At 62.7% G+C, this 56,002-nt stretch carries 54 protein-coding genes (1 of these 54 cut by a window edge); 23 read left to right on the forward strand and 31 right to left on the reverse strand.

Going from position 1 to position 56,002, the window contains the following annotated elements:
• Nucleotides 1–17: 17 nt before the first annotated feature.
• The 4 genes from NPS29_RS05535 (at nucleotide 18) to NPS29_RS05550 (ending at nucleotide 4,316) form a co-directional block, all read left to right on the forward strand.
• Nucleotides 18–1,145: a metallophosphoesterase gene (locus NPS29_RS05535; RefSeq protein WP_274131221.1), complete on the forward strand. Its 1,128-nt coding sequence runs from the start codon at nucleotides 18–20 to the stop codon at nucleotides 1,143–1,145.
• Between the two features lie 358 nt (nucleotides 1,146–1,503).
• On the forward strand, nucleotides 1,504–2,919 hold the full coding sequence (locus tag NPS29_RS05540) for an MFS transporter (protein WP_274131222.1): 1,416 nt from the start codon (nucleotides 1,504–1,506) through the stop codon (nucleotides 2,917–2,919).
• A gap of 87 nt (nucleotides 2,920–3,006) precedes the next feature.
• Nucleotides 3,007–3,438 (forward strand): nuclear transport factor 2 family protein, encoded by a 432-nt coding sequence (locus NPS29_RS05545; RefSeq protein ID WP_274131223.1) that lies wholly within the window; start codon nucleotides 3,007–3,009, stop codon nucleotides 3,436–3,438.
• A gap of 203 nt (nucleotides 3,439–3,641) precedes the next feature.
• Entirely contained in the window at nucleotides 3,642–4,316 is a 675-nt protein-coding gene (locus NPS29_RS05550) for a DUF3313 domain-containing protein (protein ID WP_274131224.1), read from the forward strand.
• Between the two features lie 185 nt (nucleotides 4,317–4,501).
• On the opposite strand, the gene NPS29_RS05555 is transcribed toward NPS29_RS05550, so the two are convergent.
• Both NPS29_RS05555 and NPS29_RS05560 read right to left on the reverse strand, forming a co-directional pair.
• On the reverse strand, nucleotides 4,502–5,254 hold the full coding sequence (locus NPS29_RS05555) for a hypothetical protein (RefSeq protein ID WP_274131225.1): 753 nt from the start codon (nucleotides 5,252–5,254) through the stop codon (nucleotides 4,502–4,504).
• Between the two features lie 118 nt (nucleotides 5,255–5,372).
• Complete coding sequence (locus NPS29_RS05560) at nucleotides 5,373–5,918, reverse strand: cysteine hydrolase family protein (protein WP_274131226.1); 546 nt, start codon at nucleotides 5,916–5,918, stop codon at nucleotides 5,373–5,375.
• 271 nt (nucleotides 5,919–6,189) lie between these two features.
• On the opposite strand from NPS29_RS05560, the gene NPS29_RS05565 reads away from it, so the two are divergent.
• Nucleotides 6,190–7,119, forward strand: coding sequence for a LysR family transcriptional regulator (locus tag NPS29_RS05565; RefSeq protein WP_274131227.1), 930 nt, complete (start codon nucleotides 6,190–6,192; stop codon nucleotides 7,117–7,119).
• Nucleotides 7,120–7,223: 104 nt separating this feature from the next.
• Nucleotides 7,224–8,246: an LLM class flavin-dependent oxidoreductase gene (locus NPS29_RS05570; protein ID WP_274131228.1), complete on the forward strand. Its 1,023-nt coding sequence runs from the start codon at nucleotides 7,224–7,226 to the stop codon at nucleotides 8,244–8,246.
• Between the two features lie 180 nt (nucleotides 8,247–8,426).
• On the opposite strand, the gene NPS29_RS05575 is transcribed toward NPS29_RS05570, so the two are convergent.
• From NPS29_RS05575 to NPS29_RS05595, 5 genes are all read right to left on the reverse strand, one after another.
• Nucleotides 8,427–8,621 (reverse strand): DUF1289 domain-containing protein, encoded by a 195-nt coding sequence (locus NPS29_RS05575; RefSeq protein ID WP_274131229.1) that lies wholly within the window; start codon nucleotides 8,619–8,621, stop codon nucleotides 8,427–8,429.
• Nucleotides 8,605–8,949, reverse strand: coding sequence for a hypothetical protein (locus NPS29_RS05580; RefSeq protein WP_425312449.1), 345 nt, complete (start codon nucleotides 8,947–8,949; stop codon nucleotides 8,605–8,607). Before NPS29_RS05580 ends, NPS29_RS05575 begins: the two co-directional genes overlap by 17 nt.
• Before the next feature lie 44 nt (nucleotides 8,950–8,993).
• Nucleotides 8,994–9,935 (reverse strand): CDF family Co(II)/Ni(II) efflux transporter DmeF, encoded by a 942-nt coding sequence (gene dmeF, locus NPS29_RS05585; protein WP_274131232.1) that lies wholly within the window; start codon nucleotides 9,933–9,935, stop codon nucleotides 8,994–8,996.
• A 7-nt stretch (nucleotides 9,936–9,942) separates the two neighbouring features.
• On the reverse strand, nucleotides 9,943–10,218 hold the full coding sequence (locus NPS29_RS05590) for a metal/formaldehyde-sensitive transcriptional repressor (RefSeq protein WP_274131234.1): 276 nt from the start codon (nucleotides 10,216–10,218) through the stop codon (nucleotides 9,943–9,945).
• Nucleotides 10,219–10,388: 170 nt separating this feature from the next.
• Nucleotides 10,389–11,318 (reverse strand): LysR family transcriptional regulator, encoded by a 930-nt coding sequence (locus tag NPS29_RS05595; RefSeq protein ID WP_274131236.1) that lies wholly within the window; start codon nucleotides 11,316–11,318, stop codon nucleotides 10,389–10,391.
• Nucleotides 11,319–11,433: 115 nt separating this feature from the next.
• On the opposite strand from NPS29_RS05595, the gene NPS29_RS05600 reads away from it, so the two are divergent.
• Nucleotides 11,434–12,174: an SDR family oxidoreductase gene (locus tag NPS29_RS05600; protein ID WP_274131238.1), complete on the forward strand. Its 741-nt coding sequence runs from the start codon at nucleotides 11,434–11,436 to the stop codon at nucleotides 12,172–12,174.
• Between the two features lie 11 nt (nucleotides 12,175–12,185).
• Here the strand turns inward: NPS29_RS05600 and NPS29_RS05605 are convergent, their stop codons facing one another.
• Both NPS29_RS05605 and NPS29_RS05610 read right to left on the reverse strand, forming a co-directional pair.
• On the reverse strand, nucleotides 12,186–12,707 hold the full coding sequence (locus NPS29_RS05605) for a GNAT family N-acetyltransferase (RefSeq protein WP_274131239.1): 522 nt from the start codon (nucleotides 12,705–12,707) through the stop codon (nucleotides 12,186–12,188).
• Complete coding sequence (locus NPS29_RS05610) at nucleotides 12,708–13,166, reverse strand: GFA family protein (protein ID WP_274131240.1); 459 nt, start codon at nucleotides 13,164–13,166, stop codon at nucleotides 12,708–12,710.
• A gap of 298 nt (nucleotides 13,167–13,464) precedes the next feature.
• Between NPS29_RS05610 and NPS29_RS05615 the strand changes: the two genes are divergently transcribed.
• Complete coding sequence (locus NPS29_RS05615; protein WP_274131243.1) at nucleotides 13,465–13,965, forward strand: cupin domain-containing protein; 501 nt, start codon at nucleotides 13,465–13,467, stop codon at nucleotides 13,963–13,965.
• A gap of 147 nt (nucleotides 13,966–14,112) precedes the next feature.
• Here NPS29_RS05615 and ydiJ read toward each other — a convergent pair whose 3' ends face one another.
• Nucleotides 14,113–17,136, reverse strand: a complete 3,024-nt coding sequence (gene ydiJ, locus NPS29_RS05620; protein ID WP_274131245.1) for a D-2-hydroxyglutarate dehydrogenase YdiJ — start codon at nucleotides 17,134–17,136, stop codon at nucleotides 14,113–14,115.
• 158 nt (nucleotides 17,137–17,294) lie between these two features.
• On the opposite strand from ydiJ, the gene NPS29_RS05625 reads away from it, so the two are divergent.
• The 7 genes from NPS29_RS05625 to csgH all read left to right on the forward strand — a co-directional run bounded on the left by NPS29_RS05625 (nucleotide 17,295) and on the right by csgH (nucleotide 22,676).
• Nucleotides 17,295–18,179 (forward strand): LysR substrate-binding domain-containing protein, encoded by an 885-nt coding sequence (locus NPS29_RS05625; protein ID WP_274131247.1) that lies wholly within the window; start codon nucleotides 17,295–17,297, stop codon nucleotides 18,177–18,179.
• A 456-nt stretch (nucleotides 18,180–18,635) separates the two neighbouring features.
• Nucleotides 18,636–19,079 carry a CsgE family curli-type amyloid fiber assembly protein gene (locus tag NPS29_RS05630; protein WP_274131249.1) on the forward strand — a complete coding sequence of 148 codons (444 nt, stop codon included), beginning with the start codon at nucleotides 18,636–18,638 and terminating at the stop codon, nucleotides 19,077–19,079.
• A gap of 11 nt (nucleotides 19,080–19,090) precedes the next feature.
• A complete protein-coding gene (locus NPS29_RS05635; protein ID WP_274131252.1) occupies nucleotides 19,091–19,510 on the forward strand; it encodes a curli assembly protein CsgF in 420 nt (139 codons plus the stop codon).
• A gap of 135 nt (nucleotides 19,511–19,645) precedes the next feature.
• Nucleotides 19,646–20,920, forward strand: a complete 1,275-nt coding sequence (locus tag NPS29_RS05640) for a hypothetical protein (RefSeq protein WP_274131254.1) — start codon at nucleotides 19,646–19,648, stop codon at nucleotides 20,918–20,920.
• A gap of 49 nt (nucleotides 20,921–20,969) precedes the next feature.
• Complete coding sequence (locus NPS29_RS05645; RefSeq protein ID WP_274131256.1) at nucleotides 20,970–21,863, forward strand: CsgG/HfaB family protein; 894 nt, start codon at nucleotides 20,970–20,972, stop codon at nucleotides 21,861–21,863.
• Entirely contained in the window at nucleotides 21,853–22,365 is a 513-nt protein-coding gene (locus tag NPS29_RS05650) for a curlin-associated protein (protein ID WP_274131258.1), read from the forward strand. The genes NPS29_RS05645 and NPS29_RS05650 overlap by 11 nt, the downstream gene beginning before the upstream one ends.
• A 5-nt stretch (nucleotides 22,366–22,370) precedes the next feature.
• Nucleotides 22,371–22,676, forward strand: a complete 306-nt coding sequence (gene csgH, locus NPS29_RS05655; protein WP_274131260.1) for a curli-like amyloid fiber formation chaperone CsgH — start codon at nucleotides 22,371–22,373, stop codon at nucleotides 22,674–22,676.
• Here csgH and NPS29_RS05660 read toward each other — a convergent pair.
• On the reverse strand, nucleotides 22,669–23,373 hold the full coding sequence (locus NPS29_RS05660; RefSeq protein ID WP_274131262.1) for a CerR family C-terminal domain-containing protein: 705 nt from the start codon (nucleotides 23,371–23,373) through the stop codon (nucleotides 22,669–22,671). The two genes, csgH and NPS29_RS05660, sit on opposite strands and share 8 nt — an antisense overlap.
• A gap of 98 nt (nucleotides 23,374–23,471) precedes the next feature.
• Here NPS29_RS05660 and NPS29_RS05665 point away from each other — a divergent pair, with 98 nt between their 5' ends.
• The 3 genes from NPS29_RS05665 to NPS29_RS05675 are packed head-to-tail and all read left to right on the forward strand — an operon-like array spanning nucleotide 23,472 to nucleotide 27,599.
• Nucleotides 23,472–24,593, forward strand: a complete 1,122-nt coding sequence (locus tag NPS29_RS05665; protein ID WP_274131264.1) for an HlyD family secretion protein — start codon at nucleotides 23,472–23,474, stop codon at nucleotides 24,591–24,593.
• The gene (locus NPS29_RS05670; protein WP_274131265.1) at nucleotides 24,586–26,178 is read left to right on the forward strand and encodes a DHA2 family efflux MFS transporter permease subunit; all 1,593 of its coding nucleotides are present in this window, start codon (nucleotides 24,586–24,588) and stop codon (nucleotides 26,176–26,178) included. The genes NPS29_RS05665 and NPS29_RS05670 overlap by 8 nt, the downstream gene beginning before the upstream one ends.
• Entirely contained in the window at nucleotides 26,175–27,599 is a 1,425-nt protein-coding gene (locus NPS29_RS05675) for an efflux transporter outer membrane subunit (protein WP_274131266.1), read from the forward strand. Before NPS29_RS05670 ends, NPS29_RS05675 begins: the two co-directional genes overlap by 4 nt.
• Before the next feature lie 1,138 nt (nucleotides 27,600–28,737).
• Here NPS29_RS05675 and NPS29_RS05680 read toward each other — a convergent pair.
• The gene (locus tag NPS29_RS05680) at nucleotides 28,738–30,942 is read right to left on the reverse strand and encodes an OsmC domain/YcaO domain-containing protein (RefSeq protein WP_274131267.1); all 2,205 of its coding nucleotides are present in this window, start codon (nucleotides 30,940–30,942) and stop codon (nucleotides 28,738–28,740) included.
• 250 nt (nucleotides 30,943–31,192) lie between these two features.
• Here NPS29_RS05680 and proP point away from each other — a divergent pair, with 250 nt between their 5' ends.
• On the forward strand, nucleotides 31,193–32,692 hold the full coding sequence (gene proP, locus NPS29_RS05685; protein WP_274131268.1) for a glycine betaine/L-proline transporter ProP: 1,500 nt from the start codon (nucleotides 31,193–31,195) through the stop codon (nucleotides 32,690–32,692).
• A gap of 42 nt (nucleotides 32,693–32,734) precedes the next feature.
• Here proP and NPS29_RS05690 read toward each other — a convergent pair whose 3' ends face one another.
• The 9 genes from NPS29_RS05690 to NPS29_RS05730 form a co-directional block, all read right to left on the reverse strand.
• Nucleotides 32,735–33,085, reverse strand: a complete 351-nt coding sequence (locus NPS29_RS05690) for a RidA family protein (protein ID WP_400608582.1) — start codon at nucleotides 33,083–33,085, stop codon at nucleotides 32,735–32,737.
• Between the two features lie 12 nt (nucleotides 33,086–33,097).
• Nucleotides 33,098–34,279: an NAD(P)/FAD-dependent oxidoreductase gene (locus NPS29_RS05695; protein ID WP_274131271.1), complete on the reverse strand. Its 1,182-nt coding sequence runs from the start codon at nucleotides 34,277–34,279 to the stop codon at nucleotides 33,098–33,100.
• Nucleotides 34,272–35,648: an NAD(P)/FAD-dependent oxidoreductase gene (locus tag NPS29_RS05700; protein WP_274131273.1), complete on the reverse strand. Its 1,377-nt coding sequence runs from the start codon at nucleotides 35,646–35,648 to the stop codon at nucleotides 34,272–34,274. The genes NPS29_RS05695 and NPS29_RS05700 overlap by 8 nt, the downstream gene beginning before the upstream one ends.
• Nucleotides 35,645–35,998: a (2Fe-2S)-binding protein gene (locus tag NPS29_RS05705; RefSeq protein ID WP_274131274.1), complete on the reverse strand. Its 354-nt coding sequence runs from the start codon at nucleotides 35,996–35,998 to the stop codon at nucleotides 35,645–35,647. The genes NPS29_RS05700 and NPS29_RS05705 overlap by 4 nt, the downstream gene beginning before the upstream one ends.
• A complete protein-coding gene (locus NPS29_RS05710; RefSeq protein WP_274131275.1) occupies nucleotides 35,988–37,130 on the reverse strand; it encodes an NAD(P)/FAD-dependent oxidoreductase in 1,143 nt (380 codons plus the stop codon). The genes NPS29_RS05705 and NPS29_RS05710 overlap by 11 nt, the downstream gene beginning before the upstream one ends.
• The gene (locus tag NPS29_RS05715) at nucleotides 37,127–37,924 is read right to left on the reverse strand and encodes an ABC transporter permease (protein ID WP_274131276.1); all 798 of its coding nucleotides are present in this window, start codon (nucleotides 37,922–37,924) and stop codon (nucleotides 37,127–37,129) included. Before NPS29_RS05715 ends, NPS29_RS05710 begins: the two co-directional genes overlap by 4 nt.
• 6 nt (nucleotides 37,925–37,930) lie before the next feature.
• Entirely contained in the window at nucleotides 37,931–38,803 is an 873-nt protein-coding gene (locus NPS29_RS05720) for an ABC transporter permease (protein WP_274131278.1), read from the reverse strand.
• Complete coding sequence (locus NPS29_RS05725; protein ID WP_274131280.1) at nucleotides 38,790–39,863, reverse strand: ABC transporter ATP-binding protein; 1,074 nt, start codon at nucleotides 39,861–39,863, stop codon at nucleotides 38,790–38,792. The genes NPS29_RS05720 and NPS29_RS05725 overlap by 14 nt, the downstream gene beginning before the upstream one ends.
• Before the next feature lie 82 nt (nucleotides 39,864–39,945).
• Nucleotides 39,946–41,022, reverse strand: a complete 1,077-nt coding sequence (locus NPS29_RS05730; protein WP_274131281.1) for an ABC transporter substrate-binding protein — start codon at nucleotides 41,020–41,022, stop codon at nucleotides 39,946–39,948.
• Between the two features lie 223 nt (nucleotides 41,023–41,245).
• Between NPS29_RS05730 and NPS29_RS05735 the strand changes: the two genes are divergently transcribed.
• Complete coding sequence (locus tag NPS29_RS05735; RefSeq protein WP_274131283.1) at nucleotides 41,246–42,151, forward strand: LysR substrate-binding domain-containing protein; 906 nt, start codon at nucleotides 41,246–41,248, stop codon at nucleotides 42,149–42,151.
• 93 nt (nucleotides 42,152–42,244) lie between these two features.
• On the opposite strand, the gene NPS29_RS05740 is transcribed toward NPS29_RS05735, so the two are convergent.
• Entirely contained in the window at nucleotides 42,245–42,532 is a 288-nt protein-coding gene (locus NPS29_RS05740; RefSeq protein ID WP_274131285.1) for a DUF2790 domain-containing protein, read from the reverse strand.
• Nucleotides 42,533–42,892: 360 nt separating this feature from the next.
• The gene (locus NPS29_RS05745) at nucleotides 42,893–43,618 is read right to left on the reverse strand and encodes a GntR family transcriptional regulator (RefSeq protein WP_274131287.1); all 726 of its coding nucleotides are present in this window, start codon (nucleotides 43,616–43,618) and stop codon (nucleotides 42,893–42,895) included.
• A 163-nt stretch (nucleotides 43,619–43,781) separates the two neighbouring features.
• Here NPS29_RS05745 and NPS29_RS05750 point away from each other — a divergent pair, with 163 nt between their 5' ends.
• Nucleotides 43,782–44,993, forward strand: coding sequence for a pyridoxal-phosphate-dependent aminotransferase family protein (locus NPS29_RS05750; RefSeq protein ID WP_274131289.1), 1,212 nt, complete (start codon nucleotides 43,782–43,784; stop codon nucleotides 44,991–44,993).
• A gap of 111 nt (nucleotides 44,994–45,104) precedes the next feature.
• A complete protein-coding gene (locus NPS29_RS05755) occupies nucleotides 45,105–46,400 on the forward strand; it encodes an MFS transporter (protein WP_274131291.1) in 1,296 nt (431 codons plus the stop codon).
• 246 nt (nucleotides 46,401–46,646) lie between these two features.
• Here the strand turns inward: NPS29_RS05755 and NPS29_RS05760 are convergent, their stop codons facing one another.
• On the reverse strand, nucleotides 46,647–48,326 hold the full coding sequence (locus tag NPS29_RS05760) for an NAD-dependent malic enzyme (protein ID WP_274131292.1): 1,680 nt from the start codon (nucleotides 48,324–48,326) through the stop codon (nucleotides 46,647–46,649).
• Nucleotides 48,327–48,509: 183 nt separating this feature from the next.
• On the opposite strand from NPS29_RS05760, the gene NPS29_RS05765 reads away from it, so the two are divergent.
• Nucleotides 48,510–48,902, forward strand: a complete 393-nt coding sequence (locus NPS29_RS05765; RefSeq protein ID WP_274131293.1) for a GFA family protein — start codon at nucleotides 48,510–48,512, stop codon at nucleotides 48,900–48,902.
• 258 nt (nucleotides 48,903–49,160) lie between these two features.
• Here NPS29_RS05765 and NPS29_RS05770 read toward each other — a convergent pair whose 3' ends face one another.
• The 7 genes from NPS29_RS05770 to NPS29_RS05800 form a co-directional block, all read right to left on the reverse strand.
• On the reverse strand, nucleotides 49,161–50,174 hold the full coding sequence (locus NPS29_RS05770) for a GlxA family transcriptional regulator (RefSeq protein WP_274131294.1): 1,014 nt from the start codon (nucleotides 50,172–50,174) through the stop codon (nucleotides 49,161–49,163).
• Between the two features lie 111 nt (nucleotides 50,175–50,285).
• Nucleotides 50,286–51,284 (reverse strand): 4-hydroxyproline epimerase, encoded by a 999-nt coding sequence (locus tag NPS29_RS05775; protein WP_274131295.1) that lies wholly within the window; start codon nucleotides 51,282–51,284, stop codon nucleotides 50,286–50,288.
• A gap of 17 nt (nucleotides 51,285–51,301) precedes the next feature.
• Nucleotides 51,302–52,153, reverse strand: coding sequence for an ABC transporter permease (locus NPS29_RS05780; protein WP_274131296.1), 852 nt, complete (start codon nucleotides 52,151–52,153; stop codon nucleotides 51,302–51,304).
• Nucleotides 52,150–52,998, reverse strand: coding sequence for an ABC transporter permease (locus tag NPS29_RS05785; protein ID WP_274131297.1), 849 nt, complete (start codon nucleotides 52,996–52,998; stop codon nucleotides 52,150–52,152). Before NPS29_RS05785 ends, NPS29_RS05780 begins: the two co-directional genes overlap by 4 nt.
• Complete coding sequence (locus tag NPS29_RS05790) at nucleotides 52,995–54,113, reverse strand: quaternary amine ABC transporter ATP-binding protein (protein ID WP_274131298.1); 1,119 nt, start codon at nucleotides 54,111–54,113, stop codon at nucleotides 52,995–52,997. The genes NPS29_RS05785 and NPS29_RS05790 overlap by 4 nt, the downstream gene beginning before the upstream one ends.
• A 79-nt stretch (nucleotides 54,114–54,192) precedes the next feature.
• The gene (locus tag NPS29_RS05795) at nucleotides 54,193–55,041 is read right to left on the reverse strand and encodes a glycine betaine ABC transporter substrate-binding protein (protein WP_274131299.1); all 849 of its coding nucleotides are present in this window, start codon (nucleotides 55,039–55,041) and stop codon (nucleotides 54,193–54,195) included.
• Between the two features lie 66 nt (nucleotides 55,042–55,107).
• Nucleotides 55,108–56,002 carry the 3' portion of an NAD(P)/FAD-dependent oxidoreductase gene (locus NPS29_RS05800; protein ID WP_274131300.1) on the reverse strand. The gene runs 452 nt beyond the window's last position, so 895 of the gene's 1,347 nt are visible here — the last part of the coding sequence; the start codon falls outside the window, past its right edge; the stop codon is at nucleotides 55,108–55,110.

Raw genomic sequence — 56,002 nt, forward strand, 5'->3', positions numbered from 1 at the left:
GCCACTGGAGCAACCCGATGTTTCACCTGATGTTCACCACCCCTTGCCTGTATGTGACCGTGCGGTTCATCTGGCCGATGCCCTGGCCGCTGGCAGCTCGGCTGGCCGGTGCGCTGTTGCTGCTGCTCGCCTCGCAATATCACCTGTATTCCCGGCTCTCGTCCGGCAGCGTGTTCGACCCGGAATTTCCCCGTGCGGTAGTGATTCTCTTCAATTGGGCGTTTGGCGCGATATTGCTCATCGCGGTGCTGCAGATCGTGCTGGACCTGGGCACGCTGTTGACGATGCTGGTTCGCCAGCGCTGGCTGACCATCCCTGCCACCCTGCGTTACGCCGCAGGCGGCGCAGCACTGGTGCTGGCGGCCATCGGCGTGCATCAGGCAATGCGCGTGCCGCCGGTGAAGGACATCGAGGTCGCCATCAAGAACCTGCCCCCGCAGTTCGAGGGCTACAAGATGTTGCAACTCACCGACATGCACATCAGCCGGCTGTTCGACGAGCCGTGGGCGCGCGCGGTGGTCAAGCGCTCCAACGCGCTGGGGGTGGACCTGATCGTGGTCACCGGTGACCTGATTGACGGCCCGATCAGCGCCCGTACCCGAGACGTGGCGCCGCTGCACGACCTGTACGCCACCGACGGGGTGTTCGTGATCCCGGGCAACCATGAATACTTCTTCGATAACGAAGCCTGGATGCAGTACTTCGTGTCACTGGGCATGACGCGCCTGAACAACAGCCATGCGCTGATCGAACGGGGCGGCGCGCAGCTGATACTGGCCGGCGTGACGGACCTCAGTGCGCCACGGGCGGGGCTGCCCGGCCCGGACCTCAAACAAGCGCTGACCGACGCCCCCGCCAACACGCCGATCATCCTGCTCGACCACCAGCCACGCAACGCCCGGCAATCCGCCCGCCAAGGCGTGGCGTTGCAGTTGTCGGGCCACACCCACGGCGGCATGATCCGCCCCCTCGCCCCGTTCATCGCCCGGGCCAACGAAGGCTTCGTGTCCGGGTTTTATGACGTCGACGGCATGCAGCTCTACGTCAACAACGGCACCGCCCTCTGGCCCGGATTCGCCTTGCGCCTGGGCGTCCCTTCGGAGTTGACGCGGATCACCCTCAAACGAGCCGTGGGCCCAGGCTGAAAAGTCGCAGCCTTCTCACTGCCAAAGATTGACAGCCGCAGGGATCGCTGGCTATAAATAGGGTGTTGTACGACGACAGACGATAAATCGTCCGTTCACCTCTAAAAATAAAAAATGAGTGTCGGTCACCACCATGAATTCGACTTCCTTGTTCATCTCCCCGAATGCCCTGCCCTGGGCCACTCATTTGCTACGTCAGCGTTATGCCATATCGGGTCCTCCCGAGAATCTGGTTGCCACCCCGCCGCACCGCACTTGTTAGACGTCTGACTCCAGGGCCTCGCGCTCCGGAGACGTACACGTGCACTCTCGTAAACAGCCGAGAGACCATCACCCCTCCAAGAATAAAAGTGATGCCATGAACCCGAACGAATCCACCCATCCGCAAAGCCTCACCCGGGCGGCAACCCGGTCTGTCGGTAAATACCGCTGGACCATCTGCGCGCTGCTGTTTTTCGCCACCACGGTCAACTATCTGGATCGCCAGGTGCTCAGCCTGCTGGCGCCGGACCTGTCCACGGAGTTTGGCTGGAGCAACACCGACTACGCCAACATCGCCTCGGTGTTCCAGTTCGTCTATGCCATCGCGATGATTTTCGCCGGGCGCGTGGTCGACAAGATCGGCACCAAGACCGCGTACGTGGTGGCCATCGGCGTCTGGTCCACCGGCGCGGTCATGCATGCGTTCGCGGTGCCGCTGGGCCAGGGGATCGGCGCGATCACCACGGCGTTGGGCTTCGCGGCGATTCCGGTGTCCATTGCAGGTTTCATGCTGTCACGGGCGGTGCTGGCCATCGGTGAGGCGGGTAACTTCCCCATTGCGATCAAGGCCACGGCTGAATATTTCCCGAAGAAAGAGCGCTCGTTCGCCACCGGGATCTTCAACTCCGGCGCCAACGTCGGCGCGATCGCAGCGCCCATCTGCGTGCCGCTGATCGCAGCGATGTGGGGTTGGGAATCGGCGTTCATCGTGATCGGCCTGCTGGGCTTCGTATGGCTGGGCTTCTGGGTGGCGATGTACGACAAACCGGATCAGCAGAAGCGTCTGACTGAAGATGAACTGGCCTACATCCGCAGCGACGAGGCCGAGCAGGTCAAGGCCGCTCCGGTGCCGGGCGCGCCTGCCAAGAAAGTCTCATGGTTCAAGCTCCTGACCTACCGCCAGACCTGGGCCTTTGCCTTCGGCAAGTTCATGACCGACGGCGTGTGGTGGTTCTTCCTGTTCTGGCTGCCAACATACCTGTCTGCGCAATACGGCATGAAAGGCGCGGCCATCGTGATGCCGTTGTTCGTGCTGTACAGCATGACCATGGTCGGCAGCATCGGCGGCGGCTGGTTCCCGAGCTACTTCATGGCCCGTGGCGACAAGCCCTACGACGGCCGCATGAAAGCCATGTTCGTGATCGCCCTGTTCCCGCTGCTGGTGCTGCTGGCGCAACCCCTGGGTTACATCAGCTTCTGGGTGCCGGTGCTACTGATCGGCATCGGCGCATCGGCACACCAGGCGTGGTCCTGCAACATCTTCACCACCGTGTCCGACATGTTCCCGCAGAAGACCGTCGCCTCTGTGGTCGGCATCGGCGGCATGGCGGGCGGCCTGGGCGGCGTGGTCATGACCAAGATCGGTGGCTGGGTGTTCGACTACTACAAGTCGATCAATGACATCCACACCGGCTACATGATCATGTTCGCCATCTGCGCCCTGGCTTACCTGGTGGCGTGGAGCGTGATGAAAGCCCTGGTGCCGCGCCACAAGGAAATCACCGATCTCTGATCGGCCCTCTACAACCGGATTCTCACGGTCGCCCGTGGATACAGGCGGGGCGTATATCGCCCCGATTACAACAAAAAGGAAATATCGATGACCAGGTCCAGACTGCTGTTGGGTTTTGTATGTTTGTTTTCGGGCTATGTCGCCGCAGCACCGTCTGCGGACGAACAGGATGTCGCCAAGGCTGTCGATAAAATGACCCAGGCGATGCTGCACAAGGACACCAAGGCCTTGGCCGCCCTGACCTCGGAGAAGGTCACCTATGGCCATTCCAGCGGCAAGATCCAGAACAAGGATGAATTCATCGCCGACATCGAAACCGGCCGCAGCGGCTTCAAGACGCTGCAGATGCTCAACCAGAAAATCACCATGGACGGCGACGTCGCCCTGGTGCGCAACCACTTCTCCGCCCAGGCGGTGAACAGTGGCGTGGAAGTCCCGACCGAGATCGAGAACTTCCAGATCTGGCAGAAACAGAAAGGCCAGTGGCTGCTGATCGGCCGTCAGGCTTTCAAGTTCTGATCCAGTTGCAGCGGCCTGTCGGCGCGGGTGATCGTTGATCGCCACGCCGGCAGGCCAGGTGCTGGCGATCGATCCAGCATTCATCAGTTCACCCCTGCCCGCCCGATCCCAAGGGCGCGACTCGAACCCCGATAAATCGCTTTGAACCCGACAGATCCCGAGCGTTGTACTAGCCTCAAGATCCTCATGAAGGGAGTCACGCGATGAAAACATCTGTGTTCAACACGCTGCTGTGCTGCACCCTGCTGGTACTGGTCGGTTGCGCCAGTTCCCGGGTCGATCCGAGCCAGTACTCAGGTTTTCTGAAGGACTACAGCCGTCTCAAGCCGGCTGAAAGCGCCACTGGGGCGCCGGTAATGCGCTGGATCGATCCGGACATCAGGCCGGGACAATACAGCCGGGTGTACATCGAGCCGAGCCAGTTCTATCCCAAGCCCCAGCCCACGGCGGTGATCTCCGCGCAGACGCTGCAATCGATCACCCGCTACTTTGATGCCGCGCTTAAGCGCGAACTGGGCAAGGATCTGGCACTGGCGCAGGGTCCGGGGCCCGGCACCATCATCGTACGCCCGGCGATCACCGCAGTATCGACCCACAACGAAGGCCTGAAACCGTATGAGGTCGTTCCCATCGCGCTGGTGGCGGCGGCTGTGAACACAGCTTCCGGCGGGCGCGACCAGAGCGTCGACATCGCCACCGAAGCGGCGTTTCTGGATGCCGACAGCAACAGAGTGCTGGCCCAGGTGGTGCGCAAGGGTGCGGGCAAGCCGCTGGAAAACGACAAGACCCAACTGACCCTGGACGACGTCAAACCGGTGCTCGACGCCTGGGCCACCGACATGCGCCTGAGCTTCGAAAAACTCAAGGCCGGCAAATAGCGTCGCGGGTTCTGTCGCATACACCGCCCCGCCGGCAAGCCGGACTGCTACGAATGATCTCCACCGGCCCTGTAGGAGCGCGCTTGCCCGCGATGGCATCCGCAAGATCGCCAACGCCGGCAAGCCGTGCTGCTACGGGGTTACAGGCCAGCTGCAAACCTCGCGGACGTTCCACCCCGAACCCGCTATTTCAACCAGTTCTTCACCCGCGCCGAGTCTTCACGGCATCCGTGGGCAAACGCGGAGGTCAGCCATTCCCGGCGGCGTTCGTTGGGTTCGGACGACGACATCGCCAACCCGTAGTAGCCCTCGGCGCGGAACTCTTCAAGGCTCAGGTTCAAAGGGCGTGCGTTGTCCTGAACCCAGGCGATCGGGTCCTCGCCCGGCTGCAGGGCCGGCTTGTGCTTGGGATAGCAATAGGGGAACGTGGTTGGCAGCGGATAGTCCGCCTTATAGGGGTCGTCGCCCTGCACAACCGTCTCGAGAAGGGCCAGACGCTTGTTCAACTCATCGGTTGGCGGGTAGCTGAGGGCGCATTTGGCGTACTCCAGCGCGCCGGCTGTCAAACCCAGCGCCGCCGCCTGACCATACAGTGCGCACACCGCGTCCTTGCTGCCCAACGGTTTTTCGGCAAACAGCAACCTGGCCTTCAAATGAAAGGCAACCGCGTGCCCCGCCGCAGCGGCGTTGTCCAGGTGAGCCTTGAGTTGCTGGTGGCTTTCGGTCATCCGCGTGATGATCGCTTCGGCCTGCTGCTTGTCGGCGCCTTCCTGTTGCGAAAGCGCCATCAGCGCGTCTTTCTCGTCAACCAGATCGTCAAGGGCCTTCAACGCTGCGTGGTATTCACCGGTGGCTTGCGCACTCGGCGCGGCGGGCGCCGCGAAAGCCGACGTCGCGGCAAGGGACACCGCTAACACGGCGAGAGATCGGGGGATCATGCAAAGCTTCCTGTCATGCTGAACCTCAAGGATAGGTGCGGCTGCGCAGGACCGATGCCTGGCCAGGCCACCAGACGGTATCGTCCGCAACCGCAAAATCCTTAGGCCCTCACTGCCCTCAGCGCAGAAACTCCTCCGTGGAAACCACCTTCGCATAGCCAAACCGCAGCGCCGCCATGAACGCCGCATGGACCTGGACCGACGGCACGCTGACGCCGTTGAACTCCAGATCATGGGTTGCGCAGGCATCGTGGATGACGGTGGTCTTGAAGCCGAAATCGTCAGAGGCGCGGGTCACGGCGTCGATGCACATGTGGCTCATGTTGCCGATGACGGTCACGTTCTCGATCTCGCGAGCCTGCAGGATCGCCAACAACCGGGTCTCGCGGTGCGGATTCATGAAGTGCTTGAGAATCACCGTTTCGTCAGGCAGGGCCGCAGCCTTGGGATGCAGTTGCGCGCCTTCGCTGCCGGGTACGAAGAACGGCGCATCCGGGGACGGCGTTTCGTGGCGGATGTGGATGACCAGATCACCCTGCGCTCGCGCGGCGGCAATGATGCGCGCAGCGTTATCGGCCGCTGCCTGGACGTTCGCCAGCTGCCATTTGCCGCCAGGGAAGTAGTCATTCTGGATGTCGACGACGATCAGTGCAGTGTTGCTCATGGGAAACTCCGGGGAGAAAAGGTGGCTGCAGCTTCAATAGTCCGCAGAAGTAGCGGACCGAGGCGGTATTCGCCGTTGAATCCAGTATCGATCCCGCCAGAAATGTTGAGAATTCCCGGCTTGGGCAATTGACTGTTTCACCCGGAGAAATCAATCGTCGATTTCTCAACACACTCTTACGGCACTGCGAATGATTCAGGCCACGAGCGCTTTCGTCTGGCAGTCGCTAGACTTCGCCTTCGGTTTCAACCCAGGGTAAGAAGAACAGGCCATGCTGACCGAACTCAGTAGCTACCTCGACGCGTTCATCGCCACCGCCGACGAGGGCAGTTTTTCGGCGGCTGCCCGGCGGATGGGGCTGACGCCGGCGGCAGTCAGCAAGAGTGTCGGGCAACTGGAGGCGCGGGTCGGCGTGCGGCTGTTCCAGCGCAGCACCCGCAGCCTGGCGCTGACGTCCGATGGCGAACGCCTCTATGCCCAGGTGCGCCTGCCCTGGGGCGAGATCGGCGATGCCCTCACCGACCTGCGCCAGGGCGCGGGCAAGCCGGCGGGCACGCTGAAGGTGTCGCTGGCCTACACGGTCGGGCGCGAGTACTTCGTGCCGATGATGGACGAGTTCGTGCGTCGCTACCCGGACGTGGTGCCCGATCTGCATTTCGATAACCGCCAGGTCGATCTGATCAACGAAGGCTTCGACGTGGCCATCGGTGGCGGCATCGAGTTGACCGACGCCCTGATCGCACGGGAGCTGGCGCGTCTGCGCATCGTGCTGGTGGCCTCCCCGACCTACCTGAAGGAACATCCGACGCCGGAGCACCCACAGGAGCTGACGCGCCATCGCGGGCTGTTGCGCCGGGTGCTGAGTTCCGGCCGGCTGGCCCCGTGGAAGCTGAAGAGTCATGCCGGCGAGGAAGTGGTGGCCAGCGTGCGCCCGGTGATGATCCTGGACGACCCCGAGGCCATGGCTCGTGCAGCCGCGACCGGCATGGGCATCGCCATGCTGCCGATCCCCCATGTATTGCCAATGCTTGAGCGCGGCGAACTGGTGCGGATACTCCCCGACTGGTACGCCGACTCACTGCCGCTGTCGATCTACTACACCAGCCGCAAACTGGTACCCGCCAAGGTCCGGGTGTTCGTGGATTTCATCGTCGAAGGGTTTCGCGCCAGCGGTCACGTGGCCCGCTTCAACAAGTGGTGAATTTACAACCATTGGTTGATGCTGAACCTGCCATCTGGCGACTACAGGTTTGGCCAGCAGCGGGTTAGCCTGTTGCCCAAATCCAGCCTTACCGGAAGCATCCCATGAAAAAGATCGGCTTTCTCAACTTCGGGCACTGGTCCACGTCCGCCCATTCCCAGGCCCGCTCCGCCGCTGATGTGCTGCTGCAATCGATCGACATGGCCGTCGCGGCTGAAGAACTGGGCGCGGACGGCGCGTTCTTTCGCGTCCACCACTTCGCCCGGCAACTGGCCTCACCCTTCCCGCTGCTGGCGGCGGTAGGCGCAAAAACCCGGCGCATCGAAATCGGCACCGGTGTGATCGATATGCGCTACGAGAACCCGCATTACATGGTCGAAGATGCAAGCGCCGCCGATCTGATCGCAGGCGGTCGCTTGCAACTGGGCATCAGTCGCGGCTCGGGGGAACAGGTCATCGAAGGCTGGCGGCATTTCGGGTATGCGCCCAATGAAGGCGAGACCCACGCCGACATGGCGCGCAGGCATACGGAAGTCTTTTATGAGTTGCTGCGCGGCAAGGGCTTTGCCCAGCCCAACCCACGGCCCATGTTCGCCAACCCACCGGGGCTGCTGCGCCTGGAGCCGCATTCCGAAGGCCTGCGGGACAGGATCTGGTGGGGCTCGGCATCCGACGCAACCGCCGTGTGGGCAGCGCAAATGGGCATGAACCTGCAGACATCCACCCTTAAGGTCGACGAAAGTGGCGAGCCCCTGCACATCCAGCAGGCCGAGCAGATCCGCCTGTATCGACAGGCCTGGAAGGAAGCCGGGCATACCCGCGAGCCGCGCGTGTCGGTGAGCCGCAGCATCTTTGCGATCACCAATGACATGGACCGTATGTACTTTGGCTCAAGCGACGAAAGCCAGGACACCATCGGCCTGCTGGACGGCCATATCCAGACCGTTTTCGGGCGTAATTACGCGGCCGAGCCGGATGTGCTGATCGAGGCACTGGCCAGGGATGAGGCCATCGCGGCCGCCGACACCCTGCTGTTGACCGTGCCTAACCAGTTGGGGGTGGAATACTGCGCCCACGTGATCGAGTCGATCCTCAAGCATGTCGCGCCTGGGTTGGGATGGCGCTAGCGGCCACAGGATCGCCGGTCACAAACCTCGCGTTCCATCCGCGCTCCTACAGGTGGGAATCTGAACACCGACCCCGTAGCAGCACGGCTTGCCGGCGGGGGCGTAGGCAAGATCGCTGACGCCGGCAAGCCGGACTGCTACGCGGGATGCGCGCGGGATGTGAATTCGACCCGTGGGGCGCTAACTCTTGCTCTTGTTTTTCTTCTTGTTAAACGCCTTCAACCGCGCACTCGCGTTCTGCACCGCGGCCATTTTCTCCGGGCGCTTCATGCCGCGCCATTTACGGATTTCCTCGCGGCTGCGTCCGCAACTCACGCACATCTCGCTGTTGAGCTGACACAGCGACACGCAGGGGTTTTCAATGTCCTTTGCCATGCCTGCCTCCCGCGCGCTGCCGTGAGTTCAGCCGAGCCACCCAGTCCCCACCGTGCTGGGCATTGCAGCGCTCTTCGGAATCGAATTCGACGTGGGAAGCGATGGCCGAAACACTGATTCCGACATCATCAAATGCCGCCTGAGTCAGGGCTTGCATCCGTTGTTTGTCCTGGCTGGCGAGCGCGGCATTCATGCTCGCATCACTGTCGAACACCCAGGTGACCACCAGGCTGTCCGCCAGGCGCTCGTAATCCACGCGATGGGTGAGCCATTCAAAGCCCGCAATCTCGCTTTTTGCCGTTTCGCAGGCCCAGGTCAGTGCCCTCACCAGTTCGCGCTCGATACCGGCATGTTTCCGTTTCGATGAAGGCATCAGGCGACCCTGTATTCAACGGTAAGGTGGGTCACTTCATGCACTGGCTTGAGCGCGACACGCACGTCTTCGGCCGATTGCAGCGACGAACCCTGGACACTGACGATGGCAGCGCGAGCCGAAGGTCCTACTCGCCAGACATGCAAGTCAGTGATCCGCAGTGCGGGATTGTGCTCCAGCAACTCGCGAATCTCCTCGGCCGCGTGCTCATCGGTGCGGTCCAGCAAGACAGAAGCAGTATCGCGCATCAAGGTCCACGCCCAGCGCGCGATGACCACCGCACCGACGATGCCCATGACCGGATCAAGCCAGACCCAGCCCAGGAACTTGCCCGCCAGCAACGCGACGATGGCCAGCACCGAGGTCACGGCGTCGGCCAGCACGTGCACGTACGCCGACCGGAAATTGTTGTCTTGCTCGTGGCTGTGCTCGTGATGATGCTCATGGGCGTGCTCATGCTCATGCTCGTGACTGTGTCCATGGCTGTGGCCGTGGCCGTGGCCCAAGAGCAAGGCGCTGACGACGTTCACAGCCAGGCCGACAACGGCAATCAGGGTTGCGGTCCCGAACTGCACCTGGGTGGGCTCGAACAGTCGCAGCACCGATTCGACACCGATCCCCAGGGAAATCAGACCCAGGATCAGCGCCGAGGCAAACCCGCCAAGATCCCCCACCTTGCCGGTGCCGAAGCTGTAGGCATTATCGGTCGAATGCCTGCGGGCGAAGGCATAGGCAGCGGCGGCAATCCCCAATGCCCCGGCGTGGGTCGCCATGTGGAACCCGTCGGCCAGCAGCGCCATGGAGCCGGTGATGTATCCGGCCGCGATCTCACCCACCATCATGACCACTGTGAGAACCACCACCCACAGGGTGCGGCGGGCGTTTTCATCGTGCCCTGCCCCGAGAAAATCGTGGCTATGGCTGTAATCGGCTGTGCTCATACCCACCTCACTTGGAATATCGGCGAATGGCTTCAAGCAGCTCTTCGACGCCTTGCGCCCGTTCCTCATCGGTCAGGCCCGGTTTGGCGACGTGTTCGCGTGCGTGGTCTTCGATGATCTCGTCGAGCAGCCCGTTGATGGCGCCACGGGTGGCCGCGACCAGATGCAGCGTCTTGGCGCAGTCGGCCTCACCCTCCAGCGCGCGCTCGATGGCCTGGACTTGCCCCGAGATGCGCCGAACGCGCTTGAGCAGATCGTCTCTTCCTGCCTTGGTGTGCGACATAGCATACCCCCCTACCCTATATAGGGCCGCATGATGCACTCAAGGATGGGTTGGCACAAGTGCCACCGAAACACTCCCGTAGCAGCACGGCTTGCCGGCGGGGGCATTCTCAGATCGCTCCCGCCGGCAAGCCGTGCTGCTACGGGTCAGTGGCCGGAGTCCTGGTGGCGTCAAGTCACCAACCGATAATCCGCCGGCAACGGCCCGAATACGTCGGTGTAGACCTCGCACAGCCAGTCGATGAACACCCGCACCCGTGGCGACAGATGCCGGTGGTGGGGATACATCGCCGACAGCGTCAGGCCCGGGCTCTGCCAGTCGCTCAGAACCTCCACCAGACGCCCCGCCTGCAAGTCCGCCTCCAGGTGAAAACGCGGCACCTGGATCAGGCCGCAACCCTGTAGCGCGCACACCACGTAGCTTTCGGCATCGTTCACGGCCATCCAGCCACCGAGGTGGAACTCGCGGATCTGGCCCTCGATCAGCAATTCGAGCGGGTAATCCACCGCCCCGTTGCTGGCGAAGAATCTCACCGCCTGATGCCCGGCCAGATCCTCGGGTGTGCGTGGGGTGCCGGCGCGCGCCAGGTATTCGGGGCTGGCGCAGATCACCTGGGGCATGACCGCCAGGGGCCGGACGACCAGTGCCGAATCCTTGGGAGCGCCGGCGCGAATCACGCAATCCACGCCCTCGCGCACCAGATCCACCAGGCGGTCGCCGCCACTGACCGTCAGGTCTATACCCGGATAACGGCCGCGAAACTCATTGATCCTCGGCAACACCACCCGTGTGGCGTGGGTGCCATGCATGTCCACCCGCAACACGCCCTGCGGACTGGCCGCCACATGGCGCAAGGAAGACTCAGCGTCGTCCAGTTCGCTGAGCACGAACACGCATCGCTCGTAGAACGCCTGGCCATCCACCGTGGGCCTGACGTGGCGGGTGGTGCGTTCGAGCAGGCGGATGCCGAGCCTGGCCTCAAGCTCCTTGATCGCGTGGGTCGCCGTTGCCCGGGGAATGCCCAGCACCGCTGCCGCGCGGCTGAATGAGCTGAGCTCGACGATCCGGGTGAAGAGTTGCAGTGATTCGAAGCGGTCCATCGATTGTTGTCCGCAGTTGAATTGTGTTGGCAATTTAGCGGGATTTATCCGGCAGGCGCAAACAAGCAGAATCATTTCCAAGGCAATCGCACCCATTTCAAATCCGGAGAACCCCATGAACGATCAAACGCGCAAGACAGCCATTGTCACCGGTGGCTCCCGTGGCATCGGCAAGGCCATCGCCCTGCGTCTGGCCGCTGACGGCTTTGCGGTGGTCATCAGCTACAACAGCAACGAAAGCAAGGCCCGGGACACCCTGAGCGCCATTGAAGCTGCCGGCGGCCAGGCCATCGCGATCAAGGGCGATGTCGGCAATGCCCAGGACGTCGCCGCGCTGTTCGAGGGTGCAAAAAGCGCATTTGGCAGGATCGACGTGGTGGTCAACAGCGCTGGCATCATGAGCATGGCGCCAATCAGCGAAGCCAGCCTCGACGACTTCGACCGGATGATCGCCATCAACCTGCGCGGCGCCTTCCTGGTGCTGGGCCGGGCGGCGGCCGATGTGGAAAGCGGTGGTCGCATCATCGCCCTGACCACCAGCGTGATCGCCAAGTCATTCCCGTCCTACGGTCCTTACATCGCCTCCAAGGCGGGCGTCGAAGGCCTGGTGCACGTACTGGCCAACGAACTGCGCGGTCGGCAGATCACGGTGAATGCCGTGGCACCGGGACCGGTCGGCACCGAGCTGTTTCTGGAAGGCAAGAGCCAGGAGCAGGTCAACCACATCGCCAGCCTCGCGCCGCTGGAACGCTTGGGCACACCCGAAGACATCGCCGCGGCGGTGGCCTTCCTGGCCGGCCCGGACGGCGGCTGGATCAACTCGCAGGTATTGCGCGCCAATGGTGGGTTTGCCTGAACCGGCGCGGCTCAAGCCGTGGCAGCTTGCGCCTCTAACGAAAGCACGAACCGGCGCTCGTTTGCCGTACTGTGATCGGCGTCGTCCGGAGCAGGCAGAAACCCGCAGCGGGCCAGGACCTTTTGCGAGCCCAGGTTCTGTTCATAGACGAAGGCCACCAGCTGCCCGAGCTGCCAACGGTTGCGCGCCTCGTGGATCAGGCGTTTCAAGGCAAAGGTGGCGAGCCCCTGCCCGGCCGCTTGCTGATCGATGCGATAACCCACCTCGGCGCAGCCAGCGGCCGCGTTGATGCTTTTAAGATTGGCCCGGCCGATGATGCGCTGGTCGTAATCGAGGATCACCATGGGGTGCCAGTTTCCTGCGGCAAGCCCGCCGAGGCAGGACGCGATGTGTTCGGCAACGCCCTGCAACGAGTAGAACTCAGGCGCCCGTGGTTCGATGTGCGATTCGAACCATTGCCGGTTGCGCACTTCGAATTCGAGCAATGCCTGGGCATCGGTGTCTTGCAGTTCTCTGACCTTGAATGAATCCATTCACCTGTGTTCCTGATATGAACTGCCGTCATCCGGCACGAATCGCAAGACGCCGACCGTCTCGCTGCGTTTTTCGGAAGTCTGCTCATCGGACGGATGCTGAACGCCGTCACACACCACGACCTCGGCGAAGTCAAACGGGCTGACGCCTTCCAGGCACGCCGCATTGATGCCGAACTGTTCGGGGTTGGAGCGACGCTGGTGGTGGGTGTAGATGCCGCACTTCGAGCAGAAGTAGTGCTTCGCCGTCTTGGTGTGGAACTGGTAGAGCGTCAGTGCCTCGGCGCCTGCGGTGATCTGCAGATCCTGCAACCGCGCACTCACCACCACCGCCCCGCGCATCCGGCACAACGAGCAATCACAGCGGCGGGCGCTGTTCAGGCCGTCGCTGAGGCGCACATGGAAACGCACCGTGCCGCAATGGCAACGGCCATCGAATTCGTTTTGATCAGCGTTCATGAATCGGGCCTCGTGAAAGGATGCATCGGCCGATCATAGCGGGATTTATGTCGTCCACGCGATCCGTAGCAGCACGGCTTGCCGGCGGGGGCGATCTTGCGGACGCCTTCGCGGGCAAGCGCGCTCCTACAGGGTTGCGGACACACATTCTGTGGGAGTGGGCTTGCCCACGAATGGGCCCGACTGCTGCGGTGTAGATTGATTACACCATGTATCAACTCAAGTGCCCCGGCTGCGGTTTATCGGGGTGGTCTTCCTGCCTACCATCGCTCCACCGTTTTTGACAGGAAGTACTTCAATGAAGATCCAATGGTTACGCAGCAGATCGGTACGCGGCGCACTGGCCCTGGCGGCTTGCGCGCTGTTGGCAGGCCCCGCGCTGTCGGCAGGGTTGCCCACGGGCACATATGACTCGATTCGCAGTGAAGATGTGCAGTGGCAGAGCTTTCCCGCGTTTCCGGCTGCGGCGAAGCTTGCGGTGATCGTCGGCAATCCGACGCAGCCTGGGCCGTATGTGGTGAGGGTGAAGGTGCCCAACGGGGTGAAGCTGATGCCCCACACCCATCCCGAAGACCGGATCTACACGGTTATCTCCGGGGTGTTCTACATCGGCCAGGGCACGACGTTCGACCCTGAAAAACTGGTGGCGTACGGGCCTGGCAGCGTGGTGGTGCTGCCCGCCAATACTCCGCATTTTCATTGGGCAAGATCCGGTGAATACGTGACGCAGGTGTACGGCATCGGGCCGTTGGGGATCGAGTATCTGAACCCAAAGGATGACCCTCGCCGCAACCAGTAGCACGCCGACCGCAGCAGCACGGCTTGAGGGCGGGGCGATCTTGCGGGCGCCGTCGCGGGCAAGCGCGCTCCTACAGGGATTGTCGTCTACACGATCCGTAGCAGCACGGCTTGCCGGCGGGGCGATCTACGGAACGCCCCCGGCCGGTCACCCCACCACCAACTGCTCCAACACCACTTCCAGCGGATGGCGCAGCTGTTTGTCGGCCATGCGTTTGACCTGGCTGCGGCAGGAATAACCGGTCGCCAAGGCCTCGTGCTCCTTGTCGATCTTGCCAGCCCAGGATTGCTCGAAAATGGTCTTCGACGTCTCCTGATTACGCGCCTCGTGGCCGTAGGTGCCGGACATCCCGCAGCAACCAGTGGCCTCGGTGGAAAGCTTGAGCCCCACCTTCGCGAACACCTTTTCCCACTGCGAGGTGCTGGCCGGGACGTTGGTTTTCTCGGTGCAGTGGGCAAGCAGGCGGAAGCTGCGAGGCGCAGCGTTGGCTTTGTCGGGCAGTGCATCGATCAGCCACTCCTGAGGCAGCAGCACGTTCGGGCTGCCCTCAAGCCCTGGCACTTTCTGGTATTCCTGGCGATAGACCAGGGTCATGGCCGGGTCCAGCCCCACCAGCGGCACGTCGCAATCGGCCAGGGCCTTGAGCTGCGTGGCGTTGCGGATCGCGGCCTTGGCGAACGCTCCCAGAAACCCTTGAACATGCAGCGGCTTGCCGTTGGCACTGTAGGGCGCCATGAACACGCGGTAGCCCAGTTGATGCGCCAACTGAATGAAGGACGCCAGCAGCGGCGTCTCGAAGTACCGGGTGAAGGCGTCCTGCACCAGCACGATACTGCGTCCACGCTGCTCGGCAGTCAGCTCGCGCAGCGCCGGAACGCTGGCCACACCGACGTTGCAGCGGGTCAGAGTCGATTGCAGGTTGTAGCGATGAATCAACGGGCTGTCGAGCATGCCGACATGCCGCTCCAGCAAGCCGCCGACCCACTTTGAACCCATCACGGCGTTGTACAGGCCGGGCGCGTAGGCCATGTACGGGATGGTGAATTCCAGCGAGCCGATCAGGTAGTCCCGCAGCGGACGCTGATAGCGGCCGTGATAAAGCTCAAGGAACCGCGAACGGAATTCGGGCACGTTGACCTTGATCGGGCACTGCCCCGCGCAGGACTTGCACGCCAGGCAACCGGCCATGGCGTCGTAGACTTCATGGGAGAAATCGGCCTGGCCGCTGGCACGGGCCTGGTTGTTGCGCAGCCGCGCCGGCAGGCCCTTGAGCCATGACACCTTGCCCCGCGCCGCTTGCAGCACATCGATGTTGGCCGCGCCTTGCAGACGTAGCCACTCGCGGATCAGCGACGCGCGGCCCTTGGGCGAATGCTGGCGCTCGCGGGTCGCCTTCCACGACGGGCACATCGCATCGTTGGGGTCGAAGTTGTAGCAGGCGCCGTTGCCGTTGCAGTGCACGGCGCTGCCGAAACTCTGCCAGACGCGCTCGTCGATCTGCCGGTCAAGATCGCCACGCAGGGTGACTTCGTTGACCTTGAGCAAGCCCTGCTCGGCATCCGGCGGGGTGCAGATCTTGCCGGGGTTGAGCTGATTGTGCGGGTCGAACGCGCCCTTGAGCGATTGCAGCGCGGGGTACAGCTCGCCGAAGAACGCCGGCACGTATTCCGAGCGCAGGCCCTTGCCGTGCTCACCCCACAACAGGCCGCCGTAGCGCTGGGTCAGCTCGGCGACGGCGTCGGAAATCGGCTTGACCAGCGCGGCCTGGGCCGGGTCTTTCATGTCCAGCGCGGGACGCACGTGCAGCACGCCGGCATCGACGTGGCCGAACATGCCGTAGGTCAGGCCGTAGCCGTCCAGCAGCGCGCGGAACTCGGCAATGTAGTCGGCCAGTTGCTCGGGCGGCACGGCAGTGTCTTCCACGAACGGCTGCGGACGAATCTCGCCTTCGACGTTGCCCAGCAGGCCAACCGACCGTTTGCGCATGGTGTAGACCTTGTTCACCGCCGCCGCGCCTTCGGCCAGGGTGTGGCCCAGGCGCTCGACGCCGGTGTCGCTGCGCAGATGCTCGATGAATGCCGCGACCTTCGCGTTCACTTCATCGACGTCATCGCCACTGAATTCCACCAGGTTGATGCCCAGGGTCGGACGCTCGGCGTCGGCGGGGAAATACTCGGCGACGCTGTGCCAGACGATGTCTTTCATCGCCAGCATCAGCACCCGCGAATCGACGGTTTCAATCGACAGCGGCTTGTGCGCCATCAGCGCATTGGCGTCGCGCAGCGCATCCATGAAGCTTGAGTAGCGCACGTTGACCAGCACCGAATAGGTCGGAATCGGCAACACGTTGAGCTTGGCCTCGACCACGTACCCCAGCGAGCCTTCGGCACCGCACAGCACGCTGTTGAGGTTGAAGCGGCCTTGTTCGTCGCGCAGGTGCGCCAAGTCATAGCCGGTCAGGCAGCGGTTGAGCCTGGGGAAGATCTTCTCGATCAATTCACCCTGGGTTTCCTGAATCCCGCGGGCGATGCGATACACCTCGCCGACACGGCCAGGCTGCGCGCACGCCGCCTCAAGCTCGGCATCGGAAATCGGCTGGCTGTGCAGCCGTTCGCCGCCCAGCAGCACACTGTGCAGTTCGAGCACGTGGTCGCGGGTCTTGCCGTAGGTGCAACTGCCCTGCCCGCTGGCGTCGGTGTTGATCATGCCGCCGACGGTGGCGCGGTTGGAGGTCGAGAGCTCCGGCGCGAAGAACAGCCCGTGAGGCTTGAGCGCGGCGTTGAGCTGGTCCTTGACCACACCGGCCTGGACCCGCACCCAGCGTTCCTCGACGTTGATTTCGAGGATGGTATTCATGTGCCGCGACAGATCGACCACGATGCCGTCAGTCAGGCACTGGCCGTTGGTGCCGGTGCCGCCGCCGCGCGGGGTCAGCTTGATCTGGCGAAAACGCGGCTCGGCCATCAGCGTGGCGATGCGCGCCACATCCTCGGCATCAACGGGAAACACGGCCGCCTGGGGCAGGCGCTGGTAGATCGAGTTGTCGGTCGCCAGCACCGTGCGGGTGGCGTAGTCGGCGCTCAGTTGGCCGCGAAAACCGCTGGCGCGCAATGCGTCGAGAAAGTCCGGGTATTGCGCCGCAGGAACGGCGGTAGGCAGTTGGGCGATCATCAAAGGATGGCCTCTTGTCGGTCTGATCACGGAAAAAAGCAAAATACTTGTCGCCGGGGCATTAATCGGTCAGCCTCGGATCGTTATGATGCCAATGATCCTGCAGGCCCGCGCTCGGGACAAACGGATATTCCTGCCGCTATCGATGACTTTTCTGAATGAATTACCGCCATCTCACGCCGTCCATGTCTCTGTTGCTGGCTTTCGAGGCCGCTGCACGCCATGAAAGCTACACCCGCGCCGCTGTCGAGTTGTCCCTGACCCAGAGCGCGGTCAGCCGCCAGGTGCAGGCGCTGGAGCAGCAATTGGGCCTGACCCTGTTTCGCCGCGAAGGCCGCCAGGTGCAGCTCACCGATGTCGGCCGGCTGTATCAAAGAGAGATGAGCGACGCCCTTGGCCGCATTCGCAGCGCCACGCTGCAGGCCATGGCCTATCAGTCCGGCGGCGGTTCCCTGCGTCTGGCCACGCTGCCAACCTTCGGTTCCAAGTGGCTGATGCCGCGCCTGCATGATTTCTACAAGCGTCATCCCGGCATGCTGGTGCACATCAACTCGCGAATTGACGCCATCGACTTCGACACCAGCGGCATCGACGCAGCCATCGTGGTGGGCAACGCCGACCTGCCGGGGCTGGTCAGTCACCGCCTGCACGCTGAAGAACTGGTGGTGGTCATATCCCCACAGGCCGCCCTCGCCTATCGGCACTGGGCGCCAGAGCAGATCGCCGAACAGATGCTGCTCAACGTCGCCAATAATCCCAACGTCTGGGCCGACTGGTTCAGCCATCATCGCCTGCCCCATCGGCTCATGCGTCTGGGGCCGAGTTTCGAGCTGACGTCACACTTGATCCAGGCGGTCAAAGCCGACATCGGCATCGGCCTGGTGCCGCGCATCCTTGTCACCGATGAGTTGGCCAAGGGCGAACTGACCAGTCTGGACCTGCCCTTCGCCAGCCAGCGCAGCTATTACCTGGCCTATCCGCCCCGCAACGAAGGGCTGCCATCGTTGCAGGCATTTCGTGCCTGGCTGCTGGAACAGATCTGAGCACCCGACGGCGTTCTTCAAGGACAATCCGCTGTCCGCCAAAGCCATCTAACTACAGATACCCAAGCAAATGCAGTCGCGTTTTTTAGTTGCAACATAAACAAGTAAACGGGCGTGCGGACCCATTCAATTGAATGCGACCACGCTAAAGCCCGCCACCTGTGACCTGCCGTCTGTCGGCAAGAAAAACTTTGAAACACCCTGTGAATGCAGGGCCTTTTCGTAGCCCTCATCACAAAACATTCATACTTTACGACTACCCCAGAGGCAGGACCGCTCAAACTCAAGGGCTGCAAACTTATTGAAATCGATAAACTCTTTTATAGCTCAGAAAGTTGCTTGCCAGCTTTCTGACGCCAAGAAATAACTAAATAAAAGTTTAAAATACTAGTGGCCTTTTCAAATTGTTTGTAACTACACTGTGTCAACTCTTGAACACACCCGGTATGTCCACCGATGAAACACACCACTTTACGGATGATGATGGTGCTTCCCCTGTGTCTGGCTGCCACGGCTTTTGCCGATACCGGCGTCAACACCTCCAAGTCCCTTTCCACCCACCGGACCCTGGGTCCGGTCGAAGTTGGCGGGCTTGTAGTCGGGCAGACGGTGACGCAAAACGGGCGTGCCTTTTATGACAGTTTTGCCGCGGCGTGGAATGAAAAGGACGAATCCGGACGCTTCAGTATCTCGGTCGTCGAACGCCCCACCGCACGTCTGGGCAGCCAGATCTTCATCAACTACGGCAACCGCCGGATGACCCAGTTGCAACTGCCGCCTAACCGCAGCCTGATCCCCGCACTGGGCGCAGACGTTGCCGCACAAGTGTTTCAAGCCATTCTGGATTATCAACTGGCGCAATTTTTCGGCGACCGGGACCTGGCCCGCGACGAGCTATGAAGGGAATTATCATGAACCGTCTATCTGTAGTACTCACGAGTCTGATGGCGTTTTCGGCAGTCTCGGTGCAGGCCAGCGAACTGGTCTACGTGCCGGTCAACCCATCGTTTGGCGGCAACCCGTTGAACGGTCCTGTGCTGCTCAACCAGGCGAACGCGCAGAACAGTTTCAAGGAACACTCGTCTTCCTCGGCGTCCTCGGCGAACAGCACGCTGAACCAATTCAACAGCATGTTGCAAAGTGCAATTCTGAGTCGTGTGTCGTCGGCGGTCACCTCAAGCATTGTTGGCACCGACGGAAAACTGACGCCAGGAGTTGTGGAAACTACGGACTTCACGATTTCCATCGTCAACTTGTCGCCGGGGCTTTTGCAAATTACAACAACCGACAAAACCACCGGCCAGACCACGTCGTTTCAGATCAACCAGTAAGTTCGCTCCAACTTAATAACGCTTTCGTTGTAATGCTCACTGTAAGACTTGTTGTGCCAAGTGCAATCAACTCGCAGGGCTCGTTCGCCTGCAACAAACCTAGCTGCCTAAAAACATCGTAAAAAGGAATTAACCATGCAAGCACGTAAATCCCTCCTCGCTCTCGCTGTATTGGCTTCGGTATCGGGCGCTGCCTTCGCTGGCAACGGCACTACCACCACCTACCAGAACGGTTCCGACAACGGCATCGTCGCGGAGCAAAGTGGCGCGATCAACTCCAACCTGAACGTGACCCAGAACGGCAGCAACAACAACGCAGGCACCCCCGCCACCAGCGGCGGTTGGTTCGGTTGGGGCAGCCAGCCTGCCAAACCGATCTACCAGGGTTCGAGCAACAGCAACCTGACCGTGCTGCAAACCAACTCCTACAACACCGCCGCTGCCCGTCAGACTGGCGGCGAGCAAAACCAGGGCACCATTAACCAGACTGGCGCAGCTGGCAACAGCAGCGCCAACCAGCAGTCGGCCACCCTGAACCAGGCTGGCAGCTACAACAACGGCACCATCACCCAGAACGCCAACAAAGGTCGCGATACCGCAGCCACCCTGAAACAGGACGGCACCGGCAACTCCGCCTGGGTGACTCAGGAAAACAACACCAAGTCCACCGCGACCGTCAGCCAGTTCAACAATAACAACCAGGCCTGGGTCACCCAGAAGAACAACGATCAGGCCACTGCCTCTCTGACTCAGCGCGGCAACAACAACGAAGGCACCATCAATCAGAACGACTCGTACAAAGTGACTGCGACCGTTACTCAGGATGGCGGCTACAACAAAGCCTGGGCCACCCAGCAGAGCAACACTCGTGACTCCAGCGCCACCATCAGCCAGAACGGCCAGGGCAACATCGGTAGCGTCACTCAAACCTGGGCCTGGAACTCGAACGCCGAGCTGACTCAGAAAGGTGGCAACAACAACACCGGCACCATCAACCAGAACGATGCCGACTACTCCAGGGCCTACCTGACCCAGACCGGCTCCAACAACGTTGGCACCCTCAACCAGGATCAGGCTGACCACAGCACCATCACCGCCACTCAGAGCGGCAACTACAACAGCATCGTTGCCAACCAGAACGGCCCACACGGCGGCAACCCTGGTGACAGCAACCTGAAAGCGACCATCATCCAGGACGGCACCAGCAACAAGGTCACCAGCAACCAGTCTGGCAAAGACAACGACGCTTACCTGACTCAGAACTCCGGCGGCTACAACGTCATCGACCTGAATCAGACCACTACCGCTTACAACAGCAAGGCCACTGTGGCTCAGTCCGGCAGCTACCTGACTGCCAACGTCACTCAGACCGGCGGCAGCAACAACACCGTTTCGATCACCCAGCACTAATCCAGGTCGTACCCGCCGGTTCGCCGGCGGGTTTTTTCGGAGCTATACCATGCGCGCCCGCACGCTTTCATTGATGATTATCGCTGCCGCAGTATTGAGTGGCTGTGCCACCTCTCGCCCGGCGGGCACCATTTCTCCGGCGACCATTTCGCCTCCAACGCAATCGACCCGCGACCTGGCCAACCTGCCCCCACCGGCAGGCGTGATCCCCGTGGCGGTGTACGGCATGCGTGACCAGACCGGCCAGTACAAACCTTCGCCGGACAGTTCTTTCTCCACGTCGGTGACTCAGGGCGCAGCGTCGCTTCTGGTCAGCGCGTTGCGCGATTCGCGCTGGTTCAAACCGGTCGAACGCGAAAACCTGCAGGACCTGCTGACCGAGCGCAAGATCGTCCGCGCCCTGGAGCAGCCGCAGGATCAGGCCCAGGGGCAACTGCCACCGCTGCGCCCGGCCAACATGATTGTCGAAGGCGCCATCGTCGCCTACGAAAGCAACGTGCGCACCGGCGGTTTCGGTGTGCGCTACCTGGGTATCGGCCCGTCGGATCTGTATCGCCAGGACCAGGTGACCATCAACCTGCGTGCGGTGGACATCCGCACCGGCGACATCATCCAGAGCGTCACCACCACCAAGACCGTGTTCTCGATCCAGCTCGATTTCGGCGTGTTCAAGTTCGTTTCCCTGCGTCACCTGCTGGAGGTCGAGACCGGCCTCTCGCGCAACGAACCGGTGCAGCAGTGCGTGCGTGAAGCCATCGAGGCCGGCCTGATCCACCTGATCGCCCAGGGCGCGCGGGATGGCAGCTGGAACCTGAAGAACCCGGAAGACCTGAAAAAACCACTGCTGGCCGGCTACCTGAAAGCGTATGACGAGCAAACCATGAGTACGCCCATGACCGCCGCCGAACAAAGCAAACTATCGGGGGAGACCCATGCACAGTAATAAAAGAACTGCGCTGATCGCTCTGACCACGGCGCTGCTGCTGGGCAGCGCCATCAGCCACGCCGCCGACCTGATGCCCGAGGCCCGCTATTCGGGCATTGGCGTGAGCGGCAGCCGTGTGGACGTGAGTCAGATCGGCTCCAACAACCGCTCGCGTATCGACCAGGCCGGCCCCGGCCAGCGCCTGGTGCAGATCCAGAACGGCAATGCGAACACTGCCACGATCAACCAGAGTGGCGCCTACAACGCCGCAGCCGCCCAGCAGACGGGTTACAACAACTCGATCAGCCTGGATCAGGCCGGGCGCTTCAACCAGGCAGCCATTACCCAGGCCGGGACCAACAACCAGGCCAACGTCGTGCAGAGTGGTGCCTATAATCAGGCGTACATCGGCCAGTACGGCCAGGGCAACCAGGCCAACGTCAGCCAGAACGGCTTCGGCGGCACGGTCAATGTCCAGCAGTACGGCAACAACATGAATGCCACCGTGACTCAGAAGTGAAACCCATGATCGATTTGTCGCAACTGGTCGTAGCCATCGACACCCAGCGCCAGGGTGCCGCGGTGCTGATTCGCCCGCACATCGAAAACCCGACGCCGTTGACCTTGCGCTACCGCATGGCGGTCAGCCAGCGCAGTACGGCCGGGACATCGAGCATCAGCCAGTCGGGCGACATCCAGACCGGCGCCACCGCCTCTCTGGTACAACTGAGCATTCCCCCTGAAGCGGCCTGCCACATCCGCCTGGAACTGTTCCAGGGCAGCGAGCTGGTCAAGACAGTCGAGAAAGACTGCGACAACCCGGCTAACTGATATCCCGCTGCCTGACCAGCCCCTCAAGCGTAAAGCGCGCCTGGGTCAGCACCACATCCCTGACCTGCTCCATTTCCTGCGGGCCGACTTCGGCCCACTTCAGCGCTTCGAGCAACTTGGGCTTCTGCACCCGGAAGGCCAGTCCTTGGGAGAACAGCGCCATGGAGTGGATCACCGTGCGCTCGTCTTCCACTGCGTAGCCGGAAAGCCCGGCGATCAGCAACCGAACCACCACACCAATACGCTTCTTGAAGCGGTCTTCGAAGGCCATCGACGCACTTTCCGGGCACAGGCCGGTTTGATGACGGTCCAGAAACGCCCGCCATGCAGTCGTCTGCGGGCTGTCCTGGATGGTCGACACCACAGCGCCGAGAATCCCCAGCGAGGCGTCGATCAGCGCCTGGTCCTTGAGTGGCGTCTGCGCCAGGGCCGCCTCCGCCGCTTCGACGCTGTCGCCCATCTTGTGCCACAGCAGCCTGATCAGGTGCTCGACGCACTCCAGGTACACGCCCTCCTTGCCGTCGAAGTAATACTGGATCGCCGGTGCATTGACCCCGGCCGCAGTGGCGATGTCGCGGGTCGAGGCGCCCTCGTAGCCACGCTCGCCAAAGACCGCCACGGCCGCTTCGACGATGCGCGCGCGGGTCTCTTCGCCGCGTTGATAACCACCCTCGGCGGCAGGTTTGTGTCGTGCCATGTGCAGCTCCCGTTCGATACCCCGGCAAAATATACCAGTTGACAAAATTTGGCGAAAAAACGAATTTATACCGACTGATATAAATTCGGAGCATCCCGATGTCCGCCGCAACGCCTCCCCCTCCAGCCGTGCCACAGGCGGCGCCTGATGAAACCGTCAACGGCCAGCGCGGCAAAGCGCGGCGCATCCTGCTGGCGCTGGTCACGGTGGCGCTGGCCATCGCGTTGGCGTGGGCGGCCTGGTGGTGGTTGGCCGGACGCTTCATCGAAACCACCGACGACGCCTATCTGCAAGCGGACAGCATCAGTGTCGCGCCGAAGATCAGTGGTTACGTCGGCGAAGTGCTGGTGGCGGACAACCAGACGGTCAAACGCGGCGACGTACTGGTGCGCCTCGACGCACGCAAATACCAGGCAGTCAGCGACGAAGCCTCGGCCACCATTGCGGCCCGCACCGCGGACCTGGCCAAGGCCCAGGCTGATCTTGTGCAACAGGACTCGGCCATTGCCGAGGCCCGCGCGCAATTGCAGGGTGCAGAAGCTGACGCCCGTCATGCCCAGACCGAGGTCGCGCGCTATGCACCGCTGGCCCGCTCCGGCGCCGAGCCTGAAGAGCGTCTGGCGCAACTGAACAACCAGCTTGCCCAGGCCCGCAGCACGGTTGCCGCCAAACAAGCGGCGCTGCGCTCCAGCGAAACCCGCAACGGCACCCTGCAGGCTCAACTCAAACAAGCTCAGGCGCAACTCGGGGTGGCCAAGGCCAGCGAAGCGCAGAGCCAGCTCGATGTCGATGACGCGGTGATTCGCAGCCCGCTGGATGGCCGCATCGCCGACCGTGGCGTGCGCGTCGGCCAGTACGTGCAGCCCGGCACCCGGCTGCTGACGGTAGTGCCGGTGGACGCCATCTACCTGACCGCCAATTACAAGGAAACCCAGATCGGCGACATGCGCCCCGGCCAGTCGGTCAGCGTGCAGGTCGATGCGCTGCCGGGCCGCGAGCTGCACGGTCACGTCGACAGTCTGGCCCCCGGCACCGGCGCGCAGTTCGCCCTGCTGCCGCCGTCCAATGCCACCGGCAACTTCACCAAGATCGTCCAGCGGGTGCCCGTTCGTATCGCTCTGGATGTGACCGACGACGTGCGTCCGGCGCTGGTTCCGGGGCTGTCGGCCACGGTCAAGGTGGACATCCGCTCGACCAAGGCAGACGCCGATCATGGCTGAGGCCCTGGCCGCCGGCAGCAACGCCGGAGCACAGGCCAGCCAGCCGCGTAACGCCTCGCTGACCGACTGGATCGCCGTCGCCGCAGGTTCGCTCGGAGCATTGCTGGCGACCCTGGACATCTCGATCACCAACTCGGCGCTGCCGCAGATTCAGGGCCAGATCGGCGCCACCGGCACCGAGGGTACCTGGATCGCCACCGGCTACCTGATGTCGGAAATCGTCATGATCCCCCTCGCCGCCTGGCTGACGCGGGTCTTCGGCCTGCGCCGGTTCCTGGTGGGCACGGCGCTGATGTTCACCTTCTTCTCGATGTTCTGCGGATTGTCGTCGAGCCTCGGGGCGATGATCGCCGGGCGCATCGGCCAGGGTTTCGCTGGCGGTGCGATGATCCCGACCGCGCAGACCATCGTGCGCACGCGCCTGCCTGCCCATCAGTTGCCCATCGGCACCACGCTGTTCGGCATGACCGCGATTCTCGGGCCGCTGCTGGGGCCGGTGGTCGGTGGCTGGCTCACGGAAAACATTGACTGGCGCTGGTGCTTCTTCCTCAACCTGCCGATCAGCATCGCCCTCATCACCCTGCTGCTCACCGGCTTGCCCTCGGAAAAAATGAACCTTGAGCGTTTCATCAAGGCCGACTGGGCAGGCATTGTCGGCCTGGCACTGGGGCTCAGTTCGCTGACCGTGGTGCTTGAGGAAGGCCAGCGCGAACACTGGTTCGATTCGCTGCTGATCATTTGGCTAAGCATCGCGACCTTGGTCGGTTTTTTCCTCATCGCTTTGGGCCAACTGCGCTCGGCCACGCCCATCGTGCGCTTGCAACTGGTGCTCAACCGCAGCTTTGGCAGCGTGCTGCTGATCGCCACGGCAGTGGGCGCAGGGCTCTATGGCACGGCATATCTGGTGCCGCAGTTCCTTGGGATTCTGTCTGGGTACAACGCCGAACAGGCCGGTTCGATCATGCTGCTGTCGGGCATCCCGGCGTTCGCGCTGATGCCGATCCTGCCCAAGATGCTGGGCCGCTACGACCTGCGCTCCATGGTCGGCCTGGGTCTGTTGCTGTACTGGGCCAGCTGTTTCGTCGACACCGAGCTGACCTCGCAGAGTGTCGGCCATGACTTCGTGCTGTCGCAGATCCTGCGGGGTTTCGGCCAGATTCTGGTGATGATGCCGCTCAGCCAGTTGTCCATGCGCTCGGTGGATGCCCGCGATGCCGGGGACGCTGCCGGGCTCTACAACATGTCGCGCAACCTGGGCGGCACCCTGGGGCTGGCCTTGCTCGGGGTGCTGATGGACCGACGCAGCCACTTCCATGACGACGTGCTGCGCGAAGGCATTCTTGCCAACAGCCAGCTGGCACAGGATCAGATCGCCAGCCAGAGCGCCAGTTTCCTTGCGCAAACCGGCGATCCGTCCACCGCGCAGATGCAGGCTTTTGCGCAACTGGCCAGCGACATCGCGCAGCAGGCTTCGGTGCTGGCCTACAACGACGCCTTTTATGTGCTGGGGCTGGCGATGCTGGCGTGCCTGCCCCTGATCTTCATCCTGAAAACGCGCCCGGCGCAGGCAGGCCCACGACAATGATTTCCCGTTCGATTCCGCTGTTTCTGGCCGTTGGTCTGTTGTCTGCCTGCACCGTGGGGCCGGATTATCAAGGCGCGCCCGATGTGGCGCCCAAGACTCTGGCCGCCGGGCGCCTGCCACACGCCGATGATCCTGCCGTGCGCGAGCCCGGGGTCGCCCAGTGGTGGCAGTCATTGGGTGATCCGCTGCTTGATCAACTGGTCACGCAAGCCCTGCACAACAGCCCGGACATCGCCAGTGCCCAGGCCCGCTTGCGCCAGTCCCGCGCCAGCCTCAGCGGCTCGCGCGCCGACGCGATGCCCAAGGTCACGGCCGATGCGGCGATGCTGAAACTGCGCTCTCCCGACACCTCCTTTCTGGGTGACAGTGGCGGTGGCGGCGGTCGCGGGCCCTTGACGCTGTACCTGGCCGGGTTCGATGCCAGCTGGGAAGCCGACCTGTTCGGCGGTACGCGCCGGGCGGTCGAGGCGGCCCAGGCGCAGTCCGAATCGACTGCGGCAAAACTGGCGGACACCCAGGTGCAACTGGCCGCAGAAGTGGTGCAGACCTACGTCGACCTGCGCGATCAGCAAACCCGTCTGGCGCTGGTGGATGCCAGTGTCGACATCGAACAGCAGGCGGTGGACCTGACCCAACAGCGTCGCAGCCGTGGCGTGGCTTCGCAGTTGCAACTGGAACAGGTGCTGACCCAGGCTGAAAACACCCGCGCCCAGCGTCTGCCGCTGCAGGCGTCGATCGTGCAGGCCATCGACCAACTGGGCCTGCTCTGCGGGCTGGAACCGGGTGAACTGGACGCTCGTCTGTCGTCTACCCAACCCCTGCCCGCCATGCCGCAGAAGGTGCCGTTTGCCGATCCGGCGGCGATCCTCAAGGCCCGCCCCGACATCCGCGCCGCCGAGCGTGCACTTGCGTCGAGCAATGCACAGATCGGCGAGAAACAGGCGGACTGGTTTCCCAAACTGAGCCTTACCGGGGACTTGTCATTCTCGGCGGGCGATCCCGGCCATCTGGCGCGCAAGGACAACGGCACCTGGCTGTTGCTGCCGCGCCTGAGCTGGAACATTCTGGATTTTGGCCGAGTGGCGGCAAGTGTCGAAGGCGCGAAGGCCGGTCGCGATGAAGCGCTGGCCCAGTACAAGAGCGTGGTGCTCAGCGCCCTGCGCGACGCCGATGTGGCCTTGGTGCGCTACGGCCACCAGCGGGAAAACGTGGTGCTGCTGCGCAATGTCGAAGCCTCCGCCATCCGCGCCGCCGACCTGACCCGCCAACGCTACCGCGCCGGCACCGCCAGCACCCTGGACTGGCTCGACGCCGAACGCACCCGCTACCAGGCCCAGGAAAGCCGCATCTCAGGCGATGCAGAACTGCTCAAGGATTTCGCCTCCTTGCACAAATCCCTGGGCCTGGGCTGGACGTTGTAGAAGCGCTTGCTCGCGATTCGCCGTTTCAGGCGATGGAGATGCATTGGATGTACCACCGCCTTCGCGGGCAAGCGCGCTCCTACGGTTTCGGTCAGAGACCCGCTTGGTGCTTCACCTCAACCCCGTAGCAGCACGGCTTGCCGGCGTCGGCGGCACAGCGCGTACACTGTAGGTGCGCGCTTGCCCGCGACCGGGCGTTTCAGCTGACAGAGATGTGTTGAATGTACCGTCCTCATCGCGAGCAAGCTCACTTCTACAGGTTCGTGATGACCACCGAAGCTCGCCTGGCACAGGTCCTGTAGGAGTGAGCTTGCTCGCGATTCGCCGTTTCAGGCAATGGAGATGCATTGGATGTACCACGGCCTTCGCGGGCAAGCGCGCTCCTACGGCTTCGGTCAGAGACACGCTTGGTGCTTCACCTCAACCCCGTAGCAGCACGGCTTGCCGGCGTCGGCGGCACAGCGCGTACACTGTAGGAGCTCGCTTGCCCGCGACTGGGCGTTTCAGCTGACAGAGATGTGTTGAATGTACCGTCCTTATCGCGAGCAAGCTCACTCCTACAGGTTCGTGATGACCACCGGAGCTCGCCTGGCACAGGTCCTGTAGGAGTGAGCTTGCTCGCGATTCGCCGTTTCAGGCGATGGAGATGCATTGGATGTGCCACCGCCTTCGCGGGCAAGCGCGCTCCTACGGCTTCGGTCAGAGACACGCTTGGTGCTTCACCTCAACCCCGTAGCAGCACGGCTTGCCGGCGTCGGCGGCACACCACATACACTGCAGGAGCGCGCTTGCCCGCGACTGGGCGTTTCAGCTGACAGAGATGTGTTGAATGTACCGTCCTCATCGCGAGCAAGCTCACTTCTACAGGTTCGTGATGACCACCGGAGCTCGCCTGGCACAGGTCCTGTAGGAGTGAGCTTGCTCGCGATTCGCCGTTTCAGGCGATGGAGATGCATTGGATGTACCACCGCCTTCGCGGGCAAGCGCGCTCCTACGGCTTAGGTCAGAGACACGCGTGGTGCTTCACCTCAACCCCGTAGCAGTCCGGCTTGCCGGCGTCGGCGGCACGGCGCGTACACTGTAGGAGCGCGCTTGCCCGCGACCGGGCGTGTCTGGCGATGAAGATGCGCGGCCGAAGTCAGCCCGCCAAACCCGCTGCCTTCGCCCGCGCGGTGTGGAGTTTCTTGTAGCTGTCGACCAGCCGCTGATGCCGATCGAGCCCTTCAAGCTTCATGCTGGTCGGTGTCAGCCCATAGAAACGCACACTGCCATCCACCGAGCCAATCGCCGCATCCATGCGTTCGTCACCAAACATGCGGCGGAAGTTGACCTCGTAGTCGGCCAGTTCCAGGTCGTCGTCCAGTTGCATTTCCAGCACCACGTTCACCGCCTGGTAAAACAGCCCGCGCTCGACGGTGTTGTCGTTGTACTGCAGGAACGCTTCCACCAGATCCTTGGCCTTTTCATACTTCTGCAAGGCAAGGTAGATCAGCAGGCGCAATTCCAGAATCGTCAATTGCCCCCACGGCGTGTTGTCGTCGAACTCGATGCCGATCAGCGTGGTGATGTCGGTGTAATCATCCAGCTCGCTGTCTTCCAGCCCCTTGGCCAGCGTGCGCAGGCCGACCTTGCTCAGGTTGTGCAGGTTGAGGATATCGGCGCGAAAGGCCAGGGCCTTGTTGGTGTTGTCCCAGATCAGGTCCTCGACCGGGTAGATCTCCGAATAGTCCGGCACCAGGATCCGGCACGCCGTGGCACCCAGGTCCTCATACACGGCCATGTAGGCCTCCTTGCCCAAATCTTCGAGGATGCCGAACAGCGTCGCGGCTTCCTCGGCATTGGCCTCTTCGCCTTCGCTGGAAAAGTCCCACTCGACGAAATCGTAATCGGCCTTGGCACTGAAGAACCGCCACGACACCACACCGCTGGAGTCGATGAAGTGCTCGACGAAGTTGTTCGGCTCGATCACCGCCTGACCTTCGAAGGTCGGCGCCGGCAGATCATTCAGCCCCTCAAAACTGCGCCCTTGCAGCAACTCGGTCAGGCTGCGTTCAAGCGCCACTTCAAAACTTGGGTGGGCACCAAACGAGGCAAACACGCCGCCGGTGCGCGGGTTCATCAGGGTGACGCACATGACAGGGAACTCGCCGCCCAGCGACGCATCCTTGACCAGCACCGGGAAGCCCTGCTCTTCCAGCCCCTTGATCCCGGCGAGGATGCCCGGGTACTTGGCGATCACCTCATGCGGCACGTCCGGCAGCGCGAGTTCGCCTTCGAGAATCTCGCGTTTGACCGCCCGCTCGAAAATCTCCGACAGGCATTGCACCTGCGCCTCGGCCAGGGTGTTGCCGGCGCTCATGCCGTTGCTCAGGAACAGGTTCTCGATCAGGTTGGACGGGAAGTACACCACTTCGCCATCGGACTGACGCACGAACGGCAGCGACACGATGCCCCGCGAGGTATTGCCCGAGTTGGTGTCGTACAGGTGCGAGCCGCGCAGTTCACCGTCGCGGTTGTAGATGGCCAGGCAGTGCGGGTCGAGAATCTCTTCGGGCAGCGCATCGCCAGGGCCCGGCTTGAACCAGCGCTCGTTCGGGTAATGCACGAACTCGGCGTTGGCGATGTCCTCGCCCCAGAACTGGTCGTTGTAGAAGAAGTTGCAGTTGATGCGTTCGATGAACTCGCCCAGCGCCGAGGCCAGCGCGCTCTCCTTGGTCGACCCCTTGCCATTGGTGAAGCACATCGGCGAATGCGCGTCGCGGATGTGCAGCGACCAGACATTGGGCACGATGTTGCGCCATGAGGCGATTTCGATCTTCATCCCAAGCTCGGCCAGAATGCCCGACATGTTGGCGATGGTCTGCTCCAGCGGCAGGTCCTTGCCCAGGATGTAGGTGCCTTCGGCTACGGTCGACGCCGGCATCAGCAGCGCCTGTGCGTCGGCATCCAGATTCTCGACTTCCTCGATCACGAACTCGGGACCGGCCTGCACCACTTTCTTCACGGTGCAGCGGTCGATGGAGCGCAGGATGCCCTGACGGTCCTTTTCCGAGATGTCGGCAGGCAGTTCCACCTGAATCTTGAAGATCTGGCTGTAGCGGTTTTCCGGGTCGACAATGTTGTTCTGCGACAGGCGGATATTGTCCGTCGGGATATTGCGGGTGCTGCAGTACAACTTCACGAAATACGCGGCGCACAAGGCCGACGACGCCAGGAAGTAGTCGAACGGCCCCGGCGCCGAGCCGTCGCCCTTGTAGCGAATGGGCTGGTCGGCGATCACCGTGAAGTCGTCGAACTTGGCCTCAAGCCTTAAGTTGTCGAGAAAGTTGACTTTGATTTCCATGGGCGGCACCACAATAGCGAAAGCGAAATGGCCGCCATTATCCGGGTTTTGCGCGGGAAGTCTCGTGCTTTGAGGCCGGGGTGCCGATCGGTCGCCGGGCCGGGTGGAGAGTCATCTGCAACGGCTTTGAAAACGTGAAGAAACAAAAACCGGGTTTCACGGTGAATTATTTTGCGTCTTTTTGTATCTGAACGGGAATAGCGTGCCACCAAAACAATGGCATCGACAGTTCTGAAACAGAGTGACCGGTATGAAATCAAAGAAAAAAGTCAGCCCCATCGGGTTGCAGGACATCACCATCGTCGACGACGCGAAGATGCGCAAGGCGATCACCGCAGCGGCCCTGGGCAACGCCATGGAGTGGTTCGACTTCGGCGTCTACGGCTTCGTCGCGTATGTACTGGGCAAGGTGTTCTTTCCCGGCGCCGACCCAAGCGTGCAGATGGTGGCGGCACTGGCGACCTTCTCGGTGCCGTTCCTGATCAGGCCGCTGGGCGGGCTGTTCTTCGGTGCCCTGGGCGACAAGTACGGGCGCCAGAAAGTGCTGGCGGCGACCATTATCATCATGTCCCTGAGCACCTTCGCCATCGGCCTGATCCCCTCCTACGCCTCGATTGGCATCTGGGCGCCCATCCTGTTGCTGCTGGCCAAGATGGCCCAGGGCTTCTCGGTGGGCGGCGAGTACACCGGCGCGTCGATCTTCGTCGCCGAGTATGCACCCGACCGCAAGCGCGGCTTTCTCGGGAGTTGGCTGGATTTCGGCTCGATTGCCGGTTTCGTCCTCGGCGCGGGCCTGGTGGTGATGATTTCCACCTTCCTGGGTCAGGAGAAGTTCGAGGAATGGGGCTGGCGCCTGCCGTTCTTCCTCGCCCTGCCCTTGGGGATGCTCGGGCTGTACCTGCGTAACGCACTGGAAGAAACCCCGGCCTTTCAGCAGCACGTGGACAAGCTCGAACAGGGCGACCGCGAAGGCCTGTCCCATGGTCCGAAGGTCTCGTTCAAGGAAGTGGCGACCAAGCATTGGCGCAGCCTGATGACCTGTATCGGCATCGTGGTCGCGACCAACGTGACGTATTACATGCTGCTGACGTACATGCCCAGCTACCTGTCGCACAACCTGCATTACAGCGAAGACCGCGGGGTGCTGATCATCATCGCGATCATGGTCGGCATGCTGTTCGTGCAGCCTTTGATCGGTTTCATCAGCGACAAGATCGGCCGCAAGCCCTTCATCATTGTCGGCAGCGTTGCGCTGTTCATCCTGGCCATTCCGGCGTTCATGCTGATCAACAGCGGCAAGATCGGGGTGATCTTCGCAGGGCTGCTGATTCTGGCAGTGGTGCTGAACTTTTTCATCGGCGTGATGGCGTCTACCCTGCCCGCGATGTTCCCCACGCACATCCGCTACAGCGCCCTGGCCAGCGCGTTCAACGTTTCGGTGCTGATTGCCGGCCTGACGCCCACCCTCGCCGCCTGGCTGGTGGAAAGCACCAACAACCTCTACATGCCGGCGTACTACCTGATGGTGGTCGCGGTGATTGGCCTGGCCACCGGGGTGACCATGAAGGAAACCGCCAACAAGCCGTTGCGCGGTGCAGCGCCTGCAGCCTCGGACCTCGAGGAAGCCAAGGAACTGCTGCAGGAACACCACGACAATATCGAACAGAAGATCGAAGACATCGATACCCAGATCGCCGAGCTTGAGGCCAAGCGCAAGGAGCTGGTGCAGCAACACCCTCGCATCGATTGATGCTGAACCGCTGCCGCGCACAGAGGCGCGGCAGCGGGCACATCAGCCTGCCGCCACCACCGTGATTTCCACCAGCAGATCAGGCGCCGCCAGTCGCGATTCAACCGTGGCGCGGGCAGGTGCGTGGCCTTCCGGTGCCCAGGCATCCCACACCTCGTTCATGCCGGCAAAGTTGGCTGCGATGTCCGACAGCCATACCTGAGCACTGAGAATGCGGGTCTTGTCCAGGCCGGCCTTGGCCAGATAGTTGTCGATCTTCTCCAGTACCTGCGCGGTCTGGCCCTTGATGTCCAGGCTGCGGTCGGTTGCGGTCTGCCCGCCCAGGAACGTGAAGCCGTTGCATTGCACGACGCGGCTCATGCGTTGGTTGGTTTCGATACGGGTGATTTCCAGCATGTGAACTCCTCAATGGTTGGTAATGGGTGCAGCGTGTTGATGGGTGGCCAGCGCGTCGGCACTGGTTGTCCTGGTGAAGCGGTCGATGGCGAAGGCCGCAAGGGAAATGTCCGAGTGCTCGCCGAGAATCTGCTGGGCCAGGCGTCTGCCGGTGCCGGGGCCCATCTGGAATCCGCTGCCGCAGAAGCCGAACGAGTAACTGAGTTTGCTCGCCTTGCGGCTGGCGCCGATCACCGGAAGATCGTCGGCGGTGAAGGCCTCGACCCCGGCCCACACACGGTTGACGCCCAGGTGCTTCAGGTGCGGGAACAGGTCGGTCACGGTGCGCGCACTGGTGCCCAGACGGGTCATGTCGACCTCGCCATGGCGGGCCGGAAAATCCAGCGCGCCGATCAGCTTGCCGCCGATGACCACGGTGCCGTTGGCGAACTGCTTGAACGACAGCGCACGCCCGGTGGCTCCCAGGGTTGGCGCACAAAAGGGCGCTACCCGATGGGTGACCATCAGCATCAGCCCCTCGGGATGCGCAGGCACCGGCTCGCCCACTTGCGCCGCCAGCTCCTGCGCCCAGGCCCCGGCGGTAATCACCAGATGCTCGGCGCTGAACACCGCGGCAGGCGTCACGACTTTCCACTGACTGCCGCTTTGTTCGATGTACTGCGCCTTGGTGCCTTCCAGCACCTGCACACCGAGTTTTTCAGCGGCCAGACGAAACGCCGTCACGGTTCTGAACGGCAGCGCATAGCCGTCATCCTTGACCCAGATGCCGCCCACCACATGACGGGCCACAGTGGGGATGATCTCGAACACCTGCTGCTGGTCGATCAGCACTTCATGATCGAAACCCAGCGCCTGAAGCTGCTGCACCCGGCGTCTGCACTCCTCCAGTTCGGCTGGGTTTTCCGCGAGTTTCAGTTGGCCGCTGGCGACGAAACCGCCGTCGTCGCCCAGCACGCTTCCAAGTTCGTGCCACAGCTCGCGGGACGACAGCGCCAACGGGATTTCCGCCGTGTGCCGGCCCAGCGTGCGCACCCCTCCGGCGTTGACACCTGAGGCATGACGGGCGCAGTAATCGGCTTCCAGCACCGTCACCTTGACCCCGCGCAGCGCCAGGTGAAACGCGGTACTGAGACCATGAATGCCGCCGCCGATCACCAGCACATCGCTTTGCCGAGTGCTCTTACTATTCACCGGCAAGCTCTCCCAGTGTGATCGGCTTGATTGGCGGGCGAATCCGGTAATAGCCGACTTCCGACGCCGATACGCCGCGCGCCTTGGCAATGACTTCAGTGACCGTCAGGCCGCACATGCGCCCCTGGCACGGCCCCATGCCGCAACGTCCGAAGGATTTGGCCTGGTTCGGCCCGGTGCAGCCCAGCGCCACGAACTGGCGCAGTTCGCCGGCCGTGACTTCTTCGCAGCGGCACACCATGACCTCGTCGGCGGGGATGCGATTGGCTTCCTTGGGCTGGTACAGGGCATCGAGGAACGGCCGGATGCGCAGGTTCGACTCAAGCCTTGCGCGAAGCGGCTCGGCGCGATAATCGCGCTGGGCGTCACTGAGGGTGCCCATTTGCCGGGCGATGCCCAATGCGGCCAGCTCGCCTTGCACCGCAGCCGCTTGGGCGCCGCCGATACCGGCGCCATCGCCTGCCACATAGATGCCGGGTACATCCAGCGCGCCCCAGGGGTCGACCTTGGGACTGAAGCACAATTGATCCACGTCCCAGTGATGACTTGCGCGCAACGACTGGCTGAACTGGATGTTCGGCACCACACCCTGGTGCAGCAACACGCAACGAGTCGCCACCCGCTGAGCCTTGCCGCCGACGGTGAAGACCAGCGCGCGAGCGGCCTCCTCGCCTTCAATGGCCAGTTGCTCGGCGCCGGTATAATGGGCGATGCCGGCGCTGCGCAGGCCGCGCATCAGGTCCAGCCCTTTGCGCAGGTAAGGCCAGGCGCGCAATGCGGCAAACAGGTGACGCCGCGCACGCCAGTAGTCTTCGGGGCGGGTGGTGTCGACCAGTGCCTTGATCGGCACACCCGCGCGCAGGTATTGCCAGCCCAGCAGGTACAGCAACGGCCCGCAGCCGGCCAGCACCACCGGCTCGCTCGGCGCAAGGCCTGAGCTTTTCAGGAGGATCTGCGCCGCGCCCGCGGTCATCACACCTGGCAAGGTCCAGCCCGGAATCGGAAAAGGTCGCTCCATGGCGCCGGTGGCCAGCAGCACCGCCCTGGCCTGCAAGGTATGCAGGCGCCCGTCGCGCAGGTAGCTGACCTGATGATCGCGGGTCACTTGCCACACCGCCGCGCCCTTCTCGTACTGGACGCTGGACGCGGCCAGCGCTTGCGCCAACTCGTTGCCATGGGCGTAATCGGGACCAAGCATGTCGCGACGGCCCAGCGGCGCCAGGGTGATGCCCCGGTAAATCTGCCCGCCTGGGCTGCCCTGCTCGTCCAGCAACACCACTTGCAACCCGGAGCGGGCCAGCGCCACGGCGCCCGACATACCGGCAGCACCGGCCCCTACGACCACCACATCGACATTGACCGGATTCATGGGTGCACCTCGAACGTCTCGACATCCACGGGCGCGAACATCAGGTCGCGAGCGCCTTCCTGAGAGCGGATGCGCATGCCCTCGCTGACCTCGATCAGGCAACTCTGGCGATTGGGCACGCCATCGATCTCCACCAGGCATTCGAAGCACACGCCCATCATGCAATAGGGTGCGCGCGGGGACTCGCTGACCGGCGTGGCGCGAAACCGGCCGATCCCGGACATCAGCAATGCCGCCGCGACACTGGTGCCTGCCGGAACATTCAGGGGTTGTTCGTTGAAAGTCAGGCTCACGGTGCGTGTCGACCTGACCTCACTCATGACCGGTTGAAACAACGGTTCAGTGCGCATGGGAAAACACCTTGTCAGTCAGGAAACGGTCGCCGGTAAACACCCCCAGCTCCTCGGGTTGCTCGCCGCCCATGATCCACGGCGCGATGCGCAGGGCGTGGGCGGCAGCCAGGGTCACGCCGCTGTGGCAGGTGACCACGAACGCCCCCGGATGCAGCGGCGACTGCTGGTAAATCGGAAAGCCATCGGGGCTCATGACCCGCAGCGCGCCCCAGGCCCGCACCAGCCGCACCTGGCTCAGCAGCGGGAAGGTCGAGACGCCGCGCCGGGCGATTTTCGCCAGCACCTCGGTGGTGGTGCGATCGTCGAACCCCACCTCCTCCATCGAGTCACCCAGTTGCACGGTGCCCTCGTCGGTCTGGCGCACATTGATGGTCGGGTAGTCGAGAAACGGCCGGACCCGCTCGCTGACCAGCACCTGCCCGCGGTTGGGCGCCACCGGCGCATGCAGTCCCACCTGTCGGGCCAGGCCCGGATTGCCAAGCCCCGCCGCCAGCACGATCCGCGGCGCGATGAAGCGACGCTGGCCAGCCGTAACGCAGAACTCGCCCGCCGCGCAATCGATACGATCCACCTGCACCCCACCGATCAGCCGCCCACCACGGGCCTGGGTCGATGCGTGCAATGCCCGCAGCAGTTTCAGCGGATTGACGTGGCCGTCCTGGGGCGTATAGCTGGCGCCCACCACCGCCGGGCCGATCAGCGGCAGGCGGGCCTTGAGGTCTGCGGCGTCGAGCATCTGGAACGGGTAGTCGCCCAGCGCATCCTGCAGGGTTTGCAGCCGTGTCTGGCGCTCAAGCATTTCGTCATCGCTGAAGCACATGTGAAAGCCACCCTGCTGCCTGAGCTGCACATCGACGCCGCCATCGCCCAGCAGCATCTGGGCAAACCCCGCCCAGCGCGCCGCAGACGACCGCGTCCAGCGCGAATAGTCCGGCAGGTCGTGGCCCTTGCCCTGCACCCAGACCAGCCCGAAATTGCCCCGCGAGGCACGGAAGGCATCGTCGCCCTGATCCAGCACCAGGGTGTCCGCCCCGTTGCGCGCCAGGCCGTAGGCCACCGCCGTGCCGACCAGGCCGCCACCAATCACGATCACGTCCGCCTGGGTGACGCCGTTTGCATCCTGGCTCATTTGCCTTCTCCGATCAGTACCCGATCCAGCCCGACCAGCCGGTCCAATACCAGCATCAACAGCAGCGTGCCGAGGATCAGCACCGTGGACACTGCGGTGATCAAGGGGTCGATGGTCTGGGAAATCTGGTTGTACATCGCCACTGGCAACGTGGTGGTGCCCGGCGTGGCGACGAAAACGGTCATGGTCAGCTCATCGAAACTCTGGATGAACGCCAGCATCCAGCCACCGATCACACCGGTGCGGATGCGCGGCAACACCACCCGATAAAAGGCCTTCCAGCGCGTGGCGCCCAGCGACAGCGCGGCGTGCTCGATGTCGCGCTCAAGGCCGATGGTCGACGCCAGCGTCAGGCGCAGTGCATAAGGCAGCACTACGATCACGTGGGTCAGGGTCAGGGCCCAGAGCGAGCCGCCGATGTGCGCCAAGGAAAAGAAGCGCAAAAAAGCGATGCCCAGCACCACCGACGGAATCATCAGCGGCGACAGCAGAAAGCCGGTCAGCGCGCCACGCCCGGGAAAGTCGTAGCGACTGATCGCCAGTGCCGCGGGAATCGCCAGCAGCGCGGCAATGGTGGCCGACGCCAGGCCCAGCTTGATCGACAGCATGAAGGCGTCGAGCATTTCCTGGTTTTCCAGCAACGCCCGGAACCAGCGCAGCGACAGGCCGTCGGTGGGCAACGAGAGATAGCCCTTGCTGGTGAACGCCATGACCATCACCACCACCAGCGGCGCAACGATGAAGGTGACGAAAGCAGCATGAAACAGCAGCGAGAAAAATCCGTTCTTGTGCATGGTCGTCTACTCGAAGACTTGCTTGAAGCGGCGCTCGGCCAGCTTGCTGCAACCCAGGATGATGACAAGGTTGGCCACCAGCAGAAGCATCGCGATGGCTGCGCCCAGGGGCCAGTTGAGGGTGCCGAGGAACTCGTCATAGGCTGCGGTGGCCACCACTTTCAGGCGCCGTCCGCCGATGATCGCAGGGGTGGCGAAGGCCGAGGCTGCGAGGGCGAACACGATGATCGACCCGGAGAGCACGCCCGGCATGATCTGCGGCAGGATGATCCGGCGAAACACCGTCAGCCTGGAGGCGCCCAGCGACAACCCGGCCCACTCCACTTGCAGGTCCAGGCGCTGCAACGTCGCCCACACCGCAATCACCATGAACGGCACCAGCACGTGGGTCAGGGCGATGATCACGCCGACCTGGGTGAACAGCATCTTCACCGGTTGCTCGGTGATGCCCAGTGCTTGCAGGGCGTCGTTGATCAGGCCGTTATTGCCCAGCAGAATCGCCCAGCCAAGGGTGCGTACCACCACCGAAATCAGCAGCGGACCCAGCACCACCAGCAGGAACAATGAGCGCCAGCGCGGCGCCATCCGCGCGATGATGATGGTCTCGGGAATGCCCAGCAGCACGCACAGCACCGTAACCGCCAGCGCCATGCCGCCGGTGCGCAGGAAGATGTCGTGGAAATAGCTGTCCTTGAACACCTCCAGGTAATTGCCCAGGCTGTAGGCCGGGATCACGCCTTCGGTGTCACTGAACAGGTTCAGCGACAGCACGGCGGTGAGCATCAGGGGCGCCAGCAGCAGCGCGATGAACACCAGCAGCGCCGGGCCGCTGAGAATCCAGGGCGCGGCGCCGACGTGTTCGGCGTCATACCTGGCCATGGGCGACCTCCCGATCCAGCAACCGCAGGTCGTCATCGGACCAGTCAAGCCCGACCTCGCTGCCCTCCTCCGGTGGCGGCGTGCCGAGGTTGGGCTGGGTCATGTGCACCAGGCCCAGATGACTCTCCACGGCGATCAGCCACAGGTTGCCGAGGAACACCCGCAGGCGGATGCGCCCGCTGATACGGCCACTGCCCGAGGCCGTCAGGCGGATCTTTTCCGGGCGGATGTAGACGTTGACGTCATTGCCCAGCGAGCGGTCCTCGTGGGGTACGTGCAGCAGGGTGTCGTGGACCTGCACATGGCAGCAGCGGGCGTTGCGCAATTGCACGGCGCCGGCAAAGGCGTTGGTCTTGCCCAGAAACGCCGAGGCGAACGGCGAATGGGGCCGTTCGTAGGCCTCGAACGGCGTGTCGATCTGCACGATGCGACCCTTGTGCATCACGGCGATGCGGTCGCTCATGGTCATGGCCTCGACCTGGTCGTGGGTCACCAGAATCGTGGTAATGCCCAACTCGCGCTGGATCGAGCGCAGTTCGATGTGCATCTCTTCGCGCAGCTTGGCGTCGAGGTTGGACATGGGCTCGTCGAGCAGCAACAGGTTGGGCCGGATCGCCAGCGCCCGGGCAATCGCCACCCGCTGACGCTGCCCGCCCGAGAGCGCCTTGGGGTAACGCTCCCCCAGCCCGCCCAGGCGCACCAGATCCAGTGCTTCATCGATGCGTTTCTTGCGTTCGGCCTTGGGCACGCCGCGCATCTCCAGGCCAAAACTGATGTTCTGCGCCACGGTCATGTGCGGAAACAGCGCATAGCTCTGAAAGACGATGCCCAGCCCGCGCTGCTCGGGACGGACGTGGGTGATGTCGCGCCCGTCGAGGACGATCCGCCCTTCGGTGGGCTGCACGAAACCGGCGATCGATTGCAGGGTGGTGGTCTTGCCGCAGCCGGAAGGCCCGAGCAGCGCGATGAACTCGCCGTGCCGGACTTCCAGGTTCAAACCGTCAATGGCCTTGAAACTGCCGTAGCTCTTGACGATGCCTTCGAGTGTTAGAAATGCCATTGGCGTGCCACGCAGGCCAGGCCTGCGTCTCCAGGATGGTTTTCGGAAGGATCGGGGATGCCGCTGTCTGCGTGACCTGAGATCAGCGCTCGACAGTGCGATTCCAGCGGGTGGTCCACTCGCCACGTTGCTGGTTGATCGTGTCCCAGTCGACCTTGATCAGGGCGTTGACCTTCTCGGGGCCGTAAGGCATGCGCGAGGCCACATCGGGCGGCAGCTTCACGGTCTGGTTGACCGGCGCGAAGCCGTTGGCCCGGGCCTGGATTTCCTGGACTTCAGGCGAAAGCACATACTGGATGAACGCCTGGGACAGCTCGGGCTGGGCATTGGGCGTGACGCCGCACGCCGCGATCTGCAAGGCGATGCCGCCTTCCTTGGGGTAGATGAATTTCAGCGGAAAGCCAGTGCCTTGCAGTGCCACGGCGCGGCCGCTGCCGTACACCGCCATGACCACATCGCCGTTCTGCATCATGCCGTCCATTTCCCCGGGCGCGGCCACCCAGGCCAGCACGTTGGGGCCGATTTCATCCTTGAGGGCCTTGAAGCCGGGGTCGATGTTCTTCTCGTCGCCGCCGCGCAGGCGGGCCATTTCGACCAGGGTGTGCAGGCCGTAGGTGTTGGTCACCGGCGGCATGCCCAGCAGCTGTTTGTAGCGCGGGTCGGTGAGGTTCTCCCAGGAGTCCGGGGCTGCCCAGCCGCGCTTCTTGAACGCCTCCTCGTTGTAGCCGATGCCAGTGGCGACCACGCCAATGCCGGTCGCCTCGGGGCTCAACCGCGCCAGGGGATAGAGGTCCTTGTACACCGGCGCATCGCTGAGCTTCTCGCACAGGCCAAGCTGCAGCGCCTGGTACATCGGGCCGTCATCCATCATCGCCACGTTGATCTGCTGGCGGCCTTTCTGGGCCTGCAACTTGGCCAGGGTTTCGGTCGAGTTGCCCGCCACGTACACCACTTTGACGTTGTGCTGTTTTTCGAAGGCGGGAATGACCTGGGTCTTGTACATCTGCTCGGTGGATCCACCGACACCGGCGACGTACAAGGTGGGTTCGGCCAGCGCCTGCTGGCTCGCAAGGCCCGCGAAGGTCACGGCAAGGGCGAGCGCGGCGCGCTGGAAAGGACGAAACGGCGGTGTTGCTGGGGACGAGTTAAGGCTATTCACAGACTATCTCCGAAGTGCATGGGGCAGATCGAACAATGCGTCAGTTGCTTCAACCGAGGCTGAAGCCATGCATGCACGGTGCATGCATATCCGGGCGAATCCATCGCCCGGTGGCGCATCTTCATGTGCGCTATGGGTTGCAACTCGAGTATTGCGACAGGGCTCCCATATGGTCAAATACGGATATCCGGGTTAGTTATTCATATTTGATATGGAAGGCCAGATGAACCTCAGGCAGATCGAAGCGTTTCGAAGCGTCATGCGGCTGGGCTCCATGACCGCAGCAGCCGAGGCGTTGTACACCTCGCAGCCCAACGTCAGCCGCCTGATCGCGCAACTGGAACTGAGCACCGGGCTTAGCCTGTTCAAACGCGCCGGGGTGCGGCTGATCCCGACCCAGGAAGGCCAGGCGTTCTTTCAGGAAGTGGAGCGTGCGTACGTCGGCATGGATTCGCTGAGGCTTTCGGCGAAGAACATTCGCAACCTGGGCACCGGCCGCCTGCGGGTCGCGGCAGTTCCCTCCACCGGCCTGAGCATGATCCCTCGGGCGCTCAAGGCCTTTACCGACTCACGTCCGGAGTTGACCGTCTCGCTGCACGTGAACTCCTCGCAGACTGTGGAGCAATGGGTCAAATCGCAATTCTGCGACATTGGCCTGGTGGTTCACCCGGGTGACGTCAGCAGTGACCAGAGCGAGTTGCTGGCGATGGTGCCTGCGGTCTGCGTACTCCCCGCCTCGCACCCTCTGGCCGGGCGCGAACACATCACCTTCACCGATCTCGAAGGCGAAACCTTCGTTTCCCTGTGCCACGGCGACGGCACCCGCGCACTGGTGGACGGTCTTTTCGAACAGGCGGGTGTGGAACGGGTCATGGCCGTGGAGGCGCAATACAGTGCGATCAACTGCGAGATGGTGGCACTGGGCATGGGCATAACCCTGGCCCACCCACTGGTGGCCCGCGATTACCAGCATCGGGACATCGTGATACGGCCATTCAAGCCGGACATCCTGTTCCCCACCTACGTCATCTGGCCGGCCGCCCATGCACGGACCCGGCTGGCTGAAGAGTTTGTCGAGACGCTCAAGGACTTTTACGAAAATGTATTAGGTGTTTCCCGCGAACGTTAACAATCAACTGGGTAAAAGCCATACAAACAAAAACGCTGCGATCATCGCAGCGTTTTCTTTTAACCGTTCGGACATCAATCAAACCGGACTTCATTATCCGTTCTGACGGCCATAACCCATGGTGGTGTATTCAAGGGTGTGAGTGGCGCCCTGGCTGTCAACGTAGACCATGCTCGACTTGACCAGACCGTCGACTTTCTCTGGATCCTGGGCGGTGGTTACGCTGGAGACCTTGGCTACGTCCAGGCCTTTGTGGCGGTTGTACTGCTCGACCTGGGTCAGTGGACGCGCGCTGTTGGAGGCGGCGGTGTTGTCAGCGAGTTCGTTGGCCGATGCGAAAACACTGAAAAACGAGAGGGCGGCGAAGGCGACATATTTCATTTTGGATCTCCAGTATCTGAGTAGTCTGCAAGTTGAGCAAAGCGTCTATTCGTTTGCTTCTGGCAGCGATTGTTGCGCGTTATCGTCGCGGCGATAAATATTTGCGGTCGATATGAAACATTGCCCATATCGATATAAGCGCGATTATTTCATTCCTGGAAATACAGTATTACTTTAACTAGCGATACAAAAGTTAAACTAACGTTATAGAAATTTCATATCACCCGTAGCAGCACGGCTTGCCGGCGGGAGCGGTGTATCAGTCAATTATAGGTGTCTGACACACCGCTCCCGCCGGCAAGCCGTGCTGCTACGGGGTGGAGTGCGCATGTGACAGGCCGGCTGCAGGCCCCGCCGCTTTCACCGCCGAATCGAATCGGGATGCTCGCCCTCGGAACGCACCATCAACATGATTGCATCGCGTTTTTCCAACAGATGGTGCCGCAGGATTTCGCTCAACCGCTTGCCGTCGCGGGCCTGCAGGGCGGTGATCATCTCTTCATGGTCGTGCAATGCCCGCTCCCACTTCGGTGCCTGCTGGTTGGACAGGTATCGCAGCGCCTGAATGCGTCGGTTCAGCGACAGGTAGACCTGACGCAGCGCGGTATTGCGTGCGGCGAGGTTGATCATGTCGTGGATGGCGCGGTTGCGCTGGTAGTAGCCGGGCAAGTCGTTCTGATTCTTGCTCACCACCATGGCGTAATGCAGCGCCTTGATGTCTTCCAGTTCCTGGGGGGTGATGCGCTCGCAGGCCAGCTCCCCGGCGAATGCCTCGATACCGCTCATCAGTTCGAAGGTCTCGCGAATTTCCATTTCCGACATGCGCGAAACGCTGGCGCCACGGTTGGGGTTGATGTCGATCAGGCCTTCTACTGCCAGCACTTTCAGCGCTTCACGCAACGGCGTGCGGGAAATCCCAAGGGTTTCGCACAGCTCGCGCTCATTGAGCTTGGTCCCGGGCGGCAGCACGCCTTCGGTGATGAAGCTGCGCAGGTGCTCGACCACGATGTCATGAAGGCGCTGACGCTCGACCTTGAGCGACAGGCGCGGGTCGGGGGTGGCGCCCGACGGCTCGAAATTTTGCATGCAAGATTCCTCTACTGCATCACGAAAAGCTGGCTTCAGGGCGGTTCTTATACTTAAAGCGGGCCATTTGCAGCTGATATTAGCTCAAAGTCGTCCATTGACGTAGCTCAGCGAGGTGCTAACGTATTTTGAATTCAAAATACAAAAACAAGAGGAGACACCCATGCTGAAACTCGACTTCCATCCTGCCGGCCGCCACTTCCTGCAAATTCCAGGGCCCAGCCCGGTGCCGGATCGCATCCTGCACGCCATGAGCTACCCCACCATCGATCACCGCGGCCCCGAATTTGGCGAGCTGGGCCTGAAGGTCCTTGATGGCATCAAGAAGATCTTCAAGACCCAACACCCGGTTGTCATCTACCCCGCCTCCGGCACCGGCGCCTGGGAAGCGGCGCTGTGCAATACCATGAGCGCGGGCGATGAAGTGCTGATGTTCGAAACCGGCCACTTCGCCACGCTGTGGCAGAAAATGGCGCTGAGCCTTGGCCTCAAGCCGCAGTTCATTGGCAAGCCGGGGATCGAAGGCTGGCGCGGCGGGGTCGATGCGGGGATGGTCGAAGCGCACCTGCGCGCCGACAGCGGCCACCGCATCAAGGCGGTGTGCGTGGTGCACAACGAAACCAGCACCGGCGTGACCTCCGACATCGCCTCGGTGCGCCGGGCCATCGACGCCGCCGGGCACCCGGCGCTGCTGCTGGTGGACACCATCTCGGGCCTCGCCTCGGCGGACTATCGCCATGACGAATGGGGCGTCGATGTCACGGTTTCAGGCTCGCAGAAAGGCCTGATGCTGCCGCCGGGCATCAGCTTCAACGCCCTCTCGCCCAAGGCCCTGCAAGCCAGCAAGAACGCCGGCCTGCCCCGCAGTTTCTGGGCCTGGGAAGAAATCGTCGAGATGAACAAGACCGGCTACTGGCCTTACACCCCTAACACCAACCTGTTGTATGGCCTGTCCGAGGCGCTGGACATGATCCTGGGCGAAGGCCTGGACAACGTGTTCGCTCGCCATAACCGCCTGGCCCACGCCTGCCGCTCGGCGGTCAATGCCTGGGGGCTTGAGATCCAGTGCGCCGACCCTGCCGTGTACAGCCCGGTGCTGACCGGCGTGATGACGCCCGAAGGCATCGATGCCGACCAGGTGCGCAAGCTGATCTACGAGCGCTTCGACATGTCCCTGGGCACCGGCCTTGGCAAGCTCAAGGGGCGCATGTTCCGCATCGGTCACCTGGGCGACTGCAACGATCTGACGTTGATGGCTACGCTCACCGGTTGCGAGATGGGCCTGCAGATGGCCGGGGTGAAACTGCAATCGAGCGGCGTGCTGGCCGCCATGGACTACCTGGGAGGCCAATCGGTGCCATTGCGCCGCGACTGATCGCCCTGACGGGCGCTTGCGAGCTTTTCCGCAGCGCCCCCGCAGCACTTTCTCACTATCCCGAATCAACGCGCCGCCATGGCGCGAACAACAAGAAACTGGAGATAGAACATGAAGTCTTTACGTCTGCGCCCCACCACGGTGGTGCTCATCATGCTGTGCGCCATGTACTTCATCACCTACCTGGACCGCGTCAACGTCAGTACCGCCGCGGTCGGATTCGGCAAGGAATTCAACCTGACCAAGACCGAAATCGGCCTGGTCTTCTCTGCTTTTGCCTATCCCTACCTGGTGTTCCAGATCATCGGCGGCTGGGTCAGCGACCGCTTTGGCGCCAAGCGCACGCTGGTGGTGTGCGGGATCATCTGGGCCGGCGCGACGGTGCTGACCGGCCTGGCCGGCGGTTTCGTCTCATTGATCATTGCCCGTCTGCTGCTGGGCCTTGGCGAAGGCGCAACCTTCCCGGCGGCAACGGCGGCGATGTCGCGCTGGGTGCCCAAGGATCAACGCGGTTTCGCCCAAGGCATCACCCACGCCTTTGCCCGCCTGGGCAACGCGCTGGCGCCGGCAGCGATGGTCGCGGTGATGGCAGCCTACGGCTGGCGAGAGTCGTTTTATGTGTGCGCGGGGATCAGTTTTGTCTGGGTGATGCTGTGGATGCTGGTGTTCACCGAACAGCCCAAGGACCACCCGCGCATCTCTCGCCAGGAACTGGACGTGCTGCCGCCGCCCAAGCCCAAGAGCAACATTGCGCTGCCGTGGGGCCGGCTGTTCAAGCGCATGGCACCGGTGACCATCGTGTACTTCTGCTATGGCTGGACGCTCTGGCTGTTGTTGAGCTGGGTGCCGATGTATTTCATGAACATGGGGCTGGACCTGAAGAACACGGCGATCTTCTCCTCGCTGGTGTTTTTTGGCGGGGTGGTGGGCGACACCCTGGGCGGGATCGTCAGCGACCGCATCTACAAGCGCACCGGCGATCTGAACCGCGCCCGCAGCCGCATGGTCGCGATCTGCCTGACCTGCACCCTGGCGGCGCTGGTGCCGCTGATGTTTACCCATGACATGTATGTGTCGCTGGGCTGCCTGGCGGTGGCGTTCTTCTTTTCCGAGATGACGATTGGTCCGATGTGGGCGATCCCGATGGACATCGCACCGGATCATTGCGGCACGGCCAGCGGCATGATGAACACCGGTTCAGCCATGGCGGCGATCATCAGCCCTGTGGCGGCGGGTTTGCTGATCGACAAGTTCGCGAACTGGCAGTTGCCGTTCATGGTGAGCATTGGTTTGCTGGCGATCGGCGTCGTGCTGTCGTTCTGGATGAAACCGCAGAAGCGCTTCGAGTACGGCCAGCCTGCGGCTGCAACGGTTGAGGCGGGAGGGTCTGCGGTGGTCAGCAAGTAGCGGCACAACTTGCCCGCGTCGGCGTCCTCAAGATCGCTCCCGCGGGCAAGCCCGGCTGCTACGGGACAGGGGGGCTCGCTGGATTTGGTTTCACATCAAACCCGTAGCAGCACGGCTTGCCGGCGGGGGCGTCTTCATGATCGCCATCGCCGGCAAGCCGGACTGCTACGGGGCCAGGGTGATCGCAAATTCCGGGGTGCAGCCCAAAACCTGTGGGAGCCAGGCGCCGATCACAGGCTCACGTGGTCATTGACCTTCCTTGACCCCATATTCGCGATACACCGGCTTCCAGAAATTCGCCTCGACTGCCTCGCGCAACGCCTCGTCGGACATCTCCTGGGCCACCCCGTCTGCCTGGGCGGCCTTGCCTACAGCAAAGGCGATCTTCTTGCTCACGGCCTGCACATCGCGCAGTGGCGGCAACATCTGCCCTGCCCCTGCACTGTCGGCCAGCGCCTGAGCCGAGGCCATCAGCATGCCTTCGGTCACCCGTGTCGCCTTGCTCGCGATGGCGCCCAGGCCGATGCCGGGGAAGATGTAGGAGTTGTTGCACTGGGCAATCGGGAATTTCTTGTCAAACAGCTCGACCGGCAGGAACGGGCTGCCCGTCGCCACCAGCGCCTTGCCCTCGGTCCATTGCAGGATGTCCTTGGGATGCGCTTCGATCTGCGAGGTGGGGTTGGACAGCGGCATGATGATCGGCTGCGCACAGTGCGCGTACATGGTCTCCACGATCTCCTGGGTGAACAGCCCCGACTTGCCCGACACCCCGATCAGCACCGTTGGCTTGAGGTTGCTGACCACCTCCTGCAACACCGGCCAGTCCCCGCTGAACTGCCAATGCGCCAGCGATTCGGTCGGGTGCGACAGACGTTCCTGGAAGTCATAGAGCCCGGTCTGTTTGTCCGTCAGCAGCCCCTTGCTGTTGAGCAGATACACTTGCCGACGCGCCTGCGCCTCGCTAACGCCCTCCAGCTGCATGGCCGAGATGATCTGCTCGGCAATGCCGCAACCGGCAGAACCTGCGCCGACGAAGGCGATGGTCTGCTCCGACAGGCGCTGCCCTTTCATCTTGCACGCAGCCAGCAGGGTGCCCACAGTGACCGCCGCCGTGCCCTGGATGTCGTCGTTGAAGCAGCACAATTGATCGCGATACCGCGCCAGCAACGGCATGGCGTTGCTCAGGGCGAAGTCTTCGAATTGCAGGATTACCCCCGGCCAGCGCCGCTTGACCCCATCGACGAACGCCTGGAGGAAACTCTCGTATTCCGCGCCGCGCACCCGCTCCTGGCGACGACCAAAATACACAGGGTCCGCCAGCAACGCCGGATTGTTGGTGCCCACGTCCAGCACCACCGGCAGCGTATAGGCCGGGCTGATGCCGCCACAGGCGGTGTAGAGCGACAGCTTGCCGATGGGAATGCCCATGCCGCCAACGCCCTGGTCGCCCAGGCCCAAGATGCGTTCGCAGTCACTGACCACGATGACCTTGACGTTGTTCTTGGTGACATTGCCGAGGATTTCGTCGATGCGCGCCTGGTCGCCGATGCCGATGAACAGGCCACGATGGCTGCGATAGATCCGGGCGAATTCCTGGCAGGCCTTGCCGACGGTGGGGGTGTAGATGATTGGCAGCATCTCGTCGACATGATCGTCGACGACGCGGTAGAACAGGGTTTCGTTGAAGTCCTGCACCGAGCGCAGGAACACATGCTTCTCAAGGTCGGTGCCACAGGCCTTGAACTGCTGATAGGTGCGCTCGGCCTGTTGTTCGATGGTTTCCACCTGATCGGGCAGCAAGCCGGTCAGGTGCAGGATTTCACGTTCACAGAGGCTGAAAGCCGTGCCCTTGTTGAGCAGCGGCGTGCCCAGCAGAGTCGGGCCCTTGAATCGGGGGTACAGGGGACGGTCGGACGAAGCAGACATCATTACCTCCAGTGCATGTTTTTGTATTTTGAATTCAATATACACCGATGAATCGCAATGCCAAGCTCGGGGCATAAAGCTTCTGGAGATGGGAGTTTAGACACGGACGGCCGTTTGTGGCTGAGCGTTTGCTCGATGGCTGGGCCGGACTAGACTGGCAGTTTCGAGAAACAGGAGACAGCCATGGAAACCGTGAAGGGCGGATGCCTGTGTGGCGATGTGCGGATCACGGCCGTCGGTCGCCCTTGGCGTGTGGGGTTGTGTCACTGCCTGGACTGTAGAAAGCACACCGGCTCGCTGTTCGAGATTTCGGCGATATTCCCGCAAGACGCAGTGACCATCGAAGGCCAGACACGGGACTACGCCGGCCGCCACTTTTGCCCGCGCTGCGGCTCGCCGGTGTTCGGCCGCAACGGCGATGAAGTGGAGGTGAATCTGGGAGCGCTGGACGCTCCCGATCAATTCATCCCCACTTACGAACTCTGGACCGAACGACGCGAAGCCTGGCTACCGCCCTTTGCCCTGGCCAGGCACTATCGTCACAACCGGGAAGGCAAGGGCCGCACCGAGCCGTGAGACGTCAGCGGATCGTGGGCACCACACACACCCGTAGCAGTCCGGCTTGCCGGCGTCGGCGATCCCACATTCCGGGTGTAACGAAAACCTGTGGGAGCGGGCTTGCCCGCGAATGCGTCAGGCCTGACGTCACGAGGGTGCTTGACCCACCGCCTTCGTCCGAATGCGGCCCAGACCAAGCCCGCTCCCACAGATCCAGACCAGACGAGGGTCACAGGTTCGCCGGCAAGCCGGACTGCTACGGGGATGTGGAGTAGCCTACTTGACCAGGCGCTTTTCCTTGGACGGCCGGTAGCCGAAGTACGAGCTGTAGCATTTGCTGAAATGGCTCGGCGAGACGAATCCGCAGGCTACCAGCACCTCGACCTGTGACAGTTCGGTGTGCTGCAGCAGGCGCCGGGCCTCGGTGATGCGAAGCTCCAGGTAATAGCGTTGCGGCGTGGTGCCCAGTTGCTCTTTGAACAGGCGCTCGATCTGACGTCGCGAGCGCCCGGCGTAGACCGCCAACTGGTCCATCTCCAGCGGCTCTTCGAGGTTGGCGTCCATCAGCTTGACCACTTCCTTGAGCGGCGCGCTGACCGAGATATGCCGGCTCGGCTTGATCCGCCGATAGCGCGATTCCTCGAACGACAGGATGTCTTCGATGCCCTCGACCAGCGCCTTGTCGTGCAGCTCCTTGATCCATTCCAGCGCCATGTGAAACGCCCCGGCGGGGCTGGACGCCGTGAGCCGGTCGCGGTCCACGACGAAGGCCTCGCTGGTGACGTGGGTGACCCTGGAGATTTCCGCCAGCGCCGGGCGATGCTCGGGGTGAATCGCGCAGCGGTAGCCCTCAAGCAACCCCGCCTCCCCCAGAAACCAGGCGCCGTTCCATAGGCCTGCCAGGGTGATGCCCAGTTCCGCTGCGGTCACCAGCAGGTTGCTCAGCTCGGTATTGGCCTTCAGTTCCGTGCGATAGCCGCCGCAGATCACCAAGAGGTCCAGGTCCTTGAGCGCAGGGGCATCAAGGCGCGCGTCCGGGCGAATCACCAGCCCCAGGTCGCTGATGACTTCGCCTTCCTGCAAGCCGAAGGTCTTCGAGGAAAACAGCCTGGGCCGCAGCAGGTTGGCCGTGACAATGGTGTCCAGCGCCTGGGTGAAGGCTGGCAATGAAAAGTGTTCCAGCAGCAGAAACCCTGCCCGGGTGTGGGAGCAAGGCTCTTTGCGGCTTTCGTCCAGGTAGCGGAGGTTCTTGCCTTTCATGCCCCCGCTGAACTCTCGTCTTTCGCTCAACGTCTGCCCCGCCCCGTGTTGCCAAACTGCTGTCTGATGCTCTTCACTTATTGTTCTCGTACAACCTGCAATGAAAAATCGCCCAACCCGGATTCGGCGACCTTTCCCTGCTTACGCCAGCTGAAAGCCGTGGGCAAGCGGGTCCCGGTCATCGACGAAAATGGTGTTATGGCCTGTCACATGGGCCCAGCCGGTGATGCCGGGCTTCATGCCGTCAAAAATACCGACTTTGGCCGCAGACTCAACTTTTCCTTCGTAGACCGTGCCAATCAGGCTCTCGTGGCGGTAAGTATCACCCACCTTCAGGCGCCCCTTGCCGAACAACTGGGCCATGCGCGCCGAGGTGCCGGTGCCGCCGGGCGAGCGGTCGATGGCCTTGTCGCCGTAGAACACCGCGCAACGTCCATCGGCCTGTTCGCTGCGGGGTTTGTCGCACCAGATGACATGGTGCACGCCGCTGATGGCCGGGTTCTCCGGGTGCACGGGGTGGCTGACATCGGCCAGCGCTGCGCGCAACTTCACGCTCATTGCGACGATGTCGGCACTGGTCTGCCCCTCGAATCCCGGCCAGCTCGCCTGTGGCTCGACCACGGCGTAGAAGTTGCCGCCATAGGCGATGTCCACCGTCAGCGCGCCCACACCGGGCACCTGGACGAGCACATCGGCGCTGTGCAGATAGCTGGCCACGTTCAGCAGCTTGATCGACTCGACCTTGTCGCCATTCATGCGGTACTCGACATCCACCCTGCCGGCCGGTGCTTCGATGGCCAGGCGGCCTGGCATTCTGGGTGTTATCAGGCCTTCCTCGATCACCACCGTGGACAAGCCAATGGTGCCCGCGCCGCACATCGGCAGGCAGCCGCTGACTTCGATGAACAGCGCACCGAAGTCGCAATCCTCGCGCACCGACGGATAGATGATGACGCCGGACATGATGTCGTGGCCCCGTGGCTCGAACATCAGCGCCTTGCGCACCCAGTCATGGTCGCGCACGAAGATATCGCGTCGCTCGGCCATGGACACCGAAGGCAACAGCGGCCCGCCACCTGCAACCACCCGCACCGGGTTGCCGCAGGCATGGGAATCGATACAGAAAAAGCTGCGTCTCATAACGTCGTCCTTAAGGCCTAAACCATCTTGTTTGGAGCGTGACGCTGCAATGCGCCCCGTGACAGCCGGTCCAGCAGCAGGGCGATGGCGACAATCGCCAGCCCCGCGCGCAGGCCCAGGCCCATTTCCATACGTGACAGCCCCCGGGTGACTTCAGCCCCAAGGCCGCCCGCCCCCACCAGTCCCGCCAGCACCACCATCGCCAGCGACATCAGAATGCACTGGTTCAAGCCCACCAGCAGCGTCGGTGCGGCGGTCGGCAGTTCGATCTTGAACAGAATGTCCCGGGGCGATGCACCGGACGCCTGCCCCAGTTCCAGCAGATCCTTGGGCAGCTGTTTGAAGGCCAGGGTGGTCAGGCGCAGCATCGGCGGGATGCCGTAGACGATGGTGGCGATGATCGCCGGGACGCGGCCCAGGCTGAACAGGATCACGGCCGGAATCAGGTACACCCAAGGCGGCACGGTCTGCATGATGTTGAGGATCGGCGCGAACGCCTCGTCGACGCGCTTGATCCGCGCCGCGAGCACACCCAGCGGAAAGGCGATCATCACCGAAATCAGCACCGCCACGGACACCAGCGCGATGGTTTGCATGGACGCGGTCCACAGCCCCGAGAACAGGCAGAACGCCAACATCAATGCCGCGAACACCGCCACCCGCTTGGTCGCGAAGAAGAAGGCGGCGACGAAGACGATGGCGATCAGCACATAGGGATGGGGCGCCAGCAGTGCGCGCTCCACCACGCCCAACACCGCTTCGACCACCTGGCTGATGAGCACGAACAGCCCGTGAAGGTTGGCGTTGAGCCAGTCCACGGCGGGGGCGAGGATTTCGCCCGGGGAAAAACGGAAATCCGCGACACTCATTGGCTTTCTCCCATACGCGACCGGGCGGCACTCTGGGCCAGGCGGTCGAGGATCATGGTCAGGATGACGATGGCGATGGCGGCGTTGATCGACTTGGCGATATCCAGCGTACGCACCGCGCCGTAGATCGATTCACCCAGGCCGCCGGAGCCGACGATGCCGGCAATCACCACCATGCCAAAGGCCATCATCAGGCTCTGGTTGACCCCGGCCATGATGCTGGGCATGGCGAACGGCAAGCGGATTTTGAAGAACATCTGCAAGGGCGTCACACCGCTGGCTTCGCCCAGCTCGATGAAGTGCCGGGGCGTCATGCGAATGCCCAGCGACGTCAGGCGCAGCGCCGGGGGCAGCGCGACGATGAAGGTCGCCAGCAGTGCGGTGGCCGGGCCGTAGCCGAGCAGCGCGATGGCGGGCAGCAGGTAGATGTAGGGCGGCATGGTCTGCACCAGGTCCAGGCACGGATCGACCACCCGGTCGAACGCCGGGGCCAGCCCCGCCACCACGCCCAGGGGAATCGCCACCACCAGCGCCAGCAGCGTCGCGGTGAGCACCAGCGCCAGGGTGCTGACCGTCTCGGGCCACAGGCCGATCAGCGCGCAGAACACCAGCGCAAGGCCTGCGATGATCGCGAACCTGGCGCCGATGGCGCGCCAGCCGATCAACGCGATGATGAGCGCCAGTACGTAGTACGGCGGCAACGCGAGGCACCACAAGACACCCTTGTAGACCCCGGACAGCACGGCGTTGGCCGCGTCGAACAGCACCTCGCCGTGATCCGAAAGCCACGACAGCCCGGAATCGATGGCCTCATCGAACTGGCTGGAAAAGTCGGGAGTGTTCATGCCGAAGGCTCCAGTACGGTGGGCGCGCCAGCCGCCGCGAACTCGTTGGGAATGCCCTGCACGCCGCGCAGCAGGTCACGCGGGGTGATGATCCCGACCACGTTGCCGTTGTCGACCACCGCCAGGGCATCGCGCTCGGACTTCATGGTCAGGCCGATCAGCTCGTTGATGTCGGCGCCGGGGGTTGTCTTGATCAGCCGCGAGATGTCGCAGGTCGGGTTGGCGGCCTTGAACGGCTCGACCGGGGTCATCACCGAATGCGCCTTGACCAGGTGCAGCCGGGAGATGCCCGCCACGAACTCGGCGACGTAATCATCCGCCGGATTGAGCACGATGTCCTCGGCGGTGCCGACCTGGATGATCGCGCCGTCCTTCATGATCGCAATGCGATCACCGATGCGAATCGCTTCGTCCAGGTCGTGGGTGATGAAGACAGCTGACTTGCCAAGCTCTTTGGTCAGCTGACGGAATTCGTCTTGCAGTTGCCGGCGGATCAGCGGGTCGAGCGCGCTGAACGGCTCGTCCATCAGGATCACTTCCGGGTCTGCGGTAATCGCACGGGCCAGGCCGACACGCTGTTGCATGCCGCCGGACAGTTCACTCGGGTAGCGCTGGGTCCACTCGCTCAAGCCCACCTTGGCCAGTGCGCGCTCGGCCACCTGGTAGCGCTCGGCCTTGCCCACGCCCTGCACTTCCAGGCCGAACGCGGTGTTTTCCAGCACCGTGCGGTTGGGCAGCAAGGCCACGCTCTGGAACACCATGCCGATGTGCCGGGCGCGGACTTCACGCAACTGCGCAGGGTTGAGCGAGGACAAATCCTTGCCCTTGACCATGACCTTGCCGGAACTGGGCGTGATGAGCTTGTTGAGCAGGCGGATCAGCGTGGATTTGCCACTGCCGGAAAGCCCCATGATGCAAAAGATCTCTCCACGGCGAACCTGGAGACTGACGTCCGAGACCCCGACCACGCAGCTGTAGTCCTGCAGAATCCGGCTCTTGGTCAAGCCCTGCTGGACGACAGCGTTCATCGCGGCAGGTGCGCTTTTTCCGAAGATTTTCCAGACGTTCTGGCAATCCACCAGCACTTCGTTTGTGTCTATTTTAGCCGTAGTCATGTTCGTAACCCGTCGAGCCCGTTGTGGCGGGCCTTTCTCATTGATCAAAAGGCGGCAGTGGCAAAGAAACAGCGCGTGCTCAGTTCTTGATGTTTTCCCAACGTTTGAGCAGGTCGGCGTGGCTGTCGGTCCAGTCCTTGACGGCCTGATCCATGGTCTTGCCGTCCTTGACCTGGGTGTTGATCGCGGTGATGTCTGGCAGCGGCACGTAGACGCTCGCCATCAGCTCACGGGCGTGGGGGAAATCAGAGGAAAAGCCCTTGTGACCGATCCAGTAGTAACCCTGAGGTGGCGGAAAAATGCCTTTGGGGTCCTTGAGGAATTTCACGTCGTATTTCTGCACCATCCACGACGGTTCCCAGATGGTCACCGCGATCGGCTCCTTGCGATCGACCGCTGACTTGAGCGCTGCGGTCATGGCCGCGGTACTGCCTTCGACCAGTTGCAGTTTCAGGTCATAGCCCTTGACCGCGTTGGTGGCGTCTTTCATCAGGCCCGAACCTGGCTCGATACCGATGATCTTGCCGCCGAACTTGTCGGCATTGGCGTTGAGCTGATCGACCGAATCGATGTCCACGTACTTAGGCACCGCAATGCCCTGATACAGGCCGTGTGAAACCGGAGACAGCTTCTCCAGCTTGTTCTTGTTCTTGTTCCAGTAGTCGGAAGCGGCGTAGTCGGTCTGCGAAGCCAGGACCTGCACGTCACCCTTGCTCAACGCGGCGTAGGCGATGCCCCATTCGGAAAACTCCACCACCTTGACGGTGTAGCCGGAGTCTTCGAGGACCTTCTTGGTGATGCCGGTGATGGGCGTCAGGTCTTCCCAGTTCATGGTGCCGACGGTGATGGTCTTTTCTTCGGCGTGAACCGGCATCGTCATCATGCCCGCGACAGCCACCGCGCAAACGGCTTTCCAGATTTTCTTCATGGCATTCCCCGATCTACGTTGATGAAACTTGAGTGTTGGTTGTTCTGTTCAAACGCGGTGCAGCCCTTACCCTTCCCGCCCTGCGCGCAGTTCCTGCCAGCGGATGACCGAGTTGACCCCAAGTCTTGTCAGCAGGCTGGGCGGCAATTTGCTCGGGCCCGAGCCCTGGCTGAAACGCTGCAGGAACACCGAATCGGTACCGGTTGCCAGCTCGGCGGCCATGACCCCGGCCAGGGTGCTCTTGACCGTGCCCAGGCCGTTTTCACAGCAGGCGGCGTAGAGGTTTTCTTCCACTTCGCCGAAGGCTGGCGCACTGTTGCGGCTCAGACACAGGCGCCCCGCCCAACTGAATTCCATGGGCGTGCCCTGCAATTCCGGGAAGCGTGCATGCAGCGACTGCAGCTGTTCGGCCGCCACGCCAGCCACCCGCCTGGGCGTGACCGTGATGCTCGGGTCGTAGGTGAACCGGGTGCGGATGACGATGCGCGCCTGACCGTTGGCGGTGATCTTGCGCACCGTGGCGCCCATCGGATCGGCCGGCAGCAAGGCCCAGCGGTCGTGGCCGGTCACGGGGCGCTTGAACTGGTCGTGGCTGAAACCTGCGGTCATCGAGGCGTAGGTAAACACGTGCAACAGCCGCCCCTGAAAGTGGCCGAAGTCTTCGATGTGGCCGTTGACCGCGAGAATCACCTTGGGCGCCGACACCTGGCCCTTGTGCGACCTGGCGACCCAGCCGCTGGCCGCTTTCGCGAGTTCGACGATGGGCGAGCGCTCGTAGAGGCTGATCCTGCTGTCCAGCCCCGCCGCCAGGTCACGGATGTACTGCGCCGGCTGGATCATCACCGCGCCGGGTGTGTACAGCCCGCCGTGGTAATAGTCGGAGCCGGTGATTTCACGCATCTGCGCGGCATCGAACAGCTCATGTCTTTCGCCAATACCGGCCAGTGACCGGGCGTACTTG

The sequence above is a fragment of the Pseudomonas putida genome (assembly GCF_028682175.1).
In the GTDB taxonomy this organism is placed as follows: domain Bacteria; phylum Pseudomonadota; class Gammaproteobacteria; order Pseudomonadales; family Pseudomonadaceae; genus Aquipseudomonas; species Aquipseudomonas putida_AD.

Excerpts from the sequence above, each read along its gene's own strand:
- NPS29_RS05535 (WP_274131221.1), top strand. The coding sequence starts at position 18 with ATGTTTCACCTGATGTTCACCACCCCTTGCCTGTATGTGACCGTGCGG.
- NPS29_RS05540 (WP_274131222.1), top strand. The coding sequence starts at position 1,504 with ATGAACCCGAACGAATCCACCCATCCGCAAAGCCTCACCCGGGCGGCA.
- NPS29_RS05545 (WP_274131223.1), top strand. The coding sequence starts at position 3,007 with ATGACCAGGTCCAGACTGCTGTTGGGTTTTGTATGTTTGTTTTCGGGC.
- NPS29_RS05550 (WP_274131224.1), top strand. The coding sequence starts at position 3,642 with ATGAAAACATCTGTGTTCAACACGCTGCTGTGCTGCACCCTGCTGGTA.
- NPS29_RS05555 (WP_274131225.1), bottom strand. The coding sequence starts at position 5,254 with ATGATCCCCCGATCTCTCGCCGTGTTAGCGGTGTCCCTTGCCGCGACG.
- NPS29_RS05560 (WP_274131226.1), bottom strand. The coding sequence starts at position 5,918 with ATGAGCAACACTGCACTGATCGTCGTCGACATCCAGAATGACTACTTC.
- NPS29_RS05565 (WP_274131227.1), top strand. The coding sequence starts at position 6,190 with ATGCTGACCGAACTCAGTAGCTACCTCGACGCGTTCATCGCCACCGCC.
- NPS29_RS05570 (WP_274131228.1), top strand. The coding sequence starts at position 7,224 with ATGAAAAAGATCGGCTTTCTCAACTTCGGGCACTGGTCCACGTCCGCC.
- NPS29_RS05575 (WP_274131229.1), bottom strand. The coding sequence starts at position 8,621 with ATGGCAAAGGACATTGAAAACCCCTGCGTGTCGCTGTGTCAGCTCAAC.
- dmeF (WP_274131232.1), bottom strand. The coding sequence starts at position 9,935 with ATGAGCACAGCCGATTACAGCCATAGCCACGATTTTCTCGGGGCAGGG.
- NPS29_RS05590 (WP_274131234.1), bottom strand. The coding sequence starts at position 10,218 with ATGTCGCACACCAAGGCAGGAAGAGACGATCTGCTCAAGCGCGTTCGG.
- NPS29_RS05595 (WP_274131236.1), bottom strand. The coding sequence starts at position 11,318 with ATGGACCGCTTCGAATCACTGCAACTCTTCACCCGGATCGTCGAGCTC.
- NPS29_RS05600 (WP_274131238.1), top strand. The coding sequence starts at position 11,434 with ATGAACGATCAAACGCGCAAGACAGCCATTGTCACCGGTGGCTCCCGT.
- NPS29_RS05605 (WP_274131239.1), bottom strand. The coding sequence starts at position 12,707 with ATGGATTCATTCAAGGTCAGAGAACTGCAAGACACCGATGCCCAGGCA.
- NPS29_RS05610 (WP_274131240.1), bottom strand. The coding sequence starts at position 13,166 with ATGAACGCTGATCAAAACGAATTCGATGGCCGTTGCCATTGCGGCACG.
- NPS29_RS05615 (WP_274131243.1), top strand. The coding sequence starts at position 13,465 with ATGAAGATCCAATGGTTACGCAGCAGATCGGTACGCGGCGCACTGGCC.
- ydiJ (WP_274131245.1), bottom strand. The coding sequence starts at position 17,136 with ATGATCGCCCAACTGCCTACCGCCGTTCCTGCGGCGCAATACCCGGAC.
- NPS29_RS05625 (WP_274131247.1), top strand. The coding sequence starts at position 17,295 with ATGAATTACCGCCATCTCACGCCGTCCATGTCTCTGTTGCTGGCTTTC.
- NPS29_RS05630 (WP_274131249.1), top strand. The coding sequence starts at position 18,636 with ATGAAACACACCACTTTACGGATGATGATGGTGCTTCCCCTGTGTCTG.
- NPS29_RS05635 (WP_274131252.1), top strand. The coding sequence starts at position 19,091 with ATGAACCGTCTATCTGTAGTACTCACGAGTCTGATGGCGTTTTCGGCA.
- NPS29_RS05640 (WP_274131254.1), top strand. The coding sequence starts at position 19,646 with ATGCAAGCACGTAAATCCCTCCTCGCTCTCGCTGTATTGGCTTCGGTA.
- NPS29_RS05645 (WP_274131256.1), top strand. The coding sequence starts at position 20,970 with ATGCGCGCCCGCACGCTTTCATTGATGATTATCGCTGCCGCAGTATTG.
- NPS29_RS05650 (WP_274131258.1), top strand. The coding sequence starts at position 21,853 with ATGCACAGTAATAAAAGAACTGCGCTGATCGCTCTGACCACGGCGCTG.
- csgH (WP_274131260.1), top strand. The coding sequence starts at position 22,371 with ATGATCGATTTGTCGCAACTGGTCGTAGCCATCGACACCCAGCGCCAG.
- NPS29_RS05660 (WP_274131262.1), bottom strand. The coding sequence starts at position 23,373 with ATGGCACGACACAAACCTGCCGCCGAGGGTGGTTATCAACGCGGCGAA.
- NPS29_RS05665 (WP_274131264.1), top strand. The coding sequence starts at position 23,472 with ATGTCCGCCGCAACGCCTCCCCCTCCAGCCGTGCCACAGGCGGCGCCT.
- NPS29_RS05670 (WP_274131265.1), top strand. The coding sequence starts at position 24,586 with ATGGCTGAGGCCCTGGCCGCCGGCAGCAACGCCGGAGCACAGGCCAGC.
- NPS29_RS05675 (WP_274131266.1), top strand. The coding sequence starts at position 26,175 with ATGATTTCCCGTTCGATTCCGCTGTTTCTGGCCGTTGGTCTGTTGTCT.
- NPS29_RS05680 (WP_274131267.1), bottom strand. The coding sequence starts at position 30,942 with ATGGAAATCAAAGTCAACTTTCTCGACAACTTAAGGCTTGAGGCCAAG.
- proP (WP_274131268.1), top strand. The coding sequence starts at position 31,193 with ATGAAATCAAAGAAAAAAGTCAGCCCCATCGGGTTGCAGGACATCACC.
- NPS29_RS05700 (WP_274131273.1), bottom strand. The coding sequence starts at position 35,648 with ATGAATCCGGTCAATGTCGATGTGGTGGTCGTAGGGGCCGGTGCTGCC.
- NPS29_RS05705 (WP_274131274.1), bottom strand. The coding sequence starts at position 35,998 with ATGCGCACTGAACCGTTGTTTCAACCGGTCATGAGTGAGGTCAGGTCG.
- NPS29_RS05710 (WP_274131275.1), bottom strand. The coding sequence starts at position 37,130 with ATGAGCCAGGATGCAAACGGCGTCACCCAGGCGGACGTGATCGTGATT.
- NPS29_RS05715 (WP_274131276.1), bottom strand. The coding sequence starts at position 37,924 with ATGCACAAGAACGGATTTTTCTCGCTGCTGTTTCATGCTGCTTTCGTC.
- NPS29_RS05720 (WP_274131278.1), bottom strand. The coding sequence starts at position 38,803 with ATGGCCAGGTATGACGCCGAACACGTCGGCGCCGCGCCCTGGATTCTC.
- NPS29_RS05725 (WP_274131280.1), bottom strand. The coding sequence starts at position 39,863 with ATGGCATTTCTAACACTCGAAGGCATCGTCAAGAGCTACGGCAGTTTC.
- NPS29_RS05735 (WP_274131283.1), top strand. The coding sequence starts at position 41,246 with ATGAACCTCAGGCAGATCGAAGCGTTTCGAAGCGTCATGCGGCTGGGC.
- NPS29_RS05740 (WP_274131285.1), bottom strand. The coding sequence starts at position 42,532 with ATGAAATATGTCGCCTTCGCCGCCCTCTCGTTTTTCAGTGTTTTCGCA.
- NPS29_RS05745 (WP_274131287.1), bottom strand. The coding sequence starts at position 43,618 with ATGCAAAATTTCGAGCCGTCGGGCGCCACCCCCGACCCGCGCCTGTCG.
- NPS29_RS05750 (WP_274131289.1), top strand. The coding sequence starts at position 43,782 with ATGCTGAAACTCGACTTCCATCCTGCCGGCCGCCACTTCCTGCAAATT.
- NPS29_RS05755 (WP_274131291.1), top strand. The coding sequence starts at position 45,105 with ATGAAGTCTTTACGTCTGCGCCCCACCACGGTGGTGCTCATCATGCTG.
- NPS29_RS05760 (WP_274131292.1), bottom strand. The coding sequence starts at position 48,326 with ATGTCTGCTTCGTCCGACCGTCCCCTGTACCCCCGATTCAAGGGCCCG.
- NPS29_RS05765 (WP_274131293.1), top strand. The coding sequence starts at position 48,510 with ATGGAAACCGTGAAGGGCGGATGCCTGTGTGGCGATGTGCGGATCACG.
- NPS29_RS05775 (WP_274131295.1), bottom strand. The coding sequence starts at position 51,284 with ATGAGACGCAGCTTTTTCTGTATCGATTCCCATGCCTGCGGCAACCCG.
- NPS29_RS05780 (WP_274131296.1), bottom strand. The coding sequence starts at position 52,153 with ATGAGTGTCGCGGATTTCCGTTTTTCCCCGGGCGAAATCCTCGCCCCC.
- NPS29_RS05785 (WP_274131297.1), bottom strand. The coding sequence starts at position 52,998 with ATGAACACTCCCGACTTTTCCAGCCAGTTCGATGAGGCCATCGATTCC.
- NPS29_RS05790 (WP_274131298.1), bottom strand. The coding sequence starts at position 54,113 with ATGACTACGGCTAAAATAGACACAAACGAAGTGCTGGTGGATTGCCAG.
- NPS29_RS05795 (WP_274131299.1), bottom strand. The coding sequence starts at position 55,041 with ATGAAGAAAATCTGGAAAGCCGTTTGCGCGGTGGCTGTCGCGGGCATG.